This window comes from Pararhizobium capsulatum DSM 1112 (assembly GCF_030814475.1).
GTDB classification, from domain to species: domain Bacteria; phylum Pseudomonadota; class Alphaproteobacteria; order Rhizobiales; family Rhizobiaceae; genus Pararhizobium; species Pararhizobium capsulatum.
Genome location: NZ_JAUSVF010000001.1, coordinates 1,360,862 through 1,418,532 on the forward strand (window position 1 = coordinate 1,360,862; position 57,671 = coordinate 1,418,532).

Here is a 57,671-nt window from a genome sequence, read left to right on the forward strand (position 1 = left end):
TTAATGAGCAGTTTTGAATCGCCTTGCTTTTCCGATCCGGCGAAGGGGTGTGCGTTAACGGTTTGTTGTCCATAAAAACGTAGTTTGTCTTCACGATTGCAGAATTTCGTTTTGGGTATTGCAGGCATTTATGTTCGAGCCGGAAAACAAACCACGGGCGAAAGAGCGCTCGCTTCTCGATTTCGCGTCGGAAGCGACGTCTGTGAACGCGCGTCCATCGGCCGGAGCTGTACACCGCCAAACGCCGGGATCCCTTATAGAGCGATTGGACGAGCTTGCAGTTGAGAGGGCAGTCAGCGATCGGCCGAAGATTGCGGTTGCTGTCGATAAACGCCCCCCTCTTTCGAAAGAGACCGCCCCGGCGGCCGATACCTCGACGTCAGGCCTGTTCAAACGGCTTACAAACGGTTTTTGGGCGGCGCCGCCCCATGCGGCGGCCGAAACCAATGCCAATCCGGATCGCCCGCTCATCGACATCGCCCTGATTGCCGGTTCCGTATGGCAGGTGCGATATGTCGTTCGGGCAACCACGGTGCTGGGTGCTGTTGGTGGCATCATGCTCGCGATGTCGACGTCTCCCGCCTTCATAGCGCAGAGCAAGCTCTATATCGATCCGCGAGAGGTCCGGTTGACGGATTCGGACCTTTCGAAGGAAAGTTTCTCCACCGAAGCGATTCTCGCCCTTGTCGATAGCCAGACCCAGGTGCTGCGCTCGCCGGCCGTTCTGGCAAAGGTGGCCATAGACCTCGGCCTCGAACGCGACGGCGAGTTTGGTACCTCCGCGGGAAGCGGCGGCGGATTTCTGGATGGTGTGAAGGTCATTCGCGAAGTCCTGTCGCCGCCCGGCAAACCTGTCGCCAACACGGCCGCGGAAGCCGCGGTTGATCCGCGCGTCGTCGACAATCTTGCCGAAGCCATCACGGTTTTCCGCGATCCCAAGACTTTCATCGTCACTGTCGAGGTGAAAAGCCACGATGCTGCCAAGTCGGCGCGGATTGCAAACAGCGTCGTCGCCACCTTCCTGGATGAGGAACAGTCGGCACAATCCAGCTTCTATCAACGCACGACCGAGGCACTCGACAGTCGACTTGCCGAGCTGCGTCGCTCCCTGGACGAAGCGGAAAATGCCGTCGAAAAATACAAGGCCGATCACGACATCATCGGCGCGAATGGGGAGCTGATTGCCGACAAGCAACTGCTGGCGCTGAGCGATCAGGTCGCTGTAGTGCGCAGCCGGATCAGCGATGCCCGGGCAAAGGCAGAAATCGTCAGTCGGGTCGATGCAGATGCGGTCCTGACCGGCTCATTTCCGGAAGAGATTATTTCCGCCACCATTTCGGAGCTACGCAAGCAATATTCGGCGGCGCGCGCGCAGCTAGGCGCGCTGGATGCGAGCCTCGGCCCGCGCCACCCGCAGAGACTTGCCGCAGCGCAGGCGCTCGATGTAGCCCGCTCCGAAGTCGGTAACGAACTGCGCCGTATCGCTGCGTCCAATCGCACGGAGCTTGAGCGTGCCCAGAAGGCCGAGCAGGACCTGCTGCGGCAGCTGGCAGTACAAAAGACGCAGCAGGTCAGCGCTGCCGGTTCGTTCATCGAGCTCCGGGAGATGGAACGAAAGGCTGCAGCGACGCGAGCGCTCTACGAATCCTTCCTGAAGCGCGCCAGCGAAACCGGGGAAGAAGAAAAGCTGACCGCCAAGAATATTCGCGTGATTTCCCCGGCACAACCGCCGCTCGCCTCCAGCGGGACGTCGCGCAAGACCATTGTGATCATCGGCGTTGTTCTCGGTTTTCTGGCTGGCATCGGTCTTGGCGTGCTGCTCGGTATCCTGCGCAGCCTGCGCCTGATGCTCGCAACTCCGTCGGAAGATGAAACGATCCAGGCAAAGGCGCCGATACTTCCACCCGATGGCGGTGACAACGATCGCGGTCATCGCTCCGTCCCCAGGCAGGAGCCGGAGTATACTGGCGTGCGCAGGGAAGCGGTTCCATCGCAACAATACGCGGACGCTTCCGCCGCGGCACTTTCGGTCCTCGTGTCGAGAGGGTTGCCGGCCCAGCTACCCGATGAGCACGACCAGGAGGTCGGATATCCAGAGTTCGATCCGGATGTGGCTCATCTCCAGGAAGAGCTGCGGGCGCTACGCTCGCGGGTGGAAGAATATTCGCGCTACAAGACTGCGCTTCGCCGTCAAGGTTGAACCTGCGACGTTTCGGCTCTTGTATTTATCACAACGGAACAGCATAGGACGCAATGAGGCCATTGTGCCTCTTGCCTTGTACTAAAGTGTCGCGAACAACGAAAAGCCCGGGAGAGCATCCGTGACCACCGTTATTGATGGCAGAGAGGTTGCCGCGTCCGTGATCGGCGCGGTGAAGGCGGCAACTGTTGTGCTGGAGCACGAAGCCGGCGTGAAGCCAGGCCTCGCCGTCGTCATCGTCGGCAATGATCCGGCGAGCCATGCCTATGTCTCGTCGAAGAGCAAGATGGCCAAGGAATGCGGCTTCGCCTCCGTGCAGCACACACTGCCGGAAGACACAACGCAGGAAGCGCTGGCGGCCTTGGTCGGAACGCTCAATGCCGATCCGGCCATTCATGGCATTCTGGTTCAGCTTCCCTTGCCGAAACCTTTGAATTCCGAGCCGATCATCCAGTCGATCCTGCCGGAAAAGGATGTCGATGGCCTCAACATCGTCAATGCCGGCAAGCTGGCGACGGGTGATCTCGATGGCGGGCTCGTCTCCTGCACGCCGGCCGGTGCCATGGTGTTCGTCAAGCGCACCCATGGCGAGGACTTGTCAGGTCTCAATGCCGTCGTCATCGGCCGCTCGAACCTGTTCGGTAAACCTATGGCGACCCTGTTGCTGGCCGCCAATGCCACCGTCACGGTTGCCCATTCCCGCACCAAGGATATTGCCGCTGTCTGCCGCGGCGCCGATATTCTCGTTGCGGCCGTCGGGCGCCCCGAGATGGTCAAGGCCGATTGGGTAAAGCCGGGCGCGACCGTTATCGACGTCGGGATCAACCGCGTGCCCGCGCCTGAAAAGGGTGAAGGCAAGTCCAAGCTCGTCGGCGATGTCGCCTTTGCCGAATGCGCTGAGGTTGCAGCGGTCATCACGCCGGTTCCGGGTGGTGTCGGTCCCATGACCATTGCCATGCTGATGGCCAATACGGTCATTGCCGCTTATCGCAAGGCCGGCCGTAAAGCGCCGAAGTTCTGAGGGGTAGGTTGGGGAGGCGCACGGTCCTTCCTCTCTGCTCCCTTATCTCCTCGCCGGTGCAGGGCCGGTCGAGGCGCGAACGATCAGTTCCGTTCGCCATAGTTCCTGCTCCACGGTGTCGGACGTCACGCCGATACGCGATATCAGCCGGCTTGCGATCCGTGACCCGGCCGCCCTCAACGAAGAGCGGGTGGTCGTCAACGGCACCATGAAATTTTCGGGCTTGAGCATCGGAAGCACGTCGTCATGGGTAATCAGCGAAATATCCCTGCCGATTGTCAGCCCGGCACGGGTGATGGCGCGCACCGCGCCGAGGGCCATGACGGTGCTGGAACAGAGCACCGCGGTTGGCGGCTCCGGATTGCCAAGAAAGCGCTCCATGGCGCGGTAGCCATATTCGTCCGTCATCGGCGAGTTGTGGGAAAGCGTTTCGTCGAAGACCAGTCCGTTTTCATCCAGCGCGCGAACCATTCCCTTCTTGCGGCGGATCGCGAATGTCAGATGGCTCTGGCCGTTGATCAGCGCGATGCGGCGATGCCCGAGCTGGATCAGCAGTCGCGTCGCCTCGTAGAAGGCGCCGGTATTGTCGATATCGAGAAAGGGGTAGTCAGTCGGTTGATTGATGGTGCGTCCATGCACCACGAAGGGGATCGACAGAGATTTGAGCATGGCAATGCGCGGGTCGTTTTCCCGGACATAGGCGAGAAACAGCGCATCGACATTGCCGCTCGCCGCCAGCCGCTTGAACGTTAGCTCCTCATCTTCGGGGGCACTTGGATTGATGACGAAATGAAAATCGTGGCGCACGGATTCTTCGCCAAGCCCCGCTAAGAACTCGCCGAAATGGATGTCGGAATCGATGCCCTGCGCGATCGGCATGACGAGGCCGATCGAGCCTGCGCGTCCAGTCGCCAGCCGCTGCGCAGCGCGGTTCGGCCGGTACCCGGTTTCCCGCACCGCTCTCAGCACCCTTTGACGGGTTTCCGCATTGACTTCAGGAAAGCCGTTGAGGGCACGGCTGACCGTCGTCTGCGACAGGCCCAGCATTTCCGCAAGTTTCTTCAGATTGACATTCATCGGCAGCGCATCCTCCCAAAGCGCTTTGATATCTCGCCGCGGTTCTCCAATGCAGGGCGAGAAAAACCCATTCTGTATCATCGCCCATACGGCTGACAAAGAAAAATAGAGTTCGCTGCGGCGCAAACATTCGCTGCAACCGCGTAAAAACGCAGGTTTGCGCGATCTGCGGGAAAAGTCTTGACTTGCCACCTCTCCAAATGTTTTGTTAGCAGCTCAAAGCGCTTTGAATTTTGCGCTTGTTTGTGGCCCGGCGTCTAGTCAGGTCGGGCGTTTCTTGGGAGGAAGTGACGTGAAGAAAACATTCTTGTTGAGTGTGGCTGCGCTGGCGCTCCTCGGGGGCGTAGCAAACGCCGCCGAGCTGAAGTTCAAGCCGGGCGAAGATTCGAAATTCAACTGGGCAAGTTTTGAAGAATTCAAGAAGGGTCATGATCTCAAGGGTCAGACGCTGACGATCTTCGGCCCCTGGCGCGGCGAAGACCAGGCCCTGGCAGAGTCCGTGCTTGATTATTTCCGCGAAGCGACGGGTGCCGACGTCAAGTACTCCTCGTCGGAAAACTACGAACAGCAGATCGTCATCGACACCCAGGCCGGTAGCCCGCCGGATGTTGCCATTCTTCCCCAGCCGGGCCTGATCGGCGATCTCGCCTCCAAGGGTTACCTCGCGCCGCTCGGCGAAGAGACCCAGAAGTGGCTTCTCGACAACTACGCCGCTGGCCAGTCCTGGGTCGATCTATCGACCTATGCCGGCAAGGACGGCACCAAGGCGCTCTACGCGTTCCCCTACAAGATCGACGTGAAGTCGCTGGTCTGGTACGTGCCGGAAAACTTCGAAGACGCGGGTTACGAAGTCCCCAAGACCATGGAAGACCTGAAGGCTCTGACCGAGAAGATCGTCGCTGATGGTGGTACCCCGTGGTGCATCGGCCTCGGCTCCGGTGGCGCGACCGGCTGGCCGGCAACCGACTGGGTCGAAGACATGATGCTGCGCACGCAGTCCGCTGATGTCTACGACAAGTGGGTCAAGAACGAGATCCCGTTCACCGACGCCGCCGTTACCGGCGCGATCGATGAATTCGGCTGGTTTGCCAAGAACGACAAGAACGTTGATGGCGGTGCTGCAGCGGTTGCCGCAACCGACTTCCGCGACAGCCCGAAGGGCCTCTTCTCGTCGCCTCCGAAGTGCTACCTGCATCACCAGGCGTCGTTCATCCCGTCCTTCTTCCCTGAGGGCACGGTCGTTGGCCAGGATGCCGACTTCTTCTACATGCCGCCTTATGCCAGCAAGCCTGATCTCGGCAACCCGGTTCTCGGTGCCGGCACGCTTGCCATGATCACCAAGGACACGCCGGCTTCGCGCGCCTTCATCGAATTCCTGAAGACGCCGATCGCCCATGAAGTCTGGATGGCGCAGTCGTCGTTCCTGACGCCGTTCAAGAGTGCCAACAAGGACACCTATGCCAACGGTCCGATGAAGAAGCAGGGCGAAATCCTGCTCGGCGCGACCACCTTCCGCTTCGACGGTTCCGACCTGATGCCGGGCAAGATCGGTGCAGGCGCGTTCTGGACCGGCATGGTTGATTATGTCGGCGGCAAGTCCTCCGCAGATGTCGCAGCCGACATTCAGAAGGCATGGGACGCCATCAAGTAATATCAGATGTCAAGAGCCGGCGGCATGATCGCCGGCTCTTCCCGTATGTGCCCCATTGGAAATTTCGGTGGGTTTTGCAAAACCTCGTTGAAGAAGGTTTGAGGCGCCGACGGCCGTTTCCTATGGTGTTGGCTGCATAATCCGAATTCGGCCATTGCCGGTTCGGCACAAGGAATGAAGAGGGCGGGCCGGATTCCGGTCGCCCGTTCCTGGGGGAGGAATTGCCGTGCAACAGTTGTTTTACGCCATATTGACGATGGCAGCCGGGGTTCTGGCCTGCGTCGCCTATTTCTTCGGTACGAACTGGATCCTCGACAAGATCTTTCCGTCGAAGGGGCTTTCCGGCGCACAGGCGTCGAAAAACCTGCGCATCACCAATGCCATCCGGCCATGGCTGTTTCTCGGACCTGCGCTGTTCGCGCTGACGGTCTATCTGGTCTATCCCGTCATCGAATCCGTCTGGCTCGCCTTCCATGACAAATCGGGCCAGGAATTTGTCGGCTTCCGGAATTTCATCTGGATGGTCAATGACGGCGAATTCCGCCAGTCGATCTTCAACAATTTCCTCTGGCTGCTCGTCGTTCCGGCCGCCGCCACCTTCTTCGGCCTGATCATCGCAGCCCTGACCGACCGCATCTGGTGGGGCAATATCGCCAAGACCCTGATCTTCATGCCGATGGCCATCTCCTTCGTCGGCGCCTCGGTCATCTGGAAATTCATCTATGATTATCGCGCCGAAGGCTCCGAGCAGATTGGCCTTTTAAACGCCATCGTCGTTGCCTTTGGTGGCGCGCCTGAAGCGTGGATTACCATTCCCTTCTGGAACAACTTCTTCCTGATGGTCATCCTGATCTGGATCCAGACCGGCTTCGCCATGGTCATCCTGTCGGCTGCGCTGCGTGGCATCCCGGAAGAGACGCTGGAAGCCGCTGTCATTGATGGTGCCAATGGCCTGCAGATCTTCTTCAAGATCATGATCCCGCAGATCTGGGGCACGATCGCCGTCGTCTGGACGACGATCACCATTCTGGTTCTCAAAGTCTTCGATATCGTTCTGGCGATGACAAACGGGCAGTGGCAGAGCCAGGTGCTCGCCAACCTCATGTTTGACTGGATGTTCCGAGGGGGCGGGGACTTCGGTCGCGGTGCCGCAATCGCGGTGACCATCATGGTGCTCGTCATCCCGATCATGGTCTGGAATATCCGCAACGCACGCAAGGAAATGGGAGGCCACTGAGATGATAGGTGCTGCACGTTCCCCCCTGATGTGGGTTGTTCATCTGTCGGTTCTACTTCTCGTCCTGATCTGGACATTGCCGACCGCAGGCCTTCTGATTTCCTCGCTTCGCGACAAGGACCAGCTTGCCGTTTCCGGCTGGTGGACCGCACTTTCCAGTTCGACGCGCAACGACGTATTCCGCGCACCGACTGCCGAAGCCCAGGTCGAGCGCGACGGCAAGTTCGTGATTTCCGGTAACGTGCGCGACAGCGACGCTGGAACGATTTCGGCTTTCGGCATATCCAGCCGCGAGCCCGTCGCCTTCAAGGCCGGCGAAACGGCCGACCTGAGCGACGGCGCGAAGCTGACGGTCCAGGCAGATGGCAGCTTCGAGATCGTTTCCGACACGTCGATGGAAGGTGCGCGCGGCCAGCGCATCTTCTTCACGGCGTCCACGCCACCGCGTTTCACCCTCGATAACTACCGTGAGGTCATGAACGCCTCGGGCATCGGCGCATCCTTCATCAACTCGCTGACGGTCGCCATCCCCTCGACCATCATTCCGATACTGATCGCTGCCTTCGCGGCTTATGCGCTGGCCTGGATGGAATTTCCGGGGCGCTCCCTGCTGATCGCTGTTGTCGTCGGCCTTCTCGTCGTGCCGCTGCAGATGTCGCTGATCCCGCTGCTGAAGCTTTATAACGGCGTTGGTGGGTTCCTTGGCGTGCCGGCCAAGACCTATATGGGCATCTGGCTTGCCCATACCGGCTTCGGCCTGCCGCTCGCCATCTATTTGCTGCGCAACTATATGGCCGGCCTGCCACGCGAAATCATGGAGTCTGCACGGGTCGATGGCGCGAGCGACTTCGACATCTTCGTCAAGATTATACTGCCCTTATCCTTCCCGGCGCTCGCTTCCTTCGCGATCTTCCAGTTCCTCTGGACCTGGAACGACCTGCTGGTGGCCATGGTGTTCCTCGGTACGGGCAACAACGAGCTGGTTCTGACGGGCCGCCTCGTCAACCTGCTCGGCAGCCGTGGCGGCAACTGGGAAATCCTGACCGCATCCGCCTTCATCACCATCATCGTTCCTTTGATCGTCTTCTTCAGCCTGCAGCGTTACCTCGTGCGCGGCCTGCTGGCAGGCTCGGTCAAGGGCGGCTGATTTCTAAAAATAGGACTGCAAGCGAAATGAACATGAGCTTATCGAAACCGAGCGAAACCCTGCTGCAGCCCGACAAGAACTGGTGGCGCGGCGCGGTGATCTACCAGATCTACCCGCGCAGCTACCAGGATTCCAACGGCGACGGCATCGGGGACCTGAAGGGCATCACCGCGCGTCTGCCCTACGTCGCCTCGCTCGGAGTCGATGCCATCTGGATTTCGCCGTTCTTCACCTCACCGATGAAGGATTTCGGCTACGACGTCTCGGATTACCGCGGCGTCGATCCGATCTTCGGCGGGCTTTCCGATTTCGATGCGCTGATCACTGAGGCCCATCGCCTCGGCATCCGGGTGATGATCGATCTCGTGCTGTCGCATACCTCCGACCAGCATCCGTGGTTCGTGGAGAGCCGTTCCAGCCGCTTCAACCCGAAGTCCGACTGGTATGTTTGGTCGGATTCCAAGCCCGACGGAACGCCGCCGAACAACTGGCTGTCGATCTTCGGCGGCTCGGCCTGGCAGTGGGACCCGACGCGCCTGCAATATTTCATGCATAACTTCCTGACCTCGCAGCCGGACCTTAACCTGCACAATCCGGAAGTTCAGGATGCGCTGCTTGCCGTCGAACGGTTCTGGCTGGAGCGCGGTGTCGATGGTTTCCGGTTGGACACGATCAACTTCTACTTCCACGACCTGGAACTGCGCGACAACCCGGCCTTGGCGCCCGAGCGCCGCAACGCCAACACGGCACCGGCGGTCAACCCATACAATTATCAGGAACATCTCTACGACAAGAACCGGCCGGAGAACCTGGCGTTCCTCAAGCGCTTCCGCGCCGTCATGGATGAGTTCCCGGCAATTGCCGCAGTCGGCGAAGTCGGAGACAGTCAGATCGGTCTGGAGATCGCCGGCCAGTACACCTCCGACGGCGACAAGATGCATATGTGCTATGCCTTCGAATTCCTGGCGCCTGATCCGCTGACCCCGGCAATTGTCGCGGAAGTTCAGCATGCCTTCGAGCGTGCCGCACCGGAAGGCTGGGCCTGCTGGGCGTTTTCCAACCACGACGTCGTGCGTCATATCAGCCGCTGGGGCCTCGATATTGCCGATCACGAAGCTCATGCGAAATTCCTGGCAAGCCTGCTGATGACGCTGCGCGGCTCGGTCTGCATCTATCAGGGCGAAGAGCTGGGTCTGACGGAAGCCGATCTCGCCTTTGAAGACCTGCAGGATCCCTACGGCATTCAATTCTGGCCGGATTTCAAGGGTCGCGACGGGTGCCGTACACCCATGGTCTGGGATGCCAATGCAGTCAATGGTGGCTTTGGTGAAGGCAAGCCGTGGTTGCCGGTTTCGGGCAATCATATCGGCCGCGCCGTCTCTGTACAGGAATCCGATGCGCGCTCGGTATTGCAGCACTACAGGCGTTTTCTCGCCTTCCGCAAGCAACATCCGGCCTTTGCCAAGGGCGAGATCGATTTCCGGCCCTATCAGGCACCGGTGCTCGGCTTTACCCGCAGCTACGGCAACGAGACCATTCTCTGCATCTACAATATGAGTGGTGAGACGACCTCGCTTGAGCGTCCGGTCGAAACGCTCGAAGTGCTGGAAGGTCATGGTTTCGCATCGCAATTCGGAGACGACAGCATCACGCTGCCGGCGTGGAGCGGCTTCTTCGCACGCTTGGTATGACAGGAAAAATGGCCGTGAGAAAAGGCCGGATAATCGGGAATGAAGGGGAGGATGGCATGACTGGTCTCGCACTGAAGAATATCAGCAAGTCGTATGGCGCCGTGGATGTCATTCACGGCATCGACCTCGACATCCGAAAGGGCGAGTTCGTGGTTTTCGTCGGACCGTCCGGCTGCGGAAAATCGACCCTGCTGCGCATGATCGCCGGCCTGGAGGAAATCAGCGGCGGCGACATGTTCATCGAGGGCGAGCGCGTCAACGACGTGCCGCCATCGAAGCGCGGCATCGCCATGGTCTTCCAGTCCTACGCGCTCTATCCACACATGACCGTCTACGACAACATGGCCTTCGGCATGCGCATCGCCAAGGAAACCAGGGAAGAGATCGATCGCCGGGTTCGCTCGGCCGCCGATATCCTGCAGCTCACCAAATATCTGGATCGCCTGCCGAAAGCGCTTTCCGGCGGTCAGCGCCAGCGTGTCGCCATCGGTCGGGCGATCTGCCGCAATCCGAAGGTCTTCCTGTTCGACGAGCCCTTGTCCAACCTCGATGCGGCTCTTCGTGTCGCGACCCGCATCGAGATCGCCAAGCTCAACGAAGCCATGGCCGATACGACGATGATCTACGTGACCCACGATCAGGTAGAAGCCATGACGCTTGCAGACCGCATCGTCGTGCTGTCGGCCGGCCATATCGAGCAGGTCGGCGCACCGCTGGAGCTTTACGAGCGTCCGGCCAATCTCTTCGTTGCCCAGTTCATCGGCTCACCAGCGATGAACGTCATCCCGGCAAAGATCATCACCGCTGGCCAGCAGACGACTGTCGAGCTTGTCGGCGGCAAGCGCGATACCCTCGATATCGCCACCGCTACCAGCGAAGCCGGCAAGATCGCAAGCTTCGGCGTACGGCCGGAGGATCTGCGCATTGCTGATGGCGAGGATTTCCTGTTCGAAGGTACCATCGCAATCATCGAGGCGCTGGGTGAGGTAACGCTGCTCTATATCGAGGGCCTCGTCGCAAACCAACCGATCATCGCCAAGATCCCCGGCATTCTCGATGTGGCGCGCGGCGCAAAAGTCCGCTTCACCGCCGACAGGGCAAAGCTCCATCTGTTCGACGAGGCCGGCAAGACCTACCGCCGCTAAGTCTCTGAGACTGGCATTTATTTAGCATCAGGCCGCCGGTGAAAATCGGCGGTTTTTTTGTTGTGACTCACGCTCTGTTAAATCTCGCCCGCTAATATTGGGGGTAACAGGAAGGGGACAATGAAATGGCAAGCGTAGGAACGCCGGATCGGCCGAGTTATCTGAGCAAGGAAGAGTCGTTCATGTATGATCGGGAAGCCAACTTCCCGATGGAAGACACGATGAACGACGCGCGGATTGAATATACCGAAAACGGTATGACCAATCTCAGCTCCCGCCGCTGCCAGATCATCAAGATTTCCAAGAGCAGCGCCGTGCTGACGATGCCGACGCAGTTCAAGCTGCCCCAGACCTTTTACCTCGACGTGCCGAGCGCCCGCATCGGCATGATCGGCTGCCTGGTAAAGCGCGTTCACGCCAACAATGTCGTGGAAGCCCGCTTCCTGCGTCTGATCAACGATCGGGATCTCAATCGCATCTTCGTTTATTCGACGCATCCCAATCACCGCAATCGCGTTCTCGACATATACGGCTGACACGGTCGTCATCGCTTCACGAAGACTTGCGCTTGACAGCCGCCCGTGAGGGCGGATTGTTAGGATGTGCTTAGCTGAAGCGGGGTGATCGGGTATGGAGCGACCCTACAGGCTTTCCTGTCATTGCGGCGAGATCCGCTTCGAAGTCGATGAGGACCTCGGTGAACTGGTCGAGTGCAACTGTTCGACCTGCCGGCGCTCGGGATTTTTGCACTGGAAAGTGCAGGCTGACCGGATCACGCTTCTCAGCGAAAAGCGGCAGATGTCCACCTATGTCTGGCGCTGTATCAGCGAGGGCCATCATTTCTGCACCACCTGCGGCGTCGCCATGCTGCGCACCGGCTACCCCGGCGGAAAAGTCTCCGTCAACGCCCGCTGCATCGACAATATCGACCTCTTCGAACTGAACATCGAACGTTACGACGGTCGCACGGACATGCATCCGGGGCCGTTGCCTTAAGGCGGCGGACTTCGAGCCAGTTCATGCCCCTCATCCGGCCTGTCGGCCACCTTCTCCCCGCAAGCAGGGAGAAGGGATATGCAGCACCCGCCCATCCCATTTCAGTCTTGTTGACGCTGAAGGCGACGTCAATCTCCGTCGTCCCTCTCCCCGCATTGCGGGGAGAGGGTTAGGGTGAGGGGCGCTGCTTGCGCGGGAGAGCCTAGTTGAACAGCACGCTCGCGCCGTGATCGGCCGTGCCGGCGATGGCGCGGAAGGGGGCGAAAAGCTCGCGTCCCATGCCGAATTCATTATGCGACAGATCGGCCACCACCGCTTCGCGGGCCGCGAATTCCCGTCGATCGCCGAGAACCTCAATTGTGCCGGCAACGGCATCAAGCCGGATGATGTCGCCCTCGCGCACCTTGGCGATCGGTCCACCATCCTTGGCTTCCGGCGTCATGTGGATTGCTGAAGGCACCTTGCCGGAGGCGCCGGACATGCGCCCGTCGGTCACCAGCGCCACGATCTGGCCGCGGTCCTGAAGAATGCCGAGAACGGTCGTCAACTTGTGCAGTTCCGGCATGCCGTTGGCCTTCGGGCCTTGGAAACGCACGACGGCGATAAAATTGCCCTCGAGCTTGCCTTCCTTGAAGGCCGTCTGCAGTTCGGACTGATCGTGGAAGATCTTGGCGGGGGCTTCGATAATATGGCGCTCGGGCTTGACGGCGGAGGTCTTGATAACCGCCTTGCCGAGATTGCCGGAGAGCATCTTGAGACCACCGGTCACCTGGAAGGGATGCTCGATGGTGGCGAGCACCTTCGGGTCGTGGCTCTTTTCCGGTGCGGGCTCTCGCAGAACGCCGCCATTGGCGCCGAGTTTGACGTCGATCGCGTAGGCGTCGAGCCCTTGTCCGTAGACGGTACGAACGTCACCATGCAGCATGCCCTTCTTCAGGAGCTGGCTGATGAGATAACCCATGCCGCCGGCAGCGTGGAAGTGGTTCACGTCGGCGAGACCGTTCGGATAGACGCGGGCGAGCAGGGGGATGATGTCGGAAAGCTCGGAGATATCCTGCCATGTCAGGGCAATGCCACCGGCACGCGCCATGGCGACGAGGTGCATCGTATGGTTGGTCGAGCCGCCGGTCGCATGCAGGCCGATGACGCCGTTGACGATTGAACGTTCGTCGATCATCTCGCCAGCCGGAGTGAACTCGTTGCCGAGAGCGGTGATCGCAAGCGCCCGCTTGGTCGCTTCCTTGGTCAGGGCATCGCGCAACGGCGTGCCGGGATTGATGAAGGAGGCGCCGGGCAGGTGAAAGCCCATGATTTCCATCAGCATCTGATTGGAGTTGGCGGTGCCGTAGAAAGTACAGGTGCCGGGGCCGTGATAGGACTTGGATTCCGCTTCCAGCAACTCGTCGCGCCCGACCTTGCCTTCGGCAAAGAGCTGGCGCACCCGCGCTTTTTCGTCATTTGGGAGGCCCGTGGTCATCGGGCCTGCGGGGATGAACACGGCCGGCAGGTGGCCGAAGGTCATGGCCGCGATCATCAGGCCGGGCACGATCTTGTCGCAGACGCCGAGATAGACGGTACTGTCGAACATATTGTGCGACAGGCCAATGCCGGCTGCCATGGCGATCAGGTCGCGGGAAAACAGCGACAGCTCCATGCCCGGCTGTCCTTGGGTGACGCCGTCGCACATTGCGGGCACGCCACCGGCAACTTGAGCGATGCCGCCGGCTTCATGGGCCGCCTGGCGGATCAGGGCCGGGTAGGTCTCGAAGGGTTGGTGCGCTGACAGCATGTCATTGTAGGACGTGATGATGCCGAGGTTCGGCACCATGTCGCCCGCAAGGGCGACCTTCTCGGAGGGGGAACAGATGGCAAAACCATGCGCAAGATTGCCGCAGCCGAGGACCGAGCGATGCACACCTTTCGCAGCGGCATTGCGGACGCGCTCCAGATAGGGCTCGCGATACGGCTTGGAGCGTTCGACGATACGGGCGGTTATAGCGGCAATGCGGGAATCGACGGACATGGCAATCCTGTTCCGGAGCCAGTGGCTCCTTGGCTCTGCGACACCAGCGCATTGCTAAAATGCGCAAACGGCGTCGCATACTTCGAAAGACTGCGTCACCTTCGGTGTCACGCAGTCAGGCTGCGATGGGTCCAGGGCTTGGGTCCCCGGATCACATCAGGGTGCCCAGTAGATTTGCAACGGCGATGCGGCACGGCGCAGCATGGCGCGGATCGGCATCTCCGCCTCGTCTCCGGGCGCTTCTGCTTTGGCAAGAACATCCTTCTTGCCTTGGCCTTCGATATGGAGAACCAGAAGTCCGGCATCCTGAAGGCTGGAAAAGGTAAATGTCAGGCGCGGCTCGCCAGCACCTTCGGCTTCCATGGTCATCACGCCACACGGTGTCGCCGGATCGAGCGCTTCCGCAAGCCGGGATCCACCGGGGAAGAACGAAGCGGTGTGCCCATCCGTTCCCATGCCGAGGATGGCCACATCGAAGGGTGAACCCAGCGCCGCGGCCTGCTCGCCCGCAAGCCGGGCAGCCACTTCGGCATTCTCGGTCGGGTGATAGAGCGGCAGGAAATTTGCGGCGGCAGCAGGGCCTTGAAGCAGATTGTCCGTTACCAGCCTGTGGTTCGAGCGATCGCTGTCGGGCGGCACGAAACGTTCGTCCACCAGCGTCACGGTCACCTTGGGCCAGTCGATCGCCTTCGTCGACAAGGCCCGGAAAAAAGCCTTCGGCGTCGAGCCGCCGGAAACCGCCAGTGTTGCTTTGCCGCACGCTGCGATTGCAGCCGAAAGAGCATTGGCAACAGTATCAGCGAGCCCCTGAGCCAGGGCTGCGCCATTTTCAAATTGATGCAAAACCTCCCCCATGACCGCTCCTCAGATCACTTCATGCCAAGTGCGCCCGTCGCGCTCGATCAGCGCGATGGCCTGGCTTGGACCCCAGGTGCCGGCCGTATAGGACTGTGGCTGCTGGCCGACGCCGTCCCAGGCCTTGAGGATCGGATCAACCCACTTCCATGCCGCCTCGACTTCGTCACGGCGCATGAACAGCGTCTGGTTGTTTCTGATGACATCGAGCAGAAGGCGCTCATAAGCATCCGCACTACGCGCGTTGAAAGCCTCGGCAAAGGTCATGTCCAGCGAAACATTGCGCAGGCGCATTCCGCCCTGGCCTGGGTCCTTGATCATCAGCGACTGCTTGACGCCTTCATCCGGCTGCAGGCGGATGATCAGCTGGTTCTGGCCAATGCGACCGGCGGATTCGTCGAAGATCGAATGCGGGATCGGCTTGAAGGTGATGACGATCTCCGACATGCGGGCAGCAAGGCGCTTGCCCGTGCGGATGTAGAAAGGCACACCCGCCCAGCGCCAGTTGTTGATCTCGGCCTTTATGGCGACGAAGGTTTCGGTGTTGGAGACACCACCTTCAAGCTCTTCCAGATAACCCTTGACCGGACCGCCGGCAGAAGCGCCTGCCTTGTACTGACCGCGCACGGTCATCTTCTCGACATTGCCTTCGTTGATCGGCTTCAGCGCACGCAGCACCTTCAGCTTTTCGTCACGCACCGCTTCGGCGTTCATCGACGGGGGAACTTCCATGGCGACAAGGCAGAGCAGCTGCAGAATGTGGTTCTGCACCATGTCACGCAGGGCACCGGCCTTGTCGTAATAGCCCGCACGGCTTTCGAGGCCGACCGATTCGGCAACGCTGATCTGGATATGGTCGATGTACTGGGCGTTCCAGAGCGGCTCATAGAGCGCGTTGGCAAAGCGCAGTGCCATCAGGTTCTGCACCGTTTCCTTGCCGAGATAGTGGTCGATGCGGAAGATCTGGTCTTCGCGGAAAACCTTGCCGATCGTATCGTTGAGCTCCAGCGCCGAAGCGAGGTCGCGGCCGATCGGCTTTTCGACGACGATGCGGGTCGATTTGGTGATGAGCTTGTGGTCGCGAATCTTTTCCGAGATATCACCGAAGATGCCAGGTGCGACTGCGAGATAAAAGGCGCGTACCCGCTCCTTGCCCTCATCGAGAAGTGCCTTCAGCTTATCCCAGCCCTGATCAGATTTTGCATCGACAGAGATGTAGAACAGACGGTTGAGGAAGGTCTTGACCTGCTCTTCCTGATATTCGTCCTTCTTGAGATATTCCTTCAGCGCGGCATCCGCAAACTTGCGATATTCTTCGTGGGAAAGCGCACTACGCGACGCGCCGATAATGCGCGTCGGCTCGGTGATCTGACCATCCAGCTGGCGATGGTAGAGAGCCGGCAGCAGCTTGCGCTCGGCAAGGTCGCCCGTGCCGCCAAATACGACGTAATCAAAGGGCTCGACAGGAATGATCTGACTGCTCATGGAATTCTCGATCTCTGTTCGTCTGAGGATGATATAATCTAATCGATTTAAAAGCGCTAGGGTGCGGCGCAATAAAATCAGAAATCGGCGGTCTCCTGCCAGCCATTATGACCGGCAGGAACCGCCGCAGGATGGGGCCGACGTGGCGTCGGTATGGATATGTTTTCAGCGTGGCGCATCAGAATTTATCGCGCAAGGCATACCAGCTGAGCGCAAGGAACAAAAGGGTAGAGCGGAATTTTGACCCGCCCGGAAACGCCGAAATCTGCAGGTCGCGGAAGAGTTCCAATTCGGTCTTTTCGCCTCGAACGAGGTCGGCATAAAGCTTGCCGCAGTAATTGGATAGCATCACCCCGTGGCCGGAATAACCACCGATCGAGGTGATGCCGGGCAGGACCTCCCGCACAAAGGGCTGGCGCGGAAGCGTGATGCCGACGGAACCGCCCCAGGAGTGGGTCATTTCGATCTCTCCAAGCTGCGGATAGATCTCAGCGATCTGCCTGCGAATATGATTGGAAATGTCGCGCGGATTGTCGGCCGTGTAGGCTTCGCGCCCGCCAAAGAGCAGCCGGCCATTTTTCAGGCGGCGGAAATAGCGAACAACGAAACGGGAATCTGCAACCGATTCGCACCCCGGCAGCACGCCCGGATAATCGTCGAGCGGCCGGGTCGCGCCGATGAAGGAACGGATCGGCATGACGTGATTTGCGGTAATGGGCTCAAGATTGCCGATATAAGCGTTGCAGGCGATGAGTGCCCGGTCGGCTGTTATTGTCCCCCGGTCGGTCTCGATAACAATCTTGCCGCCTTGCCGGTCGATCTTCAGCGCCTTGGTCTGTTCATGGACGGCAGCACCCGCAGCCTTTGCCTGTCGCGCAAGACCGACGACCAGTTTCATCGGCTGGATATGACCGGTGCCGGTATCGCGAACGCCGAAGAGATAATGGGTCGAGCCCAGCCGCTCGGCAGTCTCCTTGCTGTCCATGAAGCTGATATGCGGATAGTTGTAGCGGCTGGCGGCGATCTCCGCATTGGCCCGGTAGTATTTCTCGAGGCCCTTCCTGTGGCACACGGAGAGCTGACCGGGCGCATAGTCGATATCGATCCCATGCGTTTCAGCAAAGTCGAGCATATACCGCTTGGCGTTTTCCGCCATGTCGAACAAGGCCCGGGAGCGCTCGTAGCCGAGGGAGGATTCCGCTTCCTCCGGCCACCAGCGCTGGCCTGTACCAAGCTGGCCGCCATTGCGCCCGGAGGCTCCGTCGCCGAAGCGATAGGCCTCGATCAGTGTAACGCGGACGCCGCTTTTCGCGAGATTGTAGGCAGCTTGAAGGCCGGTGAAACCGCCGCCGACAACGGCGACGTCGGTTTCGGTGGAGCCGTCGAGGGCCGGATATTCCGGCCGTTCGACAACATTGTCCTCATACCAGGAAATCCCCGGCGAGATCGGGCTTTGCCACGCCATGGCGATATCTCCGCTCAGACGTTGAGAAGCAGGTATTCCCGCTCCCAGGGGCTGATCACCTGCATGAAGGTCTCGAACTCGCCTCGTTTGACACCGCCATAGATGGCGATGAACTCGGCGCTGAATACTTCTTCGAAGGACGGTTCCGATTCCAGCATGGAAATCGCTTCCAACAGTCCGCGCGGCAGATCGATGGTGCCTTCGTTGACGGTATCATCCGCCGGAGCTGAAGGCTCCAGACCTTGCACGATGCCGAGATAACCGCAGCCGAGGGACGCAGCCAGCGCGAGGTACGGATTGGCGTCCGAGCTCGGCAGCCGGTTCTCGACGCGCCGGGCGGCCGGCTCCGACACCGGAACGCGGAAGGCCGTGGTGCGATTGTCGTAGCCCCAGGCATTGTTGACGGGTGCTGACATGTCCGGGGTCAGGCGGCGGTAGGAGTTCACGTAAGGCGCCATCATCGACAGCGCCTTCGGCACGTATTTCTGCATACCGCCGATGAAGGAGAAGAACTCCTTCGAAGCCGATCCGTCGGCATTTGAAAACAGGTTGCGGCCGGTGTTGACCTCGACCACGGACTGATGGATGTGCATGGCCGAACCCGGCTGCGCCTGCATCGGCTTGGCCATGAAGGTCGCGTAGATGCCGTGCTTCAGCGCCGCCTCGCGGATCGTGCGCTTGAACAGGAACACCTGATCGGCAAGCTCGATCGGATCGCCGTGGCGCAGGTTGATCTCGAGCTGCGCCGGACCCTCTTCGTGGATCAGGGTATCGATCTCCAGACCCTGTTTTTCCGAGAAGTGATAGATGTCGTCGATCAGCTCGTCGAATTCGTTGACGCCGGCGATCGAATAGGCCTGACCACCCTGGATCGAACGGCCGGAGCGACCTGTCGGCGGGCGCAGAGGATAGTCAGGATCGTCATTCTTGGCGACGAGATAGAATTCGATTTCCGGCGCTACCACCGGCTTCCAGCCACGCTGCTTGTAGAGGTCGAGCACATGCTTCAAGACGTTGCGCGGCGTGTAGGGAACGTTTTCGCCCGAAGAGCCCGCGATGTCGCAGATGACCTGCGCCGTCGGGTCGGTTTCCCAGGGTACGATCGAAAGGGTGGAAAGGTCAGGCACCAGCTTGATGTCGCTGTCGCGGCTGTCATAGCGGAAGTTGCCGGTTTCTTCCGGATATTCGCCGGAAATCGTGTGGCGATAGATCGCCGAAGGCAGCGCGAGCGAGGTATTGGACGTGAATTTCGAGGACGGCATCATCTTGCCGCGCGGTACGCCGGCAATGTCGGGCGTAATGCATTCGATGTCTTCGACACCGCGGACCTTGAGCCAGTCGACAGCCTCTTTCCAGGTCTTGACGCCGCGTGGCGCTTGGAGTGCAGCAGGTATTTTCGGTGTTCTCGTAATCTCTTGTGTACGTGGGACCAGGGTTCTCTTAGCAGGCATAAATCACCGGTTTTGGGTTCGGATGGGGCATCATAGCCACAGTTTGGCAATTGGCTAGGGGGCCTTTCGCGTTCCTTCGGCCGCGATTGCACCGTTTCGTGGGGCGGATTGACTTCCGGCACGCAGGCGGGGAAGGAAGGAAAAACAGGAATTGAGCAGTGGCTGAAAACTACGATGTTGCAATAATCGGTGCGGGCGCCGCCGGCATGATGTGTGCGATCGAGGCTGGCAAGCGCGGCCGACGGGTGATCGTTCTCGATCATGCGAAGGCACCTGGAGAGAAGATCCGCATCTCCGGTGGCGGGCGCTGCAACTTCACAAACATCCACACCACGCCGAAGGCCTTTCTCTCGGCCAATCCGCATTTCTGCAAGTCGGCGCTTGCCCGTTTCACGCCGCAGGATTTTCTCGCCATGGTGGAGCGCCACGGTATCGCGTGGCACGAAAAGACCCTGGGACAGCTGTTCTGCGACGACAGCGCCAAGGACATTATCCGTATGCTGCTTACGGAGATCAGGGAGGCGGGCGTTTCCCTGAAGCTTTCCACCGCGATCGAGGCCGTCGAACGGGGCGTCGGCGGTTACCGCGTCCTGACCTCCGAGGGCCGAATCGACTGTGCATCGCTGGTGATTGCGACCGGGGGCAAGTCGATCCCCAAGATGGGCGCCACCGGCTTCGCCTACAAGATTGCCGAGCAGTTTGGCCTTTCGCTCTTGGAGACGCGGCCGGGGCTTGTGCCACTGACACTTGATCCCTCGGAACTTGAACGGTTGGCTTCCCTGTCCGGCGTCGCTGTGGACGCTCGCGCCAGCGTCGGCAAGGCCAGTTTCGACGAAGCCTTGCTGATTACCCATCGGGGTCTCAGCGGCCCGGCTATCCTCCAGATTTCGTCCTACTGGCGCGAGGGCGGAGACATCAGTCTCAGGCTTTTGCCGGCGCTCGATATTGCAAAGGCAGTCAAGGACGCGCGGCGAGGGCAAGGCAAGCAGGCGCTGCAGACGGTGCTCTCGGAACATCTGCCGAAGCGGCTTGCCCAGTTCTTTGTCGAGCTTGCCGGCCTGCACACCAAAAGCCTCGCCGATCTTTCCGACAAAGTGATCGACGGTTTCTGCGCTCGTCTGTCGGACTGGCGCATCAAGCCGGCGGGTTCGGAGGGATATCGAACGGCCGAAGTCACACTCGGTGGCATTGATACCGGTGAACTGGATTCCCGGACTATGCAGGCCCGCAATATCGATGGGCTCTTCTTTATCGGGGAATGCGTGGATGTGACCGGCTGGCTCGGCGGTTATAATTTCCAATGGGCCTGGGCCTCGGGTTTTGCGGCTGGGCAGGCAGCCTGAATTGCGCCACGTCTTCAGCTATTCTTAAGGGATATGGCCGAACCTCTTTCCATGCCGGCAAGATCGGCCCGGAATGTTGCGGAACTCATCTTCGCATTTCCGGCAGGGCGAGAAGAATATTCTTCTCAAACGTCGATCTTTACATGATGTGGGCTGGCGGTCCGGATCAACCGGGTCTATTGTAGCTGACGACGCGAAAGGATCTGATGTGATGACTGAGAACCGCCGCAAAGCCCGTGCGATCGCCATTGCCAAGGCAGACGACGCCAACGGCAGGGTTGTGATCCTAACTGCCGCGCTGCTCGCCTTTTTCGCTGTCGCCGCCCTCGCGGCTCTCTCGGTATTCTGATCGGGACATTTTTCTTCATTTTCAATGTGGTCGCTCGCTTTTTTGCGGGCAGATCTTGTGCGTGTTCCACACTGGTTCAGTGCAATTGCTGGCCTGAACCGATTTAATTGGCGATTTATGTAAAAATTAATCGTTGTCGTTGAAGACTGAGCGATCAGGAGTCTGCGGTGACGGCGCAAGCGTGAATTTGCGCAGTCAAGCAATGAATGCCCCGGCAGACTGGCGGCCATCCCCGCATGTTTTGAGTTCAAACCACCAGTTTGCCAGCCACCGTAAGAAGCCCTTGAGAGGGGTTGGGGAGGGCGGTTGCAGGCTGAGAGCCAGGGGGTGCCATGTTCATCGACAGAATTCTTGCCCGTTTCAAAATCCAGACGAAGGTGCTGCTGTTTATCCTGCCCTTCGTCGTCAGCATCTGTGCCGTCGGCATTACCGGTCTTTACGCCTCCGGGCTCTTGCAGGGACGCATGGAGATTTCCAACAGCGTCCTCCAGTCGCTGAACGGCTTCAAGGATGTCTATGCCGGCATGAGCCAGTTCCTTCAGCACACGACAGAGGAAAGCCGCGACGGTGTCTACGCCAAATTGTCGGCACAAAAGGAAGTTCTGGCCGACACCATGAATGGCCTCGACGCCAACGCAGACAAGACGAAGCTGGAAGACGCGCAGGCGAAGACGCAGGACGTCGAAGCCCGCATCGATGGCCTCTGGCAGCTCTATGTCGGCGAAGTTGGTCTGCGCGACGCCATGGGCAAGAGCCTCAATTTTCTGGCCGGCGAACAGGTAAAGATCCTGGAAGAAGCAACCAAGATGCAGCGCGGCGTCCGTCAGGACGAAAATACCGCCAAAAGCATGTTGCGCGAAGCCGACCGCCTGACCAATGCCAGCAAGTTTTTCGCCGATTTCGGCTCGGACTATTCCGGAGCGACTGCACCGGAAGACAAGCTGAAGCTCGTCAAGGAGCGCTTCCCGCAGATCAACAAGACCGAGCGCTCGATCGCAACCGTTCTGCCGAAATCGCAGAAGGTCGTGGCCGAAACGATCAAGAAGACGGCGACCGAACTCTCCGGCTTCATTTCCTCGACTGATACGCCTGATCTTACGGTACCTGAAATTACGCGCCGCGTTTCGCGCTTCCGTCAGGTTTCGATCCAGCTTGCAGGTGCTGCCGGCGAGAAGATGCGCGAAGCGACCCGTATCTTCGGTGAGCTTGACGAGCCGATCATTCGTTCTGAGGCAATCCTGGTTGCGACCCGCAAGCTGGTGAACTCGATCTATTCGATCCAGATCGCCTCGGCCCGCTTCCTCGGCGTAACCTCCGATGAAAACCGCAAGAAGCTCTTGAGCGAACTATCGATCGTGCAGAGCGACATGGACGCGCTTCGCGGCAGCGCCAGTGGCCTGACCTTCTTCGACGACGTCGCCGAAGCCCTCATTCCGGCCCTGAAGAAAATGGACGAGGATAGCGCCGCGCTCGTCGATATCAGTGCCAAGCGCTCGGAAGAATTTGCCGCTGCCGGTACATCCATCGACCTGATCTGGAATCAGCTCAGCGACTTTGCCGAAGATCAGAAGACCAGCGCCGGTGTCGAGCGTGACAAGGCCAACCAGGTTTCCGTTCTCGCAACCGTGCTCGGGATCGTCATCGCGCTTGTCGCAGGCGGCGCCCTTGTCCTGACCCTCAAGGGACCGATCGGCCAGATCACCACGGCGATGCGCAAGCTGGCCGATGGTTTCGTCGATACCAGCATCTCCGGCGAAGCCCGCCGCGATGAAATCGGCGACATGGCCCGTGCCCTCGGGATCTTCAAGGAAAATGCTCTTTCGAAGATCCGCATCGAAGCCGAAAGCGAAGAGCAGCGCGCCGCTGCAGAAGCCGAACGTGCCCGCAATGACGCCGAGAAGCGCGAGGTTGATCGCCAGATCAATTTTGCAGTCGATGCCCTGGCAGCAGGTCTCGGCCGGCTTGCCGCAGGCGACGTCTCGCGCCAGATCGAAACGCCGTTCAACGGGCGTCTCGAGCAGTTGCGCCAGGACTTCAACGTCTCGCTGGTCCGCCTGCAGGATACGCTCGGCCAGATCCGTGGCAACGCGCTGTCGATCCAGCGCAGTGGCGCGGAAATGAGCGCATCCGCCGATCAACTCTCCAAGCGCACGGAAGCCCAGGCCTCCTCACTCGAGGAAACCGCAGCCGCCGTCGACCAGATCACGACGACGGTCCGCTCCTCCGCCGAGCGTGCCCACGAAGCGAATGCCGTTGTTGGCCAGACGAAACGCAGTGCCGACAATTCCGCATCGGTCGTCTCCAATGCCATCGAGGCCATGGGCCGCATCGAAGGTGCATCCCGTCAGATCGAGCAGATCATCGAAGTGATCGACGACATCGCCTTCCAGACCAACCTTCTCGCGCTCAATGCCGGTATCGAGGCAGCGCGTGCGGGTGAAGCCGGCAAGGGTTTTGCGGTTGTTGCCCAGGAGGTGCGCGAACTCGCCCAGCGTTCGGCAGACGCAGCCCGCGAAATCAAGGGGCTGATCAACAAATCGACACAGGAAGTCAACGCCGGTTCGCATCTGGTGCAGGAGACGGGCGCGGTTCTCGCTTCGATCAGCCAGCAGATCGTCACCGTCAGCCACCATGTGGAGATGATGGCAACGGCCAGCCGCGATCAGGCGGCGGCACTTGCCGAGGTCAACGGTTCCGTCAACCAGATGGACCAGATGACCCAGCAGAACGCCACAATGGTTGACCAGCAGACAAATGCCAGCCGCTCGCTCGCCAACCAGGCCGATACGCTGATGATGCTGGTGGAACAGTTCCGGCTGGAGCCGGAAAGCGGGTCACAGAGCTATACCCGCGCTGCCTGAAAATAGATTTCCCGATCAAAAAATGCCCGGCTCTCGTGCCGGGCATTTTTATTGCAGGCAACCTCCGCCTCTGGTGGGGGTCCCTTGCAAAAGAGGAAGCCCCCGGCGGCAGGGAGCGCCGAGGGTTGGCCGGAAGTCGGAAAGTTACGGCGGACAATCCTACCCGCGGCCTTGGGTAACGATGACGGGGATCAGAAGATCGCCCCAGTTGCCGGCGCCGCCGTGGTGGCGGGCGGAGCGGACGAGTTCGACCGAAACGCCAGCCTCGACCGCCTTCATCACGGCATGGTTCAGCCGGTGAAGATCGTTGGCGACAGAGCGAATAACCGCCTGCTGCTCCGGGGTCATGGTGGAAGCCTGTTCTTCGGCGCGCTCCTTGACGCGGGTCTGGACTGTCATGGCATTTCTCCTCTTCTCTTCGGGGTTTTTGAATTGATGCTCGATCATCCCTCTCCCCCGTTGCGGGGAGAGGGAATATGTCGCACTTACTCTGCCGCCGGGCGGAACTGGTCGTGCTCGGTCGATTCGTGCATGGCCGTTGTCGACGACTTGCCGCCGGTGATGGCCATCGATACGGCGTCGAAATAGCCGGTGCCGACTTCGCGCTGGTGCTTGGTTGCGGTGTAGCCGTTGATTTCGGCGGCGAATTCCGCTTCTTGCAATTCCGAATAGGCAGCCATCTGACGGTCCTTGTAGCCGCGCGCCAGTTCGAACATGCCGAAGTTCAATTGGTGGAAGCCGGCGAGCGTGATGAACTGGAACTTGTAGCCCATGGCGCCGAGTTCACGCTGGAATTTGGCGATCGTCGCGTCGTCCAGGTTCTTCTTCCAGTTGAACGAGGGCGAGCAGTTATAGGCAAGCAGCTTGCCCGGATGCGCCTTGTGCACGCCCTCGGCGAATTTCCGCGCTTGCTCCAGATCCGGTTTCGAGGTCTCGCACCAGATGAGGTCGCAGTTGGGCGCATAGGCGATAGCGCGGGCGATGCAGGGCTCTATGCCGTTCTTGACATTGTAGAAGCCCTCGACCGTGCGTCCCGCATCGTAATCGACGAAGGGACGGTCGCGCTCGTCGATATCCGAGGTGAGCAGCTTGGCGGCTTCCGCATCGGTGCGCGCGATGACCAGCGTCGGTGTGCCCATGACGTCTGCGGCAAGTCGCGCGGCGTTGAGATTGCGGATGTGAGCCGCCGTCGGGATCAGAACCTTACCGCCGAGATGGCCACACTTCTTTTCCGAAGCCAGCTGGTCCTCATAGTGAACGCCGGCAGCGCCCGCCTCGATGAAGGCCTTCATGATCTCGAAGGCGTTGAGGGGGCCGCCGAAGCCTGCCTCGGCATCCGCAACGATCGGCGCAAACCAGGTGTCGACCGAAAGCCCCTTGCCCTCGGAAGTCTCGATCTGGTCGGCGCGCTGCAGCGTCTTGTTGATGCGCTTGGCAAGCTCGGGTGCGGCGTTTGCCGGATAGAGCGACTGGTCCGGATACATGGAGGACGCCGTGTTGGCATCGGCTGCGACCTGCCAGCCCGAGAGATAGATCGCCTTCAGGCCGGCACGAACCATCTGCATGGCCTGGTTGCCGGAGAGCGCGCCGAGCGCATTGACGAAATCTTCTTCGTGGATGAGCTGCCAAAGGCGGTTTGCACCCATTTCCGCCAGCGTATGCCTGATCTGGACCGAGCCGCGCAGCTTGAGGACATCTTCAGCGGAATAGGGGCGTTCAACGCCGTCGAAACGGCCCTTCTGGGCTCCCGGAACAAGATTGTAAAAGTCAGTCATAATTTTCTCCTCACGATCTGCACCATGCTCGACTTTGTCGAATATGAAATTCGGTGCCGTCTGGACATGTCATATTGTTTACACTTCAGCTTTCGTGGATGCGAGAAAAATGGATTTATTGTTCAATGGAAACGGGTTATGATGTATTATGTTTGACAAATTGGGTTTGTAATTTTGTAAAAATTGTAAATCAAAGATGTCGTGCAATTTTGTAAAAGGCTGTGACAATGGCGGAAAACAAGATTTTTGCCGGCCCGCGCGTGCGGCGCATCCGCAATGCGCAGGGGCTGACGCAGACTGCCATGGCCGAGGCGCTCAGTATTTCGCCGTCCTATCTCAACCTGATCGAGCGCAACCAGCGGCCGTTGACGGTCCAGCTGCTGTTGAAGCTTGCCTCCGTCTACAAGCTCGACCTCGATGAGCTGCGCGGCGAAACCTCCGACAACATTGCCGAGCTGCGCGCCATGTTCTCCGATCCCCTGTTGTCCGGCGAGCTGCCGGGCGATCAGGAACTGATTGAGGTGGCGGAAGCTGCTCCGAATGTCGCAAGCGGCATCCTCAAGCTTTACCGCGCCTACCGTGAACAGTCGTCGCGGCTGAAGGACCTGAGCGGGCTGCTCGCGGAGGAAGGGCATGTAACGGCGCTTTCAGGCGCGCGCCTTCCCGTGGATGAGGTGCGCGACGTGTTCGAGACGCGCCCCAATTATTTCGAGGATATCGAAATTGCAGCGGAGGCCTTCCATGCGACGCTGGCGCCCTCGGATGACCTCGGTGGCACCTTGAAAGAGTGGCTGCGCAAGACCCATGGCATGAGCGTGCGCATCTTGCCGGTACATGTCATGCCGGATCTGCGCCGTCGCTTCGATCGCCATTCCATGCGGCTCTTCCTGTCCGAGCGGCTGTCGCTGCAGGATCAGTTGCGCGAGATCGCCATGGAGGCGGCGCAGATTGCCTTTCACGAAGCGCTGGCGAAGGAACTTGATCGGTTGTCGCTTTCAACCGGCGAGGCCCGCCGCATCGCCCGTTTCGAGCTGGCGCGCTATGCGGCACTGGCGCTGATGATGCCCTATGGCGCGTTTCTCTCCGCGGCACAGCGGCTGAAATACGACCTGTCGGCGCTGGCGGCACGGTTTCGTGTGTCTTTCGAGCAGGCGGCAAGCCGGTTGATCTCGCTCCAACGGCCCGGCGCGGCCACCGTGCCATTCTTTCTGATGGAAATAGATAGCGCCGGAAACCGGCTACGACTGTCCGGTGCTCAAGGCTTTCCGAAGGCCCGCTTCGGCGGTAGCTGTCCCAAGCTCAATGTCTATTCCGCCTTCGCCCAGCCGGGGCAGGTATTGGCGGAGCGCGCGGATATTTTTGGCGGGGGCGGGTTTCTCGTCGTCTCGCGCACGGTCGAAGGACCTCAGGCCGGTTTCGGCGAGCGCGTGCGCCGCACCGCGATGCTGGTCGGTTGCGACGCGAGCCATCAGGCGGAGACGGTTTATGGCGAAAGCCCGCTGACCACCGTTGCTGCCGGCACGGCCTGTCGCCTCTGCGAGCGGCAGGGCTGTCTCGCCCGTGCCGAGCCGCCGGTCACCCGGCCGCTCGGCCTCGACGAAATGGTGACCGGCTTCAGCGCCTTCGATTTTCAGTGATCCTCACCAATCCTGAAACATATGTTTTTTGAAGAACTTGCTAAATTTGCCGCCCGGCTGTCGACCAATGCCGCATTGCCGAAAAGCGCTTGTGGTTGTTCAAAAACATGCCTAACTTCCGTTTGCGCATAGAGCGGTCCGCCCGGCAGAAAACGGAAACGTGCTGGAAGCGGACCAAAAAAACCAAGGGGAATTTTATGTCGCGTAAGATCGTTTCAGCCTTTGCGGCGGTTATCCTTGCCGGATCGGCCGTCATTGCCAACGCGCAGGAGCGCGTGGTCAACGTTTTCAACTGGTCGGATTACATCGACGCCAGCATCCTTGAGGATTTCACCAAGGAAACCGGCATCAAGGTCGTTTACGACGTCTTCGATTCCAACGAAATTCTCGAAACGAAGCTGCTGGCCGGCGGGTCGGGCTATGACGTCGTCGTGCCCACGGCAACGTTCCTGCAGCGCCAGATCGTAGCGGGCGTGTTCCAGAAGCTCGACAAGTCGAAGCTGCCCAATCTCCCCAATATGTGGGACGAGATTACCAAGCGTGTGGCGACCTACGATCCGGGCAATGAATATGCTGTCGATTATATGTGGGGTACCACGGGCATCGGCTACAACGTCGCCAAGATGAAGGAAATTCTCGGCACGGATGAAAAGCCGACCTGGGACGTGCTGTTCAACCCGGAGGTTGCAGCCAAGTTCAAGGATTGCGGTATCCACATTCTCGATTCCCCGACTGATGTGGTGCCTTCCGTGCTGCTCTATCTTGGCCTCAACCCGGATAGCCATGCACCGGAGGATCTGGCCAAGGCCGAAGAAGCGCTGATGAAGATCAGGCCTTTTGTTCGCAAGTTCCACTCCTCCGAATACATCAACGGACTTGCGAACGGCGATATCTGCCTGGCGATCGGTTATTCCGGCGACGTCTTCCAGGCCCGCGACCGCGCGGCGGAAGCCGACGCTGGCGTCCAGGTTGATTTCGCGATCCCGCCGACCGGCGCCCAGATGTGGTTCGACGTGATGGCGATTCCTGCCGATGCGCCGCATCTCGAAGAAGCCCATGCCTTCATCAACTACATGATGAAGCCGGAAGTCGTGGCCAAGGCCAGTGACTATGTCTTCTATGCCAACGGCAACAAGGCATCCCAGCAGTTCATCAGCAAGGACGTAGTCGGTGATACGGCGATCTATCCGCCGGAGGATGTGATGAAGAAGCTCTTCACCACCACACCATTCAGCGCCAAGGAGCAGCGGGTGCTGACCCGCATGTGGACCAAGGTCGCCACCGGCCAGTGATCACAGAAAAACGAAGCTGCCCGGACCTGAAAATCCGGGCAGTTTCTTGAGGGGCCTGCGACAGGGCGGTCCCGCACCAGACCATCATTCGGGGATAGATGATGAAATCACTCGGCAGTATCCGGCGCTCCTTTGCTCCATGGACGGACCCAGCGTCCAAGCCATTCATTTCCTTTCGCAATGTCACCAAGAAGTTTGGCGATTTCGTCGCCGTCGACGATCTTTCGCTCGACATCTACACCCGCGAGTTCTTTGCGCTACTGGGCGCATCCGGCTGCGGCAAGTCGACGTTGCTGCGCATGCTCGCGGGCTTCGAGCAGCCGACCTCCGGTGAGATCATTCTTGATGGCCAGAGCCTTAAGGGCATCCCGCCCTACAGACGCCCGGTCAACATGATGTTCCAGTCCTACGCACTCTTCCCGCATATGACGGTTGAGAACAACGTCGCGTTCGGTTTGAAGCAGGACGGCATGCCGAAGACGGAGATTGCCGAGCGCGTCGACCAGATGCTGAAGCTGGTCAAGCTCGAGAAGTTTGCCAAGCGCAAGCCGCATCAGCTTTCCGGTGGCCAGCGCCAACGCGTGGCCCTCGCCCGTTCGCTCGCCAAGCGTCCCAAGGTGCTGCTGCTTGATGAGCCGCTCGGCGCGCTCGACAAGAAGCTGCGCGAGGAAACCCAGTTCGAGCTCATGGACCTGCAACAGGAACTCGGCCTCACCTTCGTCGTCGTTACCCACGACCAGGAAGAGGCCATGACCATGGCCGACCGCATCGCGCTGATGGCGCAGGGCAAGGTCATCCAGGTGTCGACACCGGCGGAAATCTACGAGGCGCCGAATTCACGCTTCGTGGCCGATTTCATCGGCGACGTGAATATTTTCGATGGCAAGGTGTCGTCGAGTGCCGATGGCCGCATCCAGATCGAAACCGAATCCGGCTTCACGGTGCGTGTCGCCTCGCCGGATGCTCTCGCTGTCGGTGCCAGCGCCGGTTTTGCAGTTCGTCCCGAAAAGATCAGGGTCAGCCGTGAGGCGCCCGCCCAGTCAGCGGCCAATGCGGCCAAGGGCGAGATCTGGGATATCGGCTATCTCGGCGACATGACGGTGTTTCACATCCGCCTGGCTGACGGCAAGGTGGTCAAGGCATCTTCGCTGAATGCCGTGCGCGCCGTGGAAGATCCGCTCGGCTACGAGCAGGACGTCTGGATCTCGTTTGCCGAGGATGCCGGCGTCGTGTTGAAGGATTGAGTGCATGAGCAAGATCGGATCGGCCATCTTCAACCGGCTCGTCATTATCATTCCCTATGCGTGGCTGTTGTTCTTCTTCCTCATTCCCTTCGTCATCGTCCTGCGCATCTCGCTGTCGACGACGGCGGTGGCAATGCCGCCCTACACGCCCGTCTTCGATCTGACCGCCGGCCTTTCGACCTTTGTCGATGGCGTGAAAGAGTTCTCCTTCGACAACTATGTCTGGCTGACCGAAGATGCGCTTTATGCGAAGGCCTATCTGTCGAGCCTGATCATCGCCTTCATTTCGACCATCCTGACGCTGTTGATCGCCTATCCGATCGCCTACGGCATGGCGCGCGCGCCAAACACGATCCGGCCGACCCTGCTGATGCTGGTCATTCTGCCGTTCTGGACGAGCTTCCTGATCCGCGTTTACGCCTGGATCGCGATCCTGAAACCGGAAGGCCTGCTCAACCAGTTCCTTCTCTCAATCGGCGTCATCAGCGAACCGCTGATCATCCTCAACACCAATTGGGCAATCTATATCGGCATTGTCTATTCCTACCTGCCCTTCATGGTGCTGCCACTCTATTCGGCGCTTGAGAAGATGGATCACAGCCTGACGGAGGCGGCTCAGGACCTCGGCTGCACGCCGATATCAGCCTTCTGGCGGGTGACATTCCCGCTGTCGATCCCCGGCGTCGTCGCCGGCTGCCTTCTGGTCTTCATCCCGGCCGTCGGCGAGTTCGTCATTCCCGATCTGCTTGGCGGTTCGGAAACGCTGATGATCGGCAAGACCCTTTGGAACGAGTTCAACGCCAATCGCGATTGGCCGGTCTCGTCCGCCGTCGCGACCATACTGCTCCTCATTCTGGTGGTGCCGATCATGTTCTTCCAGCATGCCCAGTCCAAGGCTGACGGAGAGGGACGATAAATGCAGCAATGGTCTCGTTTCAACATCGTCTCGATCATTTTCGGCTTCGCCTTCCTCTACCTGCCGATCGTGCTCCTGGTGATCTTTTCGTTCAACGAGTCGAAACTGGTCACGGTCTGGGCCGGATTCTCCGTTCGCTGGTATGTGCAGCTTTTCCATAACCAAGCGCTGCTGGATGCGGCCTGGGTGACGATCCGTGTGGGTCTGTTTTCAGCCACCGTTGCCACTGTTCTCGGTACGCTGGCAGCTCTGGCCATGACCCGCTACACGCGCTTCCGTGGGCGCATGCTGTTTTCGGGCATGATCTACGCGCCGCTGGTCATGCCGGAGGTGATCACCGGCCTATCGATGCTGCTTCTGTTCGTCGCCATCGGCTTCGACCGCGGCTTTTGGACGCTGACACTGGCACACATCACCTTCACCATGTGCTTCGTCGCCGTCGTCGTGCAGTCGCGGCTTCTGTCCTTCGATCGCTCGATCGAGGAGGCGGCAATGGATCTTGGAGCAACACCGGTCGCGACCTTCCTGCAGGTGACATTGCCGGTCATCGCGCCGGCCGTGTTTTCCGGCTGGGTGCTGGCATTGACGCTGTCGCTTGATGACCTCGTGATCTCAAGCTTCACCTCCGGGCCTGGCGCCACCACGCTTCCGATGAAAATCTACAGTCAGGTGCGCCTCGGGGTAACGCCGGAAATCAATGCGATCTGCACGATCCTGATCGGGATCGTGGCGGTCGGCGTTCTGATTGCATCGATCGTTTCGCGTCGGCGGGAAGCACAACGCGTCCTCGACGAACAGGCAGCGTTTGCCCAGTAACGCGATTGCAGGACTGTGAAGCGATTTTCTGTCCGGAAGTGCGAAAAAATAAAACGCCTAGAGTTTGTCAGGGAAAAGTGGAAACCGGTTTTCCCGAAAAGACAAACGGAAACACAAGAATCTAAAGGATGTCTGGTTCCATCTGAACCAGACATCCTCTAGGGCTGGCTCGGCAGGGTAGCAAGCGGCGAAATAACCGCATTCGGCCAGGAGCCGCCGGCAAAGAAGCGGGCGGCAGGCTCGGAGCCGTCGTTCGCCGTGAGCGAGCCTGCCAGCGCCAGCCCGTTGGTGTGGAAGGGAATGACGCCTGTCAGGATGAGCGTCTTCTGGTCACCTCGGATCTCCGCCTTCTCCAGTGTTGCCACGCCCTCCTTGAGGGTTGCGACAATCTCGGAGGATTGTGTCGGGAAGGTGCCGTTGCTCGTGGCGGAAGAATCAAAAAAGCGGCCCTGCGCGACAAGGCTTTGAAACGCCTCGGCATCGAAATGGGAAAGCACCCCGCGCCCGCCGCTGAAGCGAATATCGCCGTTTGCATCGCGGATCGTTACCCCATTGAGCGGTTTCTCAGTCGAGAGGTTGAGGCTCAGTATACCCTGACCCTGCAGCATCGGCCCCTGTAGACCGAAGCTTGCGGCAAGAGCCGTCAGGTCGGCATCCCTAAGGGAGACCTGCATTTCACCGCCCTTGGTGCCGCCATCAAAAGCGGCAAGCCGGCCGTTCAGCGAGCCGCCTGCATAACCGCTGTCGCCGACATCCAGCGAGGCTTTGCCCTCGCTGGCCATGATGCCGGCCGCAAGATTGGTCAATGTCACCGAGCCGTAGCTTGCGCTGTGTGCGGAAAGCCGAAGATCGATATCGATTTGATCGAGGAGCCGGGGAGCGGCCGATACTTCCACATTGGTCTGCAAGGGGAAGAGGAAAAGTGTCGCAAGCCCCTCCGTGTGGAGCCCATCGAAGGCGAGTGTGCCGTTGATCTTGGGCTTGGCATCGGGACGCAGCGACAGATCCAGAAGGCCCGTCGCGTTGTCGCCTCCGAGCGCCAGCACGAGATTGTCCATCTTGATGCCGCTGCTCGCGCCGCTGACTGTCGTCTCGATGGACAGCGGTGAGGAGGGTGTTGCGGTCGGCCCCGGCACGCCAAGCCAGTGAGCGAGCCCGGAGAGCGACGGAGTGGTGATCTGCAAGTCGCCATCGATACCGGGATAGCGGCCCGCCGTGCCCTTGCCATCGAAACTCAGATGCAGCGGGCCAGAGCCGAGCGACACGCGCAACCCGCTTTCTTGCCCTGCCAGGAACGTCATCGGCGCATCGCAGCTCACAGTAAGGTCTATCGGTTCCCCGTTGACGATCGCTGTCAGGCTGGCGCTCAGCTTTGCCACCGGTGTCCGCCATGCGATCGTGCCGGAGATATATTCCAGGCGGGTGCTGCGGCCGCTGACCGCATCCTCGATATCGACCGTGCCGTTGTCGATGACGATCTCGCCGATTGGTTCGCCCTCCGGACTTTCCGGTCTGGTATCAGCGACAACGGAACTGTTCCTCCAAGGGGGGGTAGGCCAGTTCGACTTTCCGTCTTTATCGCGCCGAACCGAGAGAACCGGCTCTACAAGGTGGAAATCATAAAAGACCGGACGCCCGCTGAGCGCTGCGAGCAGATCGAAGTCCGCAGTGATCGCTTTCACGGTCGCCAGTCGCTCGGTGCCATCCTGCGTCTCAAAACGCACGTCGGACAGGGTAAGCGTCGGCCCAGGCCAGAAGCTGACGTTCGCTGCCTCGCCGATGGTGGCACGGGCGCCCGCCCAGCGGGAAAGCGCTGCCTCCATATTGTCCTTGATGTTGGCCGTCGAGACGAAAAGCGGCAGGGCGACCTTGATCAACACGAAGAACAGCAGGATACCTGCGACCGTCCAGCGGAATGCCGGTGAGCGCAGCACGCCCATCCATCTCTCGCGGGCGGCAAAAGATCGAAGGAATTCCGTCATTTCCACTCTTTCGTGTCTCCGCCAAGGTTACCGAGCTCTGGATATGCTTTCAGGAAGAAGAAATCAAATCCGCGGCAGGCCTGCGTCGCATCCAGGCGCACGCTTTTTCCGCAACCCTTTATCTTGCATTGCAGCATGGTATAACGGCGACGGTTGGAGTGGAGGAAACGCATGCAAGCAGATCGCCCCCTGTGGGTTCCATCGCGGGAATTTATCGCCGAAACGCCGTTGAAAGCGTTCATGGACTGGTGCGCCGACCGTTTTTCGAAAGAATTCGAGGATGTCGATGCCTTTCATGCCTGGTCGGTGGAGGAGCGTGCCGATTTCTGGGCGGCCGTCTGGGATTTCTGCGATGTGAAGGGCGATCGCGGCGAGCGGGCGCTGATCAACGGCGACGACATGCTTGCGGCCCGGTTTTTTCCTGATGCGACGCTGAACTTTACCGAAAATCTCCTGCGCCTTTCGGGAGAGGGAGATGCGCTGGTTTTCTGGGGTGAGGACAAGGTGAAGAGCCGCATGTCCTGGAACGAACTCCGCGCGCTGGTTTCCCGCCTTCAACAGGCCTTCAAGGCTGCGGGTATCGGCAACGGCGACCGCGTTGCGGCGATGATGCCGAACATGCCCGAGACTTTTGCCTGCATGCTTGCAACCGCGTCCATCGGCGCAATCTGGTCCTCCTGTTCGCCGGATTTTGGCGAGCAGGGTGTGCTGGACCGGTTTGGCCAGATCAAGCCCAGCCTCTTCATCGTCTGCGATGGTTACTGGTATGCCGGCAAAAAGCAGAATATCGCCGCCAAGGTTGGCGCCATCGCCAGCGGGCTTGGCGCGCCGACGGTCGTTGTGCCCTATGTCGGCGGCACGCAGGAGCTTGCCGCCTCGCTGGAGGCTGGCTGCACGATTGGCGATTTCATCGCGCCTTTCCAGGCGGGGCTGATTGAATACGAACGATTGCCCTTCTCGCACCCGCTCTACATTCTCTTCTCGTCCGGCACGACCGGTATTCCCAAGTGCATCGTCCACTCGGCGGGCGGCACCCTGCTGCAGCACCTGAAGGAACACCGTTTCCATTGCAGCCTGAAAGAGGGCGACAAGCTCTTCTACTTCACCACGTGTGGCTGGATGATGTGGAACTGGCTGGCTTCCGGGCTCGCTGTTGGTGCCACACTCTGCCTGTTCGATGGCTCGCCGTTCCATCCGAGCGGCAACGTGCTTTTCGACTACGCGCAGGAAGAAGCCTTCGCAGTCTTCGGCACCTCGGCGAAATATATTGATGCCGTTCGAAAGGGTGGCTACACGCCGGTTTCGACCCATGATCTTTCGTCGTTGCGGTTGATGACATCCACGGGATCGCCCCTGGCGCCCGAAGGCTTTATGTTCGTCTACGAGGGCATCAAGCCTGATGTCCAGCTGGCCTCCATTTCCGGGGGGACGGACATTGTCTCGTGTTTCGTCCTCGGCAATCCCCTGAAGCCCGTCTGGCGCGGCGAGATCCAGGGGCCGGGGCTGGGACTTGCGATCGATGTCTGGAATGACGAAGGTCATTCGGTCCGCGAAGAAAAGGGCGAACTCGTCTGCACCAGGGCCTTTCCCTCGATGCCGGTGATGTTCTGGAACGACCCCGAAGGTCAGAAATATCGCGCCGCCTATTTCGAGCGCTTCGACAATGTCTGGTGCCATGGCGATTTCGCCGAGTGGACCAAGCATGGAGGCCTCGTCATCCACGGCCGCTCTGACGCAACGCTCAATCCGGGTGGTGTGCGGATTGGCACGGCCGAGATCTACAATCAGGTCGAGCAGTTGGATGAGGTGCAGGAGGCACTTTGCATCGGTCAGGACTGGGACGATGACGTACGCGTCGTGCTTTTCGTGCGGCTTGCCGCCGGGCAGACGTTGACGGATGATCTGGTCAAGACGATCAAGACGAAGATCCGCACCGGAGCCTCGCCACGGCATGTGCCTGCCAAGATCATCGCGGTCTCGGATATCCCGCGCACAAAGTCCGGCAAGATTGTCGAGCTTGCCGTCCGCGAAGTTGTTCATGGCCGAGCGGTGAAAAACAAGGAGGCTTTGGCCAATCCCGAGGCCCTGGACCTCTATGCGGATCTGGCTGAGTTGAAGGCCTGATTTTCCGGCGCCGCCGTTAAGGTTTTCGGGCTTTCCGAATTAACCACTTCGTAAAGCTTGGCGGAAACTACGAAAACTGGTGGGGTTGCTGGAAAGGTTTTGTTTACGGATGGCGGCGCATTTTGATCTCAACTTGAGGCCGCCCGATGCAGGGATTGGCTTTCGGCTCTTGCCGACATTGACATGATGTCCTTTCCCCTCGAGCTGACGTTTAGCATTCAAACTCAAGGCAGCCTCAGTGGCTGCCTTTTTTTCAGCTGCCGCTCAGTGAGCACGGTCGAGCGAGCGTGACACCAGAATGACGGGGATCATCCCGGCAATGACGATGATCATCGCCGCGACCGAAGCGTCCTCGACCTTTGCCCGGGAGGCCTGCTCGTAGACAAGCGTCGCCAGCGTGTTGAAATTGAAGGGCCGCAGCATGATCGTCGCGGAAAGCTCCTTCATCGATTCAATGAAGACGAGCAGGGCGGCCGAAAGCACCGCCGGTCGCATCATCGGGATGAGCACGCTCCAGAGCGTCTGGCTGCCGTTGCGGCCAAGGGTGCGGGCGGCCATGTCGAGATGCGGGGAAAGCTTTTGGAAACCGGCTTCAATGGAGCCTTCCGCCATCGTCAGGAACCGCACCGTGCAGGCATAGATGATGGCAAAGCCTGTTCCCGACAGCAGGAGACCGGTCGAGATGCCGGCATGCTGCCGAAGAAACGCATCCAGCCCGTTGTCGAAACCGGCAAGCGGAAACAGCACCCCGATGGCGAGCACCGTTCCCGGCACGCCGTAGCCGATGGAGGAGAGGCGTCCTGCAATGGTGATCAGACGCGAGCGACTGGTGCGGGCAGCATAGGCAAGGACGAAGCCGAGAAGCACAGTCAGGATGGCGGCGGTCGCCGAGACGAAAATGCTGTTGATCAGCGCCTTCAGCAACCGCGGCTCAAAAAGCTGGTGAAGTCGCTTTGCCGCATAGTCGCCAAGCACGAGGAACGGCACGGCAAAACCGAGCAGGATCGGCAGGGCGCAAATGCTGACGGCCACACCTGCCTGCCAGCCTTTCAGCTTGAGCCGCACGGCGTCGTGCACGGCCGCCGTCGTCTTCTGGCTGGAGAAGCGCTGCCGGCGCCGCGCAGCGCGTTCGATGAGCATCAGCAACACCACAAAGACCAGCATGATGCAGGCAATCTGGGCCGCACCAGCAAGGCTGCCGCGGTTCAGCCAGGTATCGAAGATCGAGAAGGTCAGGGTCTGAACGCCCAGGAATTCCACCGCGCCAATGTCGTTCAGCGTTTCCATGGCAACCAGCGTCAGGCCGACCATGATCGCCGGGCGCGCCATGGGAATCTGGACTTTCAGAAACACTCGCCAGGGGCTAGCCCCAAGCGTGCGCGCCACGTCAGCTGTCGCGCGCCCCTGCATCAGAAACATCGAGCGGCAGGCCAGATAGATGTACGGATAAAGAACGGAACTCAGCACCAGAACAGCGCCGCCGAGGGATCGGATATCAGGAAACCAATAGTCGCGGCTGGTCTTGAAGCCGATGAAAAATCGTAGAAGCGACTGAATCGGCCCCGTGAAGGTGAAGAGCTCGCCAAAGGCATAGGCAGAGAGATAAGCGGGGATCGCGAGCGGCAGCACCAGAGCGGCGGAGAAAAAGCGCCGCGCGGGAAAGTCGCAGCTTGCGATCAGCCAAGCGGTGATGATGCCGGTGATGCAGGTTGCCGTTCCCGTCATCGCCACCAGCGACAGTGTTCGTATGGTCGCGCGCGGAATGACGTTTGCCATCAGATGCGGCCAGTCGCTGCCGCCACCGGAAATGGCCAGCCATATGATGGCAACGACTGGAACGAGAACAATGGTGCAGGCAAGGACGGCGGCGGCTGCAAGTCCCGGATGGCCGCCGGCGATACCTCGCCCTTTTGCCTTGGTACCGGCTGGACGCGCCACCGCGGCGACTGAGGTTTCTGTCTGCACTTTATCAACTTCTCTGGCGCGGATGCATCGTGGCGATGGTGGCCGCATCGGCGTGTCTTGCCCGTTCTACTGCCGACATTCCTATCGGATAAAGAAGGGCAGCGAAATCACCATTTACGCTGAAATCGCTTCCCGCAGGCCATAGTCAGTTGGCAAGCACACGCTGGGAGGGGAAGCTGACTTCGACCAGGGTTCCCTCGTTGGGGGTGGAACTGATCGAAAATTGCGCCCGGTTGGCTTCGGCCATCGCCTTTGTGAGCGGCAGGCCAAGCCCGGTGCCGTCGCCCCGCTTGCGAACCCCGGTCGTCACCTGTCGGAACGGTTTCATGGCCTGTTCAAGCTCGGTGCGGGTCATGCCGATGCCTGTGTCGCGGATGCGCAGCACCACACTGCCATTGGCTTCATAGGCTGTCGAAACAACAATCTGGCCGCCGGAGGGGGTGAAACGAATGGCATTGGACAGGATGTTGAGCGCCATCTGTTTGATCGAGCGACTGTCGGCAACCACATTCGGCACCGCGGTTGAAAGCGACGTGCGAATGATCACCCGCTGACCGTTGGCCTGCGGCTGCACCAGCGAAACGGCTTCCGACACGGCCTCGTTGATCTCGACAGCGCTGAATTCCAGCTCCATCTCGCCCGCCTCGATCTTCGAGATATCGAGCAGATCGTTGACGATATCGAGCACATGGCGACCGGAGCGGCCGATGTCGCTGGCGTATTCGACGTAGCGCGGATTGCCGATCGGGCCGAAGTGTTCACTCGCCATCATATCGGAGAAGCCGATGATCGCGTTGAGCGGCGTGCGGATCTCGTGGCTGATTCTCGCCAGGAAATCGGTCTTGTGGGCATTGGCTGTTTCCGCGGCACGCTTGGCGCTGCGCAACTCTTCTTCGGTGCGCTTCCATTGGGTAATGTCGCGGATAACGGCGCAATAGCCATTCGAGGACGAAAGTTTGCCCATCGTCATGAACAGGGGAATGAAGCCGCCGGAAGCTTCGCGGCCGATGACCTCGCGCCCGTCATTCAGCACGCTTGCCACCCCATGGCCGGAAAGTCCCGAAAGATAGTCGATGACAGCCTTCTGGCTTTCATGGGCAAAGAGCGAGGCAAAGGGTTTGCCACGAATTTCCTCGTCGTCATAGTTGAAGAGAGCGCTCGCGGAACGGTTCAGCGTGCGGATCTCGTTATCGGCGCCGATGACGACCACGCCATCCGTCGCAGTTTCGAGGATGGATTGAAGTTCCTCGATCTGCATATGCAGCGCATCGGCGCCTGTATCCGTTTCCGGGATGTGGTGTGCCGGCGCTTCTTCGGGTTCCGCTGGCTGTTCTGCGGTTGGTGCAGCCGCAAATGTGGAGATCGGTGCCAACGCCAGCAGCAGCGCGCTCTTTTCCTCCCAGCGAACCGATTGCAGGCGCGCCGTCACGTTCAGCATGCGGCCGTCGTTGCGAAGCAGCATCATCGTGCCGGTTGGCAGGTCCGCCAGCCCGTCTTCGTCTCCGGCAAACAGGGCGTCGATCCCGCCTTCTTCGTTCAACGCATCCAGGCTGTCAAAACCCGTCAGGGTAAGGAATTCCGGATTGGCGTGGTAAAGCGTGTCGCCGCTATGGATCAGCAGCGCCACGGGCAGGCCATCGACGATCTCCGCTGTCAGACCGGCCCCTTCGCTATTCCTCGGAGGAACGACAGCGATCGGCGCGGCGACGGACGGAGCCTCCTCTTCGGCCGGCACGTCCTCGTCATCAGCGGAAGCTTGCGGTGCCGCTTCGACGTTGATGCCAGCGAAATCGTCGGCTTCGATCGGCGTGCGGGGTCGCTTTTCAAGGCCGGTGAACGGATCGGCAGGGCTTGCGTTTTCGGTGGCTTCCTCCGATGCAGCAACACGTTTTTCGACGCTCTCGCCAAGCTGCCGCGCAATCTCGCGGAAGGCCGCCTGCTCGGTGCGCGACAGCGTCTCGCCCGTGGTCTTGCGATGGGAATCCAGTTCAACAACCTTGTCGCTTGCACGGCGGCCCGGGCTTTCGGAAAGCCAGAGCGCCGGTCGCTCGCCCCGGAAGGGATCCTCGTTTTGCTCCGTCTCGTCATCTTCCGACGAGACGAGGTCCGCGAAAAGATCGGCATCACCGGAGGTGATTTTCGGTTCTGATGTCGTTGGCTGATCCGCAGGCAGCATCTCCGGGATGGCCATCTCGTCTTGAGCGACGGGCTCAGTCGTTTCGGGTTCGTCTGCCGGCAAAGGCTCGAATTCCAGTTCGACCGGACGGCCGCTGTCGATAGCATCGGCGACACGCACGATGCCGAAGCCGCGGAAGCCGTCGAATTCGCGGTTGCGTGAATACGTCGGCAGGGCCGCGAGATCGACCGGAACGACCAGCGCTTCGTTTTCGACAGGCCAGAATACGGTCTTGCCGGACCATGTGTCGCGCCGCTTCAAGAGGTCGATGATCGTTCTGTCTGGATCGAGGCCGTAGCGGGCGGCAAGATCCGCGAAGCTGCGCCCGACGACATCGGCTGCGCGCGGACCGACAGCGCTTGCGAATTCTTCGGATATCTCGCTGAAGCGACCGTTTGCATCGATCTTCCAGACGAACCGGACCGCGCGTCCGCGCGGGTCGAAGCGGAAGCCTTCGTCATCCTGGGGAATTGCGGAAGCGGCTTCGGCAGTGTCGCCCTCAGCAGGTGGGACTTCAGCCTCCAGGGCAGGGCTCTCATCGCTCGCATGATCGTCCGCAACCGGTGCGATATCTGCAAGAAGTTCAGGTTCAGCAACAGGAGCAGCGTCGTCTTCCGGCAGCGGAGGTGGTTCGTTCGCTTCAACGGTTTCGTCGTCTGCCGGTGCAATGCTTTCCGCCTCGATGACATCTGCCATGATCGCCTGATCATCAGCGGCAATAGCTTCCGGCTCCACAACGGTCTCGACTTCCTGCTCGAAGCCTTCCGAGGTGAACGCGGATTCCAGCGGTGTTTCGTCCGCTTCCGTTACCGGCTCGGATTGCGCCTCCGCCGGGAGGTCGGTGTTTTCAGTTTCAGGGGTTGTGTTTGTCTGCGCCTCGTCGGCTTCCGTCGCAGCCGGGGTCGATTCGAGCTCTGATGTTTCGAGCTCGAAAGTTTCGACGGGGATGTCTAGCCGCTGATCAAGTTCCAGCTCTTCGTGGACCTCGGCCGCATCCTCGATTGATTCGGGAACCTGCGCGTTCAGGGCCGGGAGTTCTGCGGTATGTTCAGCATTTTCGATGGTTGCAACCGTGGCCGGTGCAAACGTCTCGTCGGGATCCATATTGCCGAGAATGGTCTCGACGGCGAACAGCAGATGCAGCGCCGGATCGTCGGACAGCTTGCCGATTGCCGCCGGCAGATGGCCTTTGCCTGTTGCGACCGGCCGCTTGATCAGCCAATCGGGATCGCGCGCTGCGGCTGACACGAGCGCCTGGCAGGTTTGCGGCGTCATGGAAAGGCCGGCGAACCCGCCGGATGCAGCAAGCACCGTGCCGTCTGCATCCAGAACGGCCATATGGGTATCCGGATCGTCGAGGCCGGAAATCATCCGCCGGGCATTTTCGGTCAAGGACTGCCGCTTGCCGACGCTTGGCGCAGAAAAAAGAACAGCCGTTTCACCTGGGCGCACGGTGATCATCTCGACGGCAGCGTTGACAGGCAAGCTCCGGAAACCCGATGCAAGCCGCATAAGGAATGTCCGGTGATCGCCGCTGCGGCCCAGCTGGCGCGCGGCTGCTGCGAGCTGGCGAAAAGCCACGTCGCTGCGTTCAGCACCAAGATCGAGGAAGTCATAAACGGAATCGAATCCGAAAAGCGCTGCCCCCGCTCCGTTTGACCAGAGAATGCTGCCCATGTCCGGTGAGAACAGCACAGCCGCGTCACCACGAGTGAAATGCTCCCGCACCCGTTCGTGAACGGCGATATCGATAAAGGGGTAGAATTTTGCGGGCATCAGCGAACCTGTCGGCGGCGCCGTCCTACGGCCGGATTGTTAATACTCTATTAAGAGAATAGCGAGCGCGGACCGAAGGGTCCAGCTTTCCCGGTCGAGCGGACAGGCTTTCGCCGCGCAAGGTTAACGCGGCAGCATTGTAAATTGTGCAATGCACAATATATTGCATTGCACAATGGAATGGATTATATGAGCCGTATCGATTACAGTGGATGCCTCAGGTGAGGGTCCAAACCAAGGAGCGCATGACATGGCTACCAAGAAGACCGAAGACGCATTTTCTCTCAATGCTTTCGACCCGGCGAAGGCCACCGACGCTTTCCGCGATTTCGCGGAAAAGGGTGTCGCCCAGTCCAAGGAAGCCTATGCCAAGATGAAGACGGCAGCAGAGGATGCGACGAAGACGGTCGAAGCGACGCTTGAAAGTGCCCAGTCCGGCACGGTCGAGCTTGGCCTGAAGGCAATCGACGCGCTGCGGACCAATGCTGAAAGCTCCCTGTCGCATATGGAAGCGCTGCTCGGTGTAAAGTCGCTGTCGGAACTCTTCGAACTCCAGACTGCCTTCATCCGCAAGCAGGCAGAGCTTGCCATGGAGCAGGCGAAGTCGATGCAGGAAGCCACCAAGAAGGTTGCTGAAAGCGTCGCGAAGCCCAGCAAGGATGCCGCCGAAAAGGCGATATCGACCTTCAAGAAGTAGGCACTTTCGTTTCCGCAATAGAACAAGGCCGTCGCATGAAAGCGGCGGCCTTGTTGTTGAGACGGCGCGTGAGCGTGCGGCCGCTTCAGTATTCGAAAGACGAAAGCCGGATTGCTGTATAGCCGTTTTTTTCACGGCAGGCCGCAAGTTAAGGCTTGCAAAAAAATCGGACTGCTCGTATTGCACCTCCGAAAGCGCGACAGCGCTTGTTGTTGTGCGGTTGTAGCTCAGTTGGTTAGAGCGCAGGTTTGTGGCACCTGAGGTCGGAGGTTCGAGACCCCCCAACCGTACCATTCTTTCCACATTTATTCCCCCCAAAAATATGGATTGACGGCCGTGCCGCTCCATCTATCGCATCGTTTCGCGATATCGGGCTTGAACTCCACAAAAATTTGACGGTTGTTTAAACCAAGCTTTCTTCCCGATTATAGAGTGTGGGGCGATTTGACTGCAAAAAGGGAAACAGCAATGAAACCGACCATTTCCACGGCTGCCTCCAAGATCGGATCGTCGCTTACCCTCAAGATTTTCGCTGTCTGCTTTGTCTCGACCCACATCCCGCTGCTGGCGCTGGTGATTTATCTTTTCTGGGGCTTCGATAACAATCCCATGCCGGTCCTCGGCGCGATCGTCGCAGCGACCCTCGTCGGGACGGTATTCAGCCTGACGGCAGTGTGGATGCTGCTGCGGCCGCTTCATGAAGTGGCCGAGGCAATGAAGAAGTACCGCGCCGTGGGTGTGGTGCCGCAGATATCGAGCGCTCGAAGCGATGAGGTCGGCGTCGTCGCCAACGGTGTTACCAAGCTGATTGCCGATCTCGACGCGACGCTCTCCCAGCTTCGCGTGCAGGCATCCACAGACATGTTGACCGGCCTTGGAAACCGCAGGTGGATGAAGGAGATCGGCACGCTCGAAGTCATACGCGCCGCCCGCGAGAACGAAGTGGTCTCGATCATTGTCTTCGACCTCGATCATTTCAAATCGATCAATGACGAGTTCGGCCATGAAATCGGCGACAGGGTTCTGATTGCCGCGGGTGCAACCATCGAGCAGAATCTTCGTCCCTATGATGCCGCAGCCCGTATTGGCGGCGAGGAATTTTGCGTCGTTCTTCCCCGTACCTCCGCGCAGGATGCGGTTGCCGTTGCGGAGCGGCTGCGCAAAAGCTTGGCAGTACAAACCGTTCCGCCTCTTGTTGCTGGCCGCGTCACGGCGAGCTTTGGCGTCTACTGCGGCGATGCCCGCAACCAGACGCTTGAGGACATGATGGCGGCTGCCGACCAGCAGCTCTATGCGGCCAAGAAAGCCGGCCGCAATACGGTCCACTGGGGGAGCGCCAATCCGAAGGATGATTCCATGCGCGGCAGGCGGTAGGGCGCGGAAACCCTGGATTCGAAGGGGAAACGGGGCAGAAATGACCCTCTAAACCCCTCATATCTTGAAGCTATTTGTAAACCTTATATTTACCTCATCCTGTGCGCTTTTCGCACGCAACCCCGTCATTAGGATTCTGTTGACCCTTGGCCAATAGGTTCAGGTCGTTCGATGTAGAACCGGCTCGCATGAAGCGCCGCCTGATATGACGATGGGGTACAGAGCACATGAAGTGCATTAAATTTCTGGCGGTTCCCGCCGGAGCGCTCGGCTTGCTGCTTATTTTGCTGCCGATGAGTTTGCAGGCACAGCTTATGCTCAGCTGCGCCGTCCTGGGTGTCATGTTTATCGGCATGACCCGTCCCGAAAACCCCACCTTCCGCGTCATCACCCTCGTCTTCGCCAGCATCATCGCGCTGCGCTACGGATTCTGGCGCACCACCGAGACGCTGCCGGACATTTCCGAGCCGCTCAATTTCATTCCCGGCTTCCTGCTCTATCTCGCCGAGATGTATTGTCTGGCGATGCTGGCCATCAGCTTCTTCATGGTCCTCGCGCCGGTGAAGCGCAAGACGCCGGAGATGGGCGAAACCGCCAGCCTGCCGACCGTCGATGTCTTCATCCCGAGCTACAACGAGGATGCCGAGCTTCTCGCCATCACGCTCGCCGCGGCGAAATCGATGGCCTATCCCAAGGACAAGCTCAACATCTTCCTGCTGGATGACGGCGGCACCGAGGCCAAACGCACCCACAAGGATCCACGCGTCTCGGTTGCTGCAATCCCTCGTCACGAGCAGCTGAAGGCACTATGCACCGCCATGGGTGTAACCTACCACGCCCGCAAGAAGAACGATCATGCCAAGGCCGGAAACCTCAACGAAGGTTTGAAGATCTCGACCGGTGAACTCGTCGTCGTCTTCGATGCCGACCATGCGCCGGTGCGCGACTTCCTGCGCGAGACTGTCGGCTTCTTCGCCAAGGACGAAAAGCTGTTCCTCGTCCAGACGCCGCATTACTTCCTCAATCCCGATCCGCTCGAAAAGAACCTCAAGACCTTCGCGCGCATGCCGTCGGAAAACGAGATGTTCTATTCGATCCTGCAGCGCGGGCTCGACAAGTGGAATGCCTCCTTCTTCTGCGGCTCGGCCGCCGTCCTGCGCCGTGCGGCGCTCGAAACGACAGACGGTTTCTCCGGCCAGTCGATAACAGAGGATTGCGAAACCGCCCTTTCGCTGCATTGCCAGGGCTGGCACAGCGTTTACGTCGACAAGCCGCTGATCGCAGGTCTGCAGCCGGAAACCTTCGTCTCCTTCATCGGCCAGCGCGCCCGCTGGTGCCAGGGCATGTTGCAGATCCTGATCCTGAAGCGACCGTTCCTCGCAAAAGGCCTGACGATCCCGCAGCGCATCTGCTACGCCGGCATCAACATGTTCTGGCTGTTCCCGATCTCGCGGCTGGCCTTCATGTTCTCGCCGCTGCTTTACATTTTCTTCTCGCTGGAAATCTACCGCGCCAATATCCTGGAGTTCGCCTCCTATGCGGTGACCTACCTCATCAGCTCGTTCGCCATGCAGAGCTATCTCTATGGCCGCGTGCGCTGGCCGTGGATTTCCGAGCTCTACGAATATGTGCAGGCTGTCTTCCTGTTCGGCAGCATCATCAGCGTGATCAGAAACCCGCGCAAGCCGACCTTCAACGTCACGGCCAAGGGCCAGACACTGGACAAGAGCATGCTGTCGCCGCTCGCTGCCCCTTATTTCGCGATCTTCTTCCTGCTGCTCGCTGCTGCTCTCTATTCCGGCTACCGGTTGCTGACAGAGCCGGTCGCGGGCGAACTTCTGATGATCGTCGCCATGTGGAACCTCATCAATCTCGGTCTTGCCGGCGCGGCCCTCGGGGCAATCGCCGAACGGCGTGAGCTTCGCCGCAACCAGCGCCTGCCGGTCAAGCGCCATGCGCTCATCCATATCGGTGAGGAAAATCATACCGTCATCATTCAGGACGCTTCCAGTGGCGGTATCTCGGTGGAGTTTGTCGATGGCACACCGAAACTCGATGCTTCCGCCGCCACCAAGGCAAAGGTTGAACTCCGCCGGGGTGGGCAGGCGATCTGCTTCGATGTCGTCTGCCGGTCGCGGCGGGTCACGAACGGAACGACAATCGCCGGCTTCGCCTATAGCGAGCGCACCCCGAAGACGGTGATGGCCATTGCCGAGTTGATGTATTCCGACCAGTCGGTGCTGCAGGATCGTCTCGTGCGCCGCCAGATCCGCCGCAATTTCTTCTGGGGCACCACCCGCTTTGCGCTCTGGAGCATCACGGAATCGTTGCGTGCCATCCGCTACAGCGCCGGTCTCGTGCGCGAGACCATGGCGAAATCCTTCGAGGATGCGCCTCTGGTGCTGAACGACAACAAGATAACGCCCTTGCCGTCAGCACCGCGCCCGGAAGAAGCGACACCAGTTCTGCAGGGAGGCCAGCTCTATGGCTAAGGTGCTCACCACTGTTCTGGCCCTGACGCTGCTGACCGGCGCTTCGGCCCGGGCGCAAAGCCTGCTCGACGAGGCTCCAATCGCTGTCGGCGCCCAGCCGAGCGAGAGCGAAGGCATTCTCTCCACGCGCCCTGCCCCGTCTCCAGCCCTAGACAGCCGCCAGCCCGGCCTCCTGCCATTCGAGCAGTCGTCGGCATCGTTCAAGCTTGCGGGTGAGGACGATACCGGCCGCTTTACCTTCTTTCTCTCGAAACCCCAGGCCGCAGCGGGGGGCACCTTGGCGCTATCCTATCGCAACGCCGTTTCCGTGCTGCCGGATACGTCCGTCATTGATGTAACGGTCAATGGAAAGCCGGCCGGAAGTTTTCCGATCGTTGCCCCCAACGGGTTCAAACGCACCGATATAAAACTCGATCCACAGTTGCTCGTCGCGGGCCGCAATCAGGTGGATATCCGGGCGCGCCAGCATCACCGCGTCGATTGCTCGCTCGAAGCGACCTATGAACTCTGGACCGAGCTCAATCCACGCGAGACTGGTTTCGTCGCCGGTGGCGCCCGGCATTTCAACACGCCTGATGATCTGCTGACGGTTTCCCGCAATGCGGCTGGACGGACCGATATCCGTCTGGTCGTGCCGCAGGCGCTGAATGCGGAAATCCTCAACGACGCCGCCCCGATGCTGCAGACATTGGCCCTGTTCCTCGGCCGCGACGACATCAGCGTCACCGTTGCCGACAAGTCCGGGACCGGCCCCGGTATCGATCTCTATGCTTTCTCTGATCGCAGCCGCCGGCTGATACCAGAGGCTGGCCGGTCCCTCGGTTACGGCCTTGTCGTTGCAGAGGCCGGCGAGCCCGACCGGGCCGTGGTCGGCCTGCATGGCGCAACCCGCGCCGATATGGATAGCCGCCTGCTTTCCGCCATCCGGGGTCCGATGAAGGCAAGCCTGGATAGAAGCCTGCTCACGGCCAACCACGGTCGCATCACCGTGCAGCCTTCGACCACCTACCGGCTTTCCGATGCCGGTTACGAAAGCCGTGTTTTTGCCGGCCGCCTGTCGCGCACCGGTTTCGACATGGTAATGCCGTCGGATTTTTATCCTGGTGATTATGCGACCATCGGGTTGAAGCTGCATGCCGCGACATCGCCGGGCCTGAAATATACTGCGCAGTTCCTTGTCCGCATCAATGATCGCGTCGTCACCAGCTATCCGTTCCGCAAGACGGAAGGGGAGCAGTTCGATGGCAAGCTGATCGAGCTGCCCCTGCGCGCCTTCCGCCCCGGCGTCAACAAGATTGAACTCATCGCCGAGCTGCCGATCGAGGCGGATGCCGCCTGTGCGCCGGATGCACGCAAGGATGACCAGCCCCGGTTCGTGCTGCTCGACAAGACGGAAATCTCCGTGCCGGCGCTGGCGCGGGTCGGAAGGCTGCCGGATATCGCGGCACTCACTGGTAATGCCTATCCCTTCAACGAAGGAAAGCCCTTCGATGTCGTGATCGAGCGACCGGATGGAAAATCCGTCGGTGCCGCTTTGACCGTACTATCGCGGCTTGCCATTTCCGCCGGCAGCCCGCTTTCGGCGGCAATCCAGCTGGGCAAGGGCAAGGCTTCACCGGCGCGCAACGCCCTCATCATCTCGACCGACAATGCCTTTGCCGATCTCGGCACCGCAGGCAAGACGGCGTTCTCGGAAAACTTCGATGATGACGACACGGGCCTCGACCCCTTCCGCACCGCCGCAATCGTCGATGGCGATACAGAGACGGTCGCTTCAACCGGGGACGGCGTCGATAATTCGTCCGAACTACTTGATGCCTTTCGCAAATCGACGGAGGTTCCGAACGGCGATCGTTCCGCTACCACACTGGTCGGCGAATGGGCGGCACGCGCGACAAGCCGCTTCAGCACCTGGCTCAATTATCAGGACAACGAAAGTCCGCTGGCGTCCCATGGCGCGACGGATGATCTCGTCACGCTGTCGCAGCAGCCATCGGCAACAGGAGAGGCGACGTGGACGGTTCTTCGTGCACCGTCCCCCTCCGATCTCGCAACCGGCGTTCAGCGGCTGGTCGATCCGGCCGTCTGGAACGGTCTCGACGGCGGTTCCGTCGCGGTAGAAGCTGCAAGCCTCGATGTACGCGCTTTGCCTGCCGCAAGCCGCTTCATCACCGGCGTCGATGATCGCAGTCCCGGCAACCTGCGTCGCCTCGCCGCCGCGTGGTTCTCCGACAATTTCCAGTTCTATGTCCTGCTGATCGTCGCCTCAATGGGCCTTTTTGCCCTGTGGCTCGGCTGGATCATTCCGCGTAAGGGAGCGCAGTCTGACAATGAGTAAGATCGTCAGGGGATCCAGCGCCATCCGCGCCGGACATCTTGCAACCCTGCTGTCGGCCGTCACCTTCTTCATGCCAGTGCTGACGCGGGCGGAAGACTCGGCCGCCTTGTTGACGGAAGCGGCCGGGTCCTTCCGGCTCGTGGATGAGGCGATCACATCGGCTGTTTCCAGCCGTGCAACCGCTGATTCAGACGTCGCCATCACGGATGAAGCGGTCGCCGACGACCCGATGAAGCCGAATGATGTTGAGCTTGCCGCTCTCTACTACTATACCGACGAGGGTAGGGAAGACCGGGTTTCGGCCGAGACCGAACGTCTGCGGCTGAAATATCCGGGTTTCGAAATCCCTGAGGACGTCTTCTTGCCAAAGGCTGCGCGCGGCACCGACGAAAGCGCCCTCTGGACCCTTTTCGACAAGGGCGATTTCACCGGCATCGATGCGGAGATGATCCGCCGCAAGACGGAAACGCCGGATTGGGAGCCGACCGCGGATTTCTCAACCAAGCTTGCCCGCAAGAAGCAGCGCGTGCTGATGGTGGAAGCGGCCGAACAGAAGAACTGGACGGGTGTCATCAATGCCGGCACGGCGCTCGATCCTTCGAGCGAAAAAGAGATCGATCTTCTCTGGATGCTGGTCGATGCCTATTCGGCAACCGGCATGAAAAAGCCGCTGGCCGATGTCTATCGCGGCATTCTGCTGCGCAAGGACGATGCCCGCCTGCCGGATGAACAACTGGTAACGACGCTGCAGAAAGCCGTACGCGATTTCCCGGCAAATGAGGTGAAGTCCGTCATCGATCGGCTGGCGACGACGCCGTCGCTGCAGATTGCCCTGCAGCCGGTCTCCTTCGACCTGCTACGCAAGTCTGTCGCCGATTTCAACGCGGATACCGCCCAGACCAAGCCGCTTCCCGATGACGTGCTTGCCCCGCTGGTCGAGGCAACCGACAAGACCCCGCGCAGCGAGGATATGGCGCTGCTTGGCTGGTATTATCTGAAGATCAAGCAACCCGCCGTCGCGGCCGACTGGTTTCAGAAGGCGCTCGACAAGAAGGCCGATGGCGAAAATGCCAAGGGGCTTTATCTCAGCCTTGCTGCACAAAGTCTGGAAGAAGAGGCCTACGAGATCGCCGCCAATCATCTTGAGAATTTGTCGGCCGATCCGGAATTCCTGATGAACGCCCTGTCGCTCCGCTTTACCAAGCCCGAAGCGGCTACGATCGACGAGAAGATCGTCGCCTCCTATTCGACCACGATCCTGCAGACGCTCAATGCCGACCACGCCGAAATTCTCGCCTGGTATGCCTATAACTCCAAGCAGTACGAGGCGTCAGCCGCCTGGTTCCAGAAGTCGCTGGACTGGAAACCGGCCGCGGCGCGCGTGAAGGGGCTGGCGCTTTCCTACCTACGGCTTACCGACAAGACGAACTATGCCGCGCTGCGGGAAAAATATGCTGCGGCCTATCCGGATATCTGGGCCGAAATCAAAACGGCCGCGCCGCCGAAGGGCCGTCAGGCGTCGGATGTAATCCGCCCGCGTGCCGTCATCCAGGCCAATTACCTGCGCAATTTCCAAGCCAAGCGCTATGGCGATTGTGTTGCCGATATCATGAACCTTCAGGCGCGCGGTCAGCTGACCTCCGATGCCGCCTTGATCGGCGGCTGGTGCTATCTGAGCCTCGACCGTCTCAGCGAAGCACGCGCCACGTTCGGCGTTGCCTTGAAGAACGGCGACAAGGGAGAGATGGATGCCGCCTATGGCACGGCTTTGACATTGCTGAGGGCCAAGCTCACCGACGACGCCGAGGCAATCCTGACGACCTATGGCATGACGCCGGCAAGGGATCGCGAAATCCGGGCTGAAATCTACGTCCAGCGCGCAAGAGCGGCTTTCGATGCCAAGCAATACCAGAAGACACTCGACGTGCTGAATGCCCGCGCGAGACTGATCGCCGAGCCGGCTGATCTCAGCCAGTTGCGCGGCTGGGCATACTACCACCTTGGAAACCGGGGCGTCGCCAATCAGGTGTTCCGCCGGCTGAGCGAACATATGGCCGATGCCGGCGTCGCACGCGGTCTTGCCGTAACCAGCGACATGGGAGGCCGCCAATGATGAAATATCTGTCCTTCGGTTTGCTGGCGCTCATTGTCTCAGGCTGCACCAGCGTCGATGATCCCTTCCTGAATGCGAGCGCGCCGAAGGCCGGCGGGCCTGCGATTTCGAGCTCGGTCTCCCGGGATTTGGCGCTTGCCGTGCTGCCCGTTGCCGGCGGTGCGTCGTCGGTGCGCCAGACCGTGCTGGACAGCAAGGCCGAACAGGTCATTGTCTATCCCAACGCCACCACCATACCGGGCGAAAACCTCCTGACCGTCTCGGCCGGGGCTTCCGGCAAATCAAGCCGTGCGCCGTCTCGTGCGGCCGTCGTCGCCGAGATGCGCAGGGTGCTGCCGGGTGTCCGCATGGCCATCAACCCGGCGATCGGCGAAAACGCCTATGGTGTCTTCGGTTATGCCACCGGCGCTCTGCCGGGCAATGGGGACGGTAGCTGCCTCTATGCCTGGCAGGTCACGCCGCAGCAGGAAAAGCCATCTTTCTCTGGACATACGCGTGCCGCAGCTCTCCGGCTGCGGTATTGCAGCACGTCCGCATCGGAGGAGAAGATCGTCGGTCTGATGAGGGGGCTGCGCCTGAGACCGATCGATACCGATACCATCGATGGTTTGCAGATGGCTGCTGGAACGGGTGCGGCTTCCGATATCGAGATGTTTGCCGCCGAAATACCGGCAAGTTCGCGCATGGCGCGCCGGGAGGTCACGTCCGCAGTGGTCGTCGAGGAACAGCAGCCGGGGGTCGCCCCCGAAAGGGAGGCGAGGCCGATCCAGACCAAAGTTGCCGCTGCAGAACAACCGCCCGAAAAGCCGGCGGCCGTCATCAATGCCGTCAAGGTACCAATGCCGGGCGACGCTGCGGCTCTTGCTGAAACGGAGGAAGAAAACAACAAACAATCGGTCGAAGCCGTCGAAAGCGCGTCGCAGGTTCCTCTTCCCGGCAAGCTGCTGATTGCGAACACCAAATAGCTCTACAGAAAGATCGCGTGTTCCGCGGCCACCAGTTCCTGGATAAAGTCCGCGACAGTGCGCACTCTGACGAGATCGCGCGCGCTTTCATGGAATGTGGTCCAATAGGCGCGGCGGATTTTGACGTCCGGAAGCACCCGCACCAGCTCGGTTGCCTGGCGCGCGATATAGTCGTGCAAAATGCCGATGCCAGCCCCGGAGCGAACGGCTTCCGTCTGTCCGGTCGCGCTGGAGATTTCGAAGCTGGCATCCCAGCTGCGCATGATTTCGCCGGTGAAATTGAGCGAAGCCGTGAAGATCAGGTCCTCCACATAGCCGATCCGACGGTGCGCCTTCAGGTCCTCGACGGAGAGAGGCGTTCCGTTGTTCGCGAGATAGCTGTGTGAGGCATAAAGCCCCAGCGTATAGTCGGTCAGTTTCGAGGAGACGAGCCGTCCCTGTTTCGGGCGCTCCAATGTGATGGCGATATCGGCCTCACGCTGCGAGAGCGAGAAGGAGCGGGGGACGGGAACGAGCTGGATGCGAAGCTCGGGGTGACGCTCAGTGAGCTTGCCAAGCCGCGGTGCGAGGAAGGAAACGCCGAAGCCATCGGGGGCGCCGATCCGCACGACGCCGGCAATCGCCGCATCGGTGCGGCCGAGATTGGCCTGTACAGCCAGCATTTCCGTTTCCATCCGTTCGGCCGAGCCCAGAAAGATTTCACCTTCCGCGGTCAGCTCGCAACCATTGGTGCGACGGACGAACAGCCGCGTCGCCAGTGCCTCCTCAAGCGCCGTCAGCCGGCGCGAAAGGGTAGCATGATTGACACCCAGCCGCTTGGAGGCCGCCAGGATCTGGCCGGAACGGGCCACGGCGAGGAAGATGCGGACGTCATCCCAGTTCATGTGTTTGTGCCCTGGCTGCCATCTTCCGAGAAAGAGGACATTGGGCCATCCAGAGCTTTGGTGCGCATCATCACCGGATCGACATCCACCAGTCTCAGTGCCTTCACCATTTCGGCGGTGCCGGTCTTGTATTTGAGAAAATGCGGCGTCCGGAGATGCGCTTGATAGGCGTCTAGGTTCGTATAAACCTCCAGAATGCGGATCTGCTCCGGCCGGTTCTTCTCCGAGACGGCGTGCAGCATCAAAACGCCGGGTTCGTTATCGATCGACGCCGCGATTTCTTCCGCAAGGAGCGCGCGATAGGCCTTCAGATGTATCGGATCGATTTCCAGCTCCGCAATCCTGACGATCTTGCCGTTCATCATGACACCCTCACGACTTCAATTTTTGCACAACGGATGCTTATTTCATTCCATTGATTTGTGCAAATTGAAGCGTAGTATCCGCCCACCAAAACACGGAGGAATACCCATGTACGAGATCGGCCATTTCATCGGCGGCAAGCGCGTTGCCGGCACGAGCGGACGCACGAGCAATATCTACAATCCGGCGACCGGCGAAATTCAGGGTACCGTGGCGCTGGCAAGCGACGCGGAACTGGCAGCCGTTGTCGAAAATGCCAAGGCGGCTCAGCCGGCCTGGGCTGCCACCAATCCGCAGCGTCGCGCCCGCGTCTTCATGAAGTTCGTTCAGCTTCTGAACGACAACATGAATGAGCTTGCCGAGATACTTTCGCGCGAACACGGCAAGACGGTCGAGGATTCCAAGGGCGACATCATCCGTGGCCTGGAAGTCTGCGAATTCGTCATCGGTGCGCCGCACCTGATGAAGAGCGAATTTACCGAAGGCGCCGGCCCCAACATCGACATGTATTCGATCCGCCAGGCTGTCGGCATCGGTGCGGGCATCACGCCTTTCAACTTCCCGGCCATGATCCCGATGTGGATGTTTGCGCCCGCCATTGCATGCGGCAACGCCTTCATCCTGAAGCCATCGGAACGCGATCCCTCCGTTCCGATGCGCCTTGCCGAACTGATGATCGAAGCCGGCCTGCCGGCGGGCATCCTCAACGTCGTCAACGGCGACAAGGGTGCGGTCGATGCGATCCTCACCCACAAGGACATATCAGCCGTTTCCTTCGTCGGCTCGACGCCGATCGCGCGCTACGTCTACGGCACGGCTGCGATGAACGGCAAGCGCGCCCAGTGCTTCGGCGGTGCCAAGAACCACATGATCATCATGCCGGATGCCGATCTCGACCAGGCTGCCAACGCCCTGATGGGCGCGGGTTACGGCTCGGCCGGCGAGCGCTGCATGGCGATATCCGTTGCGGTTCCGGTCGGTGAAGAAACCGCCGACCGCCTGATCGCTAAGCTCACCCCGATGGTCGAAAGCCTGCGTATCGGTCCTTACACGGACGAGAAGGCTGACATGGGCCCGGTCATCACCAAGGAAGCCCAGGAGCGCATTCTCGGCCTGATCAACAAGGGTGTCGAAGAAGGCGCCAATCTGGTCGTCGACGGCCGCGATTTCAAGCTGCAGGGCTATGAAAATGGCCACTTCGTCGGTGGCTGCCTGTTCGACAACGTCACGCCGGACATGGATATCTACAAGACCGAAATCTTCGGCCCCGTTCTCTCGGTCGTTCGCGCCAAGAACTATGAGGAAGCCCTCGATTTGCCGATGCGCCATGAATACGGCAACGGCGTAGCGATCTATACCCGCGACGGTGATGCTGCCCGCGACTTCGCCTCGCGCATCAATATCGGCATGGTCGGCGTCAACGTTCCGATCCCGGTTCCGTTGGCCTATCACTCCTTCGGTGGCTGGAAGTCCTCGTCCTTCGGCGACCTCAACCAGCACGGCACGGATTCGTTCAAGTTCTGGACCCGCACCAAGACGATCACCAGCCGCTGGCCCTCGGGCATCAAGGACGGCGCGGAATTCGTCATGCCGACGATGAAGTAAAGCTATGCGGGGAGGGGCTTCTTCGGAGGCCTTTTCTTGTTTTGCAAATAAAAAGGCAGCGTCCTCACGGTCGCTGCCGTTGCTATTTCCAGAGGGCGATAACGAATTACATCGCCGGCCCGTCGTTATAGCCAACCTTGTCCACCAGCTCGGAAGCCTTCTTGCGGTTGGCGGCGATATCGGCAAGCGGCAGCGGATCCGGCTTGATCGGTCCGAAGGACTTGACGATGTCCGCCGGCTCGGAGCCCGGCAGGACCGGATATTCGAAGACCTGCTCCGCATAGATGTGCTGAGCTTCTCCCGAAGCGAGGAATTCCATCAGCTTGATGGCGTTGTCCTTGTTCGGGGCGTTCTTGGCGAGCGCCATGCCCGAGATATTGACATGCGTGCCGCGATCCTTGGCATTGGGGAAGAGCACCTTGATCGCGCCTGCCCAATCCTTCTGTTCCGGCTCGAGTTCGTCGGTCATCATCAGGCCGACATAGTAGGTGTTGCCGAGCGCGATGTCGCATTCGCCGGCATAGATGGCCTTGGCCTGGTCACGATCCGTGCCATCAGGCTTGCGCGCAAGGTTGTTCTTCAGGTCCGTCAGCCACTTTTCGGTATAAGCTTCGCCGTGATGGGCGATCATCGATGCGAACAGGCCGATATTGTAGGAATGCTGGCCGTCGCGAGTGCAGATCTTGCCCTTCCATTTCGGATCGGCCAGTTCCTCATAGGTGATATCGTTCTGGGCAACGCGTTCCTTGGAGGCATAGACGACGCGGCCGCGCGTCGTCAGGCCGAACCAGTCGCCGTCTGGATCGCGGTAATTGGCCGGAATGTCCTTATTGATGATCTCGCTGTTGACCGGCTGCGTGACGCCGCCTTCCTTGGCCTCCGTCAGCCGGGCGATATCGACCGTCAGGATGATGTCTGCAGGCGAGTTTGCGCCCTCAGCCTGGATGCGTTCCACGAGGCCTTTGTCAAGAAACAGCACGTTCGGGGTGATACCTGTTTCCTTCTCGAATGTATCGAGCAGCGGCTGAATGAGCTCCGGCTGGCGATAGGAGTAGATGTTGACCTCGCCGTCCGCCAGCGCGTGGCTTGCCGATGCAGCGGCAGCCATCAGCGACAGGATGGCGGCGCGGGTTCCTGTTCGTGCCATGTTGTTTTCTCCCACAGATTGATTTCTAACCTAACTCAATTGATCATCTTTTGCCGAGTGCTATGTTGAGCGTCAACAGCGAGGGTGGGGCTTTCACGGCAATATGATTTTTCTGTGTTTCTGGAATTGTTCCAAACTATCTTAAGCCCTATATAGAACCGTGGTGTTTGTACGGGATTCTCCTGTGCGCGCACCTGCAACAAGGGGCGATGACTGCGAGACTTGAGGAGGTCTTCGCGCCGTTATCCCAAGCCGGAGTATATGATGCGCCTGACAAAGCAAACGAATTACGCAGTCCGCATGCTCATGTATTGCGCTGCAAATGACGGCCATCTCAGCCGCATTCCGGAAATCGCCAGGGCTTACGGCGTGTCCGAGCTTTTCCTGTTTAAGATACTGCAGCCGCTTAACAAGGCGGGACTGGTCGAGACCGTGCGCGGCCGAAACGGTGGCGTGCGTCTCCCGCGACCTGCCGATCAGATTACGCTTTTCGATATCGTGAAAGTCACCGAAGACAGCTTCGCCATGGCGGAATGTTTCGAGGCGGGCGAGATCGACTGTCCGCTCGTTGACAGCTGTGGTCTGAATGCTGCGCTGCGCAAGGCGCTCAACGCCTTCTTCGAGGTGCTTCAGCGGTACACGATCGATGATCTGGTCAAGGCTCGCCCGCAGATCAACTTCCTGCTCGGCCTCGAAGCCGCGCCACCGAAGGCGCAGATCGCTGCAGCCTGATAGCTTCTTTGCATGGAAAATGACAAAGGCCCGGTGTTTGCCGGGCCTTTGTCGTTTTGTAGAATGGTGACGCGTTGCTCAGCCGCGGCTAAGGTACTCGCGCAGGATGAATTCGATCGCCGTGGGGTCCATCTCGGCCTTGTCCAGCCGGAAGTCCACGCCATAGTCCTCGAATTTCTGGAAGTAGGGGTCGGCCAGCGACGAGGAGATGACGCCGATCGGGCCGATGAAGCCGCTCTGGCGCATGGCAGGAACGGTCTCGCGAAAGTCCCGTTGCGGCTGAAGGCGATTGTCCATCAGGACCATGGAGACCGGCTTTCCGGACGTGATGAAGGAAAGCGCATCGTCGATCGTCTCGCAGTAGTGCAGCTCGATCTTGATAGCGGTGACTTTCCTGATCAAGCCGCGCAGGATGAGGTTTTCAGCCGGATCGTCATCGACGAGCAGTATATGGATCGGTTCTATCATTTGTATCTTGATCGTTCCGGTTACTGAAAGGGCTGGATGCTTGGATCGGCATTGCGCCGGGCTGACTACTGTATGATCTGCTCGCGGATCGCCTTCGCCACCATCTGGGTGCGATTGACCACATCGAGCTTCTTCAAAATCGTTGCCGTATGCGAATTGACGGTGTGTTCCGAGACGGAAACGATCAAGGCGATCTCGCTGGCCGTTTTTCCATGGGAAATCCAGCGCAGGATTTCCGTTTCGCGGGGCGTCAGGCCAAGGCCGGTCTTGTTCGAGAGCACCTGGCGGTAAAAATAGTCGAAGGCACAGGTTGCGTCGTAGCAGAGCTCGAAATGTTCCTGCCGGGAGATATCCTCGATATCTCCGAGGAACAGCACGGCATAACGGGCGCCGTTCGTGCCGTGGACCGGCACGCAAAGCAGGATATCGAAGCCCAGCTGGGCCAGAAGATTGCTGCCATTGCCGAGATGCGGATCGTCGGATTTCCATACGGAGGATATGGCGGACTTGTGCAGGCTCCGAAAGACAACGGAATCGCCGAAACGATGGCGCTTGTCATATTCCTCGGCCAGCCCTGAAGGCATGTCGTGCAGCGCCAGACGATTGGAGAGCATGCAGGCGTCGGCTTCGTTGCCCAACTGCAGGATGCCGAAGTGCTCAAATCCGAAGCGCAGGGTCATGGTGTGAAAAATGCGGAAGAAATCCACACGATTCAACGCCTTCTCAAGATCGCTGTCGAAGTCGTAACGCCGATGATTTTTCACCAGATTTGCCACGAATCGAAAGCTCCCTC

The 57,671-nt window shown here is 59.8% G+C and carries 43 protein-coding genes and 1 tRNA gene; 27 read left to right on the forward strand and 17 right to left on the reverse strand.

Annotation, left to right across the window (positions count from 1 at the left end):
• Window positions 1-265: 265 nt before the first annotated feature.
• Together QO002_RS06530 and folD are read left to right on the forward strand one after the other, a co-directional pair.
• Entirely contained in the window at window positions 266-2,200 is a 1,935-nt protein-coding gene (locus tag QO002_RS06530) for a GumC family protein (protein WP_307227861.1), read from the forward strand.
• A gap of 121 nt (window positions 2,201-2,321) precedes the next feature.
• Window positions 2,322-3,221 (forward strand): bifunctional methylenetetrahydrofolate dehydrogenase/methenyltetrahydrofolate cyclohydrolase FolD, encoded by a 900-nt coding sequence (gene folD / locus QO002_RS06535; protein WP_307227863.1) that lies wholly within the window; start codon window positions 2,322-2,324, stop codon window positions 3,219-3,221.
• A 42-nt stretch (window positions 3,222-3,263) separates the two neighbouring features.
• On the opposite strand, the gene QO002_RS06540 is transcribed toward folD, so the two are convergent.
• A complete protein-coding gene (locus tag QO002_RS06540) occupies window positions 3,264-4,298 on the reverse strand; it encodes a substrate-binding domain-containing protein (protein WP_307227865.1) in 1,035 nt (344 codons plus the stop codon).
• 292 nt (window positions 4,299-4,590) lie between these two features.
• Here QO002_RS06540 and QO002_RS06545 point away from each other — a divergent pair, with 292 nt between their 5' ends.
• From QO002_RS06545 to QO002_RS06575, 7 genes are all read left to right on the forward strand, one after another.
• Window positions 4,591-5,949, forward strand: a complete 1,359-nt coding sequence (locus QO002_RS06545) for an ABC transporter substrate-binding protein (protein WP_307227867.1) — start codon at window positions 4,591-4,593, stop codon at window positions 5,947-5,949.
• Window positions 5,950-6,175: 226 nt separating this feature from the next.
• Window positions 6,176-7,186 carry a carbohydrate ABC transporter permease gene (locus tag QO002_RS06550; RefSeq protein ID WP_307227869.1) on the forward strand — a complete coding sequence of 337 codons (1,011 nt, stop codon included), beginning with the start codon at window positions 6,176-6,178 and terminating at the stop codon, window positions 7,184-7,186.
• Window position 7,187: 1 nt separating this feature from the next.
• Window positions 7,188-8,333, forward strand: coding sequence for a carbohydrate ABC transporter permease (locus QO002_RS06555; protein WP_307227871.1), 1,146 nt, complete (start codon window positions 7,188-7,190; stop codon window positions 8,331-8,333).
• Between the two features lie 32 nt (window positions 8,334-8,365).
• Window positions 8,366-10,024 carry a beta-galactosidase BglA gene (bglA, locus tag QO002_RS06560; RefSeq protein WP_307227872.1) on the forward strand — a complete coding sequence of 553 codons (1,659 nt, stop codon included), beginning with the start codon at window positions 8,366-8,368 and terminating at the stop codon, window positions 10,022-10,024.
• A 56-nt stretch (window positions 10,025-10,080) separates the two neighbouring features.
• On the forward strand, window positions 10,081-11,169 hold the full coding sequence (locus tag QO002_RS06565; RefSeq protein WP_307227873.1) for an ABC transporter ATP-binding protein: 1,089 nt from the start codon (window positions 10,081-10,083) through the stop codon (window positions 11,167-11,169).
• A gap of 125 nt (window positions 11,170-11,294) precedes the next feature.
• Entirely contained in the window at window positions 11,295-11,705 is a 411-nt protein-coding gene (locus QO002_RS06570) for a hypothetical protein (RefSeq protein ID WP_307227874.1), read from the forward strand.
• 94 nt (window positions 11,706-11,799) lie between these two features.
• A complete protein-coding gene (locus tag QO002_RS06575; RefSeq protein WP_307227876.1) occupies window positions 11,800-12,165 on the forward strand; it encodes a GFA family protein in 366 nt (121 codons plus the stop codon).
• A 202-nt stretch (window positions 12,166-12,367) separates the two neighbouring features.
• On the opposite strand, the gene edd is transcribed toward QO002_RS06575, so the two are convergent.
• The 5 genes from edd to QO002_RS06600 form a co-directional block, all read right to left on the reverse strand.
• Window positions 12,368-14,188, reverse strand: coding sequence for a phosphogluconate dehydratase (gene edd / locus QO002_RS06580; protein WP_307227878.1), 1,821 nt, complete (start codon window positions 14,186-14,188; stop codon window positions 12,368-12,370).
• Between the two features lie 156 nt (window positions 14,189-14,344).
• Window positions 14,345-15,043, reverse strand: coding sequence for a 6-phosphogluconolactonase (gene pgl / locus QO002_RS06585; RefSeq protein WP_307227880.1), 699 nt, complete (start codon window positions 15,041-15,043; stop codon window positions 14,345-14,347).
• A 9-nt stretch (window positions 15,044-15,052) separates the two neighbouring features.
• Entirely contained in the window at window positions 15,053-16,528 is a 1,476-nt protein-coding gene (gene zwf, locus QO002_RS06590) for a glucose-6-phosphate dehydrogenase (RefSeq protein ID WP_307227882.1), read from the reverse strand.
• Between the two features lie 178 nt (window positions 16,529-16,706).
• Window positions 16,707-17,993 carry an NAD(P)/FAD-dependent oxidoreductase gene (locus QO002_RS06595; protein WP_307227884.1) on the reverse strand — a complete coding sequence of 429 codons (1,287 nt, stop codon included), beginning with the start codon at window positions 17,991-17,993 and terminating at the stop codon, window positions 16,707-16,709.
• A gap of 14 nt (window positions 17,994-18,007) precedes the next feature.
• The gene (locus tag QO002_RS06600; protein WP_307227886.1) at window positions 18,008-19,444 is read right to left on the reverse strand and encodes a glutamine synthetase family protein; all 1,437 of its coding nucleotides are present in this window, start codon (window positions 19,442-19,444) and stop codon (window positions 18,008-18,010) included.
• A gap of 158 nt (window positions 19,445-19,602) precedes the next feature.
• Between QO002_RS06600 and QO002_RS06605 the strand changes: the two genes are divergently transcribed.
• The 3 genes from QO002_RS06605 to QO002_RS06615 all read left to right on the forward strand — a co-directional run bounded on the left by QO002_RS06605 (window position 19,603) and on the right by QO002_RS06615 (window position 23,997).
• A complete protein-coding gene (locus tag QO002_RS06605) occupies window positions 19,603-20,787 on the forward strand; it encodes a BaiN/RdsA family NAD(P)/FAD-dependent oxidoreductase (protein WP_307227889.1) in 1,185 nt (394 codons plus the stop codon).
• A gap of 211 nt (window positions 20,788-20,998) precedes the next feature.
• On the forward strand, window positions 20,999-21,136 hold the full coding sequence (locus tag QO002_RS06610) for a hypothetical protein (protein WP_307227891.1): 138 nt from the start codon (window positions 20,999-21,001) through the stop codon (window positions 21,134-21,136).
• Window positions 21,137-21,468: 332 nt separating this feature from the next.
• Window positions 21,469-23,997: a methyl-accepting chemotaxis protein gene (locus QO002_RS06615; RefSeq protein ID WP_307227893.1), complete on the forward strand. Its 2,529-nt coding sequence runs from the start codon at window positions 21,469-21,471 to the stop codon at window positions 23,995-23,997.
• A 159-nt stretch (window positions 23,998-24,156) separates the two neighbouring features.
• Here QO002_RS06615 and QO002_RS06620 read toward each other — a convergent pair whose 3' ends face one another.
• Both QO002_RS06620 and aceA read right to left on the reverse strand, forming a co-directional pair.
• On the reverse strand, window positions 24,157-24,396 hold the full coding sequence (locus QO002_RS06620; protein ID WP_307227896.1) for an SMc00767 family acetate metabolism repressor: 240 nt from the start codon (window positions 24,394-24,396) through the stop codon (window positions 24,157-24,159).
• A gap of 86 nt (window positions 24,397-24,482) precedes the next feature.
• Window positions 24,483-25,772, reverse strand: a complete 1,290-nt coding sequence (gene aceA / locus QO002_RS06625; protein ID WP_307227899.1) for an isocitrate lyase — start codon at window positions 25,770-25,772, stop codon at window positions 24,483-24,485.
• A 227-nt stretch (window positions 25,773-25,999) separates the two neighbouring features.
• On the opposite strand from aceA, the gene QO002_RS06630 reads away from it, so the two are divergent.
• From QO002_RS06630 to QO002_RS06650, 5 genes are all read left to right on the forward strand, one after another.
• Complete coding sequence (locus QO002_RS06630) at window positions 26,000-27,409, forward strand: helix-turn-helix domain-containing protein (protein ID WP_307227901.1); 1,410 nt, start codon at window positions 26,000-26,002, stop codon at window positions 27,407-27,409.
• A 197-nt stretch (window positions 27,410-27,606) separates the two neighbouring features.
• Window positions 27,607-28,701, forward strand: coding sequence for a polyamine ABC transporter substrate-binding protein (locus QO002_RS06635; RefSeq protein WP_307227903.1), 1,095 nt, complete (start codon window positions 27,607-27,609; stop codon window positions 28,699-28,701).
• 101 nt (window positions 28,702-28,802) lie between these two features.
• Window positions 28,803-29,945, forward strand: coding sequence for an ABC transporter ATP-binding protein (locus QO002_RS06640; RefSeq protein WP_307233199.1), 1,143 nt, complete (start codon window positions 28,803-28,805; stop codon window positions 29,943-29,945).
• A gap of 4 nt (window positions 29,946-29,949) precedes the next feature.
• Entirely contained in the window at window positions 29,950-30,861 is a 912-nt protein-coding gene (locus QO002_RS06645; RefSeq protein ID WP_307227905.1) for an ABC transporter permease subunit, read from the forward strand.
• Entirely contained in the window at window positions 30,862-31,677 is an 816-nt protein-coding gene (locus tag QO002_RS06650) for an ABC transporter permease (RefSeq protein ID WP_307227907.1), read from the forward strand.
• A gap of 158 nt (window positions 31,678-31,835) precedes the next feature.
• Here QO002_RS06650 and QO002_RS06655 read toward each other — a convergent pair whose 3' ends face one another.
• Window positions 31,836-33,659 (reverse strand): AsmA family protein, encoded by a 1,824-nt coding sequence (locus QO002_RS06655; RefSeq protein ID WP_307227909.1) that lies wholly within the window; start codon window positions 33,657-33,659, stop codon window positions 31,836-31,838.
• Window positions 33,656-33,832: a hypothetical protein gene (locus QO002_RS06660; RefSeq protein ID WP_307227911.1), complete on the reverse strand. Its 177-nt coding sequence runs from the start codon at window positions 33,830-33,832 to the stop codon at window positions 33,656-33,658. Before QO002_RS06660 ends, QO002_RS06655 begins: the two co-directional genes overlap by 4 nt.
• Here QO002_RS06660 and QO002_RS06665 point away from each other — a divergent pair.
• Entirely contained in the window at window positions 33,831-35,783 is a 1,953-nt protein-coding gene (locus QO002_RS06665; RefSeq protein ID WP_307227913.1) for an acetoacetate--CoA ligase, read from the forward strand. The two genes, QO002_RS06660 and QO002_RS06665, sit on opposite strands and share 2 nt — an antisense overlap.
• 264 nt (window positions 35,784-36,047) lie before the next feature.
• On the opposite strand, the gene QO002_RS06670 is transcribed toward QO002_RS06665, so the two are convergent.
• Together QO002_RS06670 and QO002_RS06675 are read right to left on the reverse strand one after the other, a co-directional pair.
• Window positions 36,048-37,682 carry an ABC transporter permease gene (locus QO002_RS06670; RefSeq protein WP_307233201.1) on the reverse strand — a complete coding sequence of 545 codons (1,635 nt, stop codon included), beginning with the start codon at window positions 37,680-37,682 and terminating at the stop codon, window positions 36,048-36,050.
• Window positions 37,683-37,893: 211 nt separating this feature from the next.
• Window positions 37,894-41,700 (reverse strand): ATP-binding protein, encoded by a 3,807-nt coding sequence (locus QO002_RS06675; RefSeq protein WP_307227915.1) that lies wholly within the window; start codon window positions 41,698-41,700, stop codon window positions 37,894-37,896.
• A gap of 250 nt (window positions 41,701-41,950) precedes the next feature.
• Here QO002_RS06675 and QO002_RS06680 point away from each other — a divergent pair, with 250 nt between their 5' ends.
• The 7 genes from QO002_RS06680 (at window position 41,951) to bcsN (ending at window position 51,679) form a co-directional block, all read left to right on the forward strand.
• Window positions 41,951-42,397 carry a phasin gene (locus QO002_RS06680; RefSeq protein WP_307227917.1) on the forward strand — a complete coding sequence of 149 codons (447 nt, stop codon included), beginning with the start codon at window positions 41,951-41,953 and terminating at the stop codon, window positions 42,395-42,397.
• Between the two features lie 216 nt (window positions 42,398-42,613).
• Window positions 42,614-42,690: transfer RNA gene (locus QO002_RS06685), tRNA-His, on the forward strand.
• 175 nt (window positions 42,691-42,865) lie between these two features.
• Window positions 42,866-43,771: a GGDEF domain-containing protein gene (locus tag QO002_RS06690; RefSeq protein ID WP_307227919.1), complete on the forward strand. Its 906-nt coding sequence runs from the start codon at window positions 42,866-42,868 to the stop codon at window positions 43,769-43,771.
• 227 nt (window positions 43,772-43,998) lie between these two features.
• Entirely contained in the window at window positions 43,999-46,263 is a 2,265-nt protein-coding gene (gene bcsA / locus QO002_RS06695) for a UDP-forming cellulose synthase catalytic subunit (RefSeq protein WP_307227922.1), read from the forward strand.
• Window positions 46,256-48,601: a cellulose biosynthesis cyclic di-GMP-binding regulatory protein BcsB gene (locus tag QO002_RS06700; protein ID WP_307227923.1), complete on the forward strand. Its 2,346-nt coding sequence runs from the start codon at window positions 46,256-46,258 to the stop codon at window positions 48,599-48,601. Before bcsA ends, QO002_RS06700 begins: the two co-directional genes overlap by 8 nt.
• Complete coding sequence (locus QO002_RS06705; RefSeq protein WP_307227925.1) at window positions 48,594-50,714, forward strand: tetratricopeptide repeat protein; 2,121 nt, start codon at window positions 48,594-48,596, stop codon at window positions 50,712-50,714. The genes QO002_RS06700 and QO002_RS06705 overlap by 8 nt, the downstream gene beginning before the upstream one ends.
• Window positions 50,711-51,679 (forward strand): cellulose biosynthesis protein BcsN, encoded by a 969-nt coding sequence (gene bcsN, locus QO002_RS06710; RefSeq protein ID WP_307227927.1) that lies wholly within the window; start codon window positions 50,711-50,713, stop codon window positions 51,677-51,679. Before QO002_RS06705 ends, bcsN begins: the two co-directional genes overlap by 4 nt.
• Window positions 51,680-51,681: 2 nt before the next feature.
• On the opposite strand, the gene QO002_RS06715 is transcribed toward bcsN, so the two are convergent.
• Window positions 51,682-52,563, reverse strand: coding sequence for a LysR family transcriptional regulator (locus tag QO002_RS06715; protein WP_307227929.1), 882 nt, complete (start codon window positions 52,561-52,563; stop codon window positions 51,682-51,684).
• A complete protein-coding gene (locus QO002_RS06720) occupies window positions 52,560-52,928 on the reverse strand; it encodes a putative quinol monooxygenase (RefSeq protein ID WP_307227932.1) in 369 nt (122 codons plus the stop codon). The genes QO002_RS06715 and QO002_RS06720 overlap by 4 nt, the downstream gene beginning before the upstream one ends.
• Before the next feature lie 106 nt (window positions 52,929-53,034).
• Here QO002_RS06720 and QO002_RS06725 point away from each other — a divergent pair, with 106 nt between their 5' ends.
• Window positions 53,035-54,531, forward strand: coding sequence for a CoA-acylating methylmalonate-semialdehyde dehydrogenase (locus tag QO002_RS06725; RefSeq protein WP_307227934.1), 1,497 nt, complete (start codon window positions 53,035-53,037; stop codon window positions 54,529-54,531).
• Window positions 54,532-54,637: 106 nt separating this feature from the next.
• On the opposite strand, the gene QO002_RS06730 is transcribed toward QO002_RS06725, so the two are convergent.
• Window positions 54,638-55,639 (reverse strand): Fe(3+) ABC transporter substrate-binding protein, encoded by a 1,002-nt coding sequence (locus QO002_RS06730; protein WP_370878542.1) that lies wholly within the window; start codon window positions 55,637-55,639, stop codon window positions 54,638-54,640.
• Window positions 55,640-55,942: 303 nt separating this feature from the next.
• On the opposite strand from QO002_RS06730, the gene rirA reads away from it, so the two are divergent.
• Window positions 55,943-56,410, forward strand: a complete 468-nt coding sequence (rirA, locus tag QO002_RS06735) for an iron-responsive transcriptional regulator RirA (protein ID WP_307227939.1) — start codon at window positions 55,943-55,945, stop codon at window positions 56,408-56,410.
• A gap of 78 nt (window positions 56,411-56,488) precedes the next feature.
• Here the strand turns inward: rirA and QO002_RS06740 are convergent, their stop codons facing one another.
• The gene (locus tag QO002_RS06740; RefSeq protein WP_307227941.1) at window positions 56,489-56,878 is read right to left on the reverse strand and encodes a response regulator; all 390 of its coding nucleotides are present in this window, start codon (window positions 56,876-56,878) and stop codon (window positions 56,489-56,491) included.
• A gap of 65 nt (window positions 56,879-56,943) precedes the next feature.
• Window positions 56,944-57,654, reverse strand: coding sequence for a helix-turn-helix transcriptional regulator (locus QO002_RS06745; protein WP_307227943.1), 711 nt, complete (start codon window positions 57,652-57,654; stop codon window positions 56,944-56,946).
• Window positions 57,655-57,671: the final 17 nt, after the last annotated feature.

Excerpts from the sequence above, each read along its gene's own strand:
- QO002_RS06540 (WP_307227865.1), bottom strand. The coding sequence starts at position 4,298 with ATGAATGTCAATCTGAAGAAACTTGCGGAAATGCTGGGCCTGTCGCAG.
- QO002_RS06555 (WP_307227871.1), top strand. The coding sequence starts at position 7,188 with ATGATAGGTGCTGCACGTTCCCCCCTGATGTGGGTTGTTCATCTGTCG.
- bglA (WP_307227872.1), top strand. The coding sequence starts at position 8,366 with ATGAGCTTATCGAAACCGAGCGAAACCCTGCTGCAGCCCGACAAGAAC.
- QO002_RS06565 (WP_307227873.1), top strand. The coding sequence starts at position 10,081 with ATGACTGGTCTCGCACTGAAGAATATCAGCAAGTCGTATGGCGCCGTG.
- QO002_RS06570 (WP_307227874.1), top strand. The coding sequence starts at position 11,295 with ATGGCAAGCGTAGGAACGCCGGATCGGCCGAGTTATCTGAGCAAGGAA.
- QO002_RS06575 (WP_307227876.1), top strand. The coding sequence starts at position 11,800 with ATGGAGCGACCCTACAGGCTTTCCTGTCATTGCGGCGAGATCCGCTTC.
- edd (WP_307227878.1), bottom strand. The coding sequence starts at position 14,188 with ATGTCCGTCGATTCCCGCATTGCCGCTATAACCGCCCGTATCGTCGAA.
- pgl (WP_307227880.1), bottom strand. The coding sequence starts at position 15,043 with ATGGGGGAGGTTTTGCATCAATTTGAAAATGGCGCAGCCCTGGCTCAG.
- zwf (WP_307227882.1), bottom strand. The coding sequence starts at position 16,528 with ATGAGCAGTCAGATCATTCCTGTCGAGCCCTTTGATTACGTCGTATTT.
- QO002_RS06595 (WP_307227884.1), bottom strand. The coding sequence starts at position 17,993 with ATGGCGTGGCAAAGCCCGATCTCGCCGGGGATTTCCTGGTATGAGGAC.
- QO002_RS06600 (WP_307227886.1), bottom strand. The coding sequence starts at position 19,444 with ATGCCTGCTAAGAGAACCCTGGTCCCACGTACACAAGAGATTACGAGA.
- QO002_RS06610 (WP_307227891.1), top strand. The coding sequence starts at position 20,999 with ATGACTGAGAACCGCCGCAAAGCCCGTGCGATCGCCATTGCCAAGGCA.
- QO002_RS06615 (WP_307227893.1), top strand. The coding sequence starts at position 21,469 with ATGTTCATCGACAGAATTCTTGCCCGTTTCAAAATCCAGACGAAGGTG.
- QO002_RS06620 (WP_307227896.1), bottom strand. The coding sequence starts at position 24,396 with ATGACAGTCCAGACCCGCGTCAAGGAGCGCGCCGAAGAACAGGCTTCC.
- aceA (WP_307227899.1), bottom strand. The coding sequence starts at position 25,772 with ATGACTGACTTTTACAATCTTGTTCCGGGAGCCCAGAAGGGCCGTTTC.
- QO002_RS06630 (WP_307227901.1), top strand. The coding sequence starts at position 26,000 with ATGGCGGAAAACAAGATTTTTGCCGGCCCGCGCGTGCGGCGCATCCGC.
- QO002_RS06635 (WP_307227903.1), top strand. The coding sequence starts at position 27,607 with ATGTCGCGTAAGATCGTTTCAGCCTTTGCGGCGGTTATCCTTGCCGGA.
- QO002_RS06640 (WP_307233199.1), top strand. The coding sequence starts at position 28,803 with ATGAAATCACTCGGCAGTATCCGGCGCTCCTTTGCTCCATGGACGGAC.
- QO002_RS06645 (WP_307227905.1), top strand. The coding sequence starts at position 29,950 with ATGAGCAAGATCGGATCGGCCATCTTCAACCGGCTCGTCATTATCATT.
- QO002_RS06650 (WP_307227907.1), top strand. The coding sequence starts at position 30,862 with ATGCAGCAATGGTCTCGTTTCAACATCGTCTCGATCATTTTCGGCTTC.
- QO002_RS06655 (WP_307227909.1), bottom strand. The coding sequence starts at position 33,659 with ATGACGGAATTCCTTCGATCTTTTGCCGCCCGCGAGAGATGGATGGGC.
- QO002_RS06665 (WP_307227913.1), top strand. The coding sequence starts at position 33,831 with ATGCAAGCAGATCGCCCCCTGTGGGTTCCATCGCGGGAATTTATCGCC.
- QO002_RS06660 (WP_307227911.1), bottom strand. The coding sequence starts at position 33,832 with ATGCGTTTCCTCCACTCCAACCGTCGCCGTTATACCATGCTGCAATGC.
- QO002_RS06675 (WP_307227915.1), bottom strand. The coding sequence starts at position 41,700 with ATGCCCGCAAAATTCTACCCCTTTATCGATATCGCCGTTCACGAACGG.
- QO002_RS06680 (WP_307227917.1), top strand. The coding sequence starts at position 41,951 with ATGGCTACCAAGAAGACCGAAGACGCATTTTCTCTCAATGCTTTCGAC.
- QO002_RS06690 (WP_307227919.1), top strand. The coding sequence starts at position 42,866 with ATGAAACCGACCATTTCCACGGCTGCCTCCAAGATCGGATCGTCGCTT.
- bcsA (WP_307227922.1), top strand. The coding sequence starts at position 43,999 with ATGAAGTGCATTAAATTTCTGGCGGTTCCCGCCGGAGCGCTCGGCTTG.
- QO002_RS06700 (WP_307227923.1), top strand. The coding sequence starts at position 46,256 with ATGGCTAAGGTGCTCACCACTGTTCTGGCCCTGACGCTGCTGACCGGC.
- QO002_RS06705 (WP_307227925.1), top strand. The coding sequence starts at position 48,594 with ATGAGTAAGATCGTCAGGGGATCCAGCGCCATCCGCGCCGGACATCTT.
- bcsN (WP_307227927.1), top strand. The coding sequence starts at position 50,711 with ATGATGAAATATCTGTCCTTCGGTTTGCTGGCGCTCATTGTCTCAGGC.
- QO002_RS06715 (WP_307227929.1), bottom strand. The coding sequence starts at position 52,563 with ATGAACTGGGATGACGTCCGCATCTTCCTCGCCGTGGCCCGTTCCGGC.
- QO002_RS06720 (WP_307227932.1), bottom strand. The coding sequence starts at position 52,928 with ATGATGAACGGCAAGATCGTCAGGATTGCGGAGCTGGAAATCGATCCG.
- QO002_RS06725 (WP_307227934.1), top strand. The coding sequence starts at position 53,035 with ATGTACGAGATCGGCCATTTCATCGGCGGCAAGCGCGTTGCCGGCACG.
- QO002_RS06730 (WP_370878542.1), bottom strand. The coding sequence starts at position 55,639 with ATGGCTGCCGCTGCATCGGCAAGCCACGCGCTGGCGGACGGCGAGGTC.
- rirA (WP_307227939.1), top strand. The coding sequence starts at position 55,943 with ATGCGCCTGACAAAGCAAACGAATTACGCAGTCCGCATGCTCATGTAT.
- QO002_RS06740 (WP_307227941.1), bottom strand. The coding sequence starts at position 56,878 with ATGATAGAACCGATCCATATACTGCTCGTCGATGACGATCCGGCTGAA.